The organism is Paenibacillus oryzisoli, from assembly GCF_050467285.1.
GTDB classification, from domain to species: Bacteria; Bacillota; Bacilli; order Paenibacillales; family NBRC-103111; genus Paenibacillus_E; species Paenibacillus_E oryzisoli_A.
Genome location: NZ_JBCMUN010000007.1, coordinates 346,029 through 403,699 on the forward strand (window position 1 = coordinate 346,029; position 57,671 = coordinate 403,699).

A 57,671-nucleotide genomic window follows, 5' to 3' on the forward strand; every position below is an offset into this window, starting at 1 on the left:
CAATAGGCCGGGCGCGTCGCTCCATCGGAAATAGCTCAGCAAGCTCTTCGCCCAGCTGTACATCGTCGATACCTACTTCACGTAACCCGCGTATCCATGATTCCCGACGATAGCCAGGCGCAAATGCCTGTAACGCTCTGAACTGCGGAAGCGCTCCTTCATCGAACCGCGCCCACAATGCTTCTAAGTGCGTAATTTCAATCATCTTGGCAAAAGGGTACAACTCGAACGATTCGTATAACGACAAAGCATGCTTTTTTACAGCCGTCTCCAAATCGGTACTATTTATTTCTGAATACCGCTCAATTGCTTTGGCGCAAGTTGCAGAGAAAGCCTCGCTAATGCCCAATTCGTCCCATAGCAGTGTATTATCTAAATCAAATAAAACCGCTTTAATGCCCACAATAAAACCCCCAACCTATTCTCTTGTTACAACCTCGGCGATCACCGGATAATGATCCGAAGGATATTTGCCTTCATACTGCTCTCGATCAATCGTCACGTTATGAATCTCCAAATCAGGGGATACAAAGATATAGTCTATCGGTTCTCTTTCTCCAAATTCACTGCCTAGAAAATGGTGGAAGGTCGCCCCAACATCCCTATTTTCTTTCTGTAGAACGGAATACGCATTCCGATATTCTTCCTGCTCTAAACCCGTAACAACCACATTATCTGGATAAACGTTAAAATCGCCTGTTAATACGGCTGGGAGTGCTGTTTGATCACGAAATGTTTTCATTCGCTCTCGAATTAATTCCATACCTTTCTGTTGGGCTTCTTCGCTAATATGATCCAAATGCGTATTAAACATTGCAAATTCATCCCCCTTCTGTGACTTGATCGTCACCCAAGTGCACATACGAGTGTGAGATGCATTCCAGCTTTTCACACCTAGCTGCTCTGGATTTTCCGATAAACTGAAATGGCCCATAGCTCCTATATGCCATTTACTCTTTTTGTACAGGATCGCCGTATATTCGCCTTTCATGCCGCCTTCACGGCCTTCCCCAATCCAAGCATATTCTGGCAGCTGCCGCTCCAGATCTTCAAGCATGTCATGTACACCCTCTTGAATGCCAATAATGTCAACATGGTGGTGCTTGATCATTTGAGCCACCGCCTTCGTACGATACGGCCAAGCATTGTCCCCATCTAATTCCGTATTTTTCCTTAAGTTAAAAGTCATTATTTTCGCAAACATGGTATTCCTCCGTTTTGGATACCCCGAAGAGACAATCATTCTCTCCGATAACTATTGTTATGTTGAACAAAAGCTGGCCATGAATGACCCGGCAGAGGATCCACGGACAGCTTTCCTTTATGCCTACACACTTTCTAAGGGAGATGAACGGCCGTTTGATCGATCCTTTCCCCGGTGTCCATACGGATCCACGTCTCAAACACACGGCTGCCTTCGGTGAGCTTAATGATTCGCGCTCCTCGATGCTCCCCATTATAAGGACGACTGTTAAACGTGTTATAGCCGGTCACTTTACCGTACACGAGCCGGATACCGTAAAGATCGCCCCAGAAATCGTTTTCGTGATCGTGGCCAACGAAGGTGCCGATGATATCTCCCCGTTCCAGCATAGCAGCGAACAGACCCGAATTGACGGAAGGACAGCAAATCTTTTCATTTTTCGTTCCATAGCAGGGAAAATGATTCCATACCGCCTCGTATTCCGGAAGCGGGATATGGAAAAAAGCCAGAGAGGGAACAATACGTCCGCAAGCTTTCTCAAGCTCCTTGGAACGTTCCCTATACCATTGAACCTGCTCCGGCCTAATCCAATCATAACCCTTATACGGCATAAGCCCGTCCACCATATCCCCCAGCGAGTCGATCATATAAAGTGCTGCGGCACATTCCGTGCCGTCCGATCCGGCAACTGTCAGCACATAATTGCCTAAGCCTGGCAAATATTCGGGGCCTCGCTCGGTTAAACAAAGCGGTAAGCTCTGCTGCACCCGCATCAGTTCCTCGCGGGTCACTTGCCACTCGGCATCGTGATTACCGTAAACAGCCCCCCACGGAATGCCGTGCTCCTCGATCACTTTCCCCACATCGGCAAAAGCTTCTAAGGCTCTGCCTTCGCACCGCCCGCTTTGGATGACGTCACCCGTCAGAACGACCAAGTCCGGTTTTTCCTCCAACAAGACAGCTTCCATCAATTCCCGTGTCTTCATATCCAATTCGCTACCAGTTTTCCAATGAAGATCTGTAAACTGTACGATTGTAAAGCTGCGGTCGCTGCGAAATTGCAGTTTCTTGTTCATGTTCCACCTCTATCAAACGTTCTAACTGCTCATTTCATACTGTGTGCGAATCGGTTACCCGGTTTCCCGTTGTTCATTCAGTTGGTATGTCTCACTCTTTGACCGACCCGAGCATCGTTCCCGAAATGAAATACTTCTGCAGCCACGGATAAACGATAACAATCGGGAAGATTGCGAAGATGATGGCAGCAGCCTTCGTGCTTTCTGGGAGCAGTGGAGCTTGCATTTCATTAAATCTTTCCGCCATATTCTGATCGATCGACGTAACATTGCTGACAATTTGATACAGCTTCAACTGCAGCGGATACATATCCGGTTTTGAAATGTAAAATAGCGAATCAGTAAACCCATTCCAACGACTGACCGCATAAAATAAACTTAGCGTCACGATCGCGGGAACCGTAAGTGGAAGAATGATCCGCACCAGCATATGGAATGCAGATGCGCCATCTATTTCAGCCGCCTCCTCCAGTCCCTGCGGAATCGACCGGATAAACGACATCAGAATGATCATGTAGAATGGGCTAATGAGCGAAGGCAGAATGAGCGCCCACATCGTATCGAGCATGTGTAATCCTTTAACCAGCAAGTATTCTGGGATGATACCACCGCCAAAATACATGGTCGGTATGATAATGTAGAGGAAAAATTTCCTTCCCTTCAAATTGCGCTTGGTCAGCGGATAGGCAGCCAAAATTGTCATCAGCATACACAGAGCCGTGAAAGTGATCGTCAATGTGATGGTAAATACTAGCGAGCGGAATAGACTGGCATCCTTAAATACCTCTTTATACGCAGCGGTGTTGAATTCCCGCGGAAATAGCGTTACATGCCCTGATAAGATTTCGGAGCTGGAACTAAACGACAGGGCGAGAATATGCAGCAATGGCGCTATACATATCACAGCTAGAAGAGTTAGAAGCGTGAGATTAATTGGCGCAAAGAATCGCGCGGTGTCTATTTTTGTTCTCATGGTCAGACCTCCTTCCGAAAAAAATAATACGTTTAAATGATGCCTTGGCCGGCACTTTTCTTGGAGATCGCATTGGCGCTAAGCAGGAAAACGAGCGCGATAACCGACTGGAACAAGCCGACAGCCGTCGCGGTGGAGAATTCCCCCGTTTGCAGGCCCACCTTGTACACAAATGTGCTAAGCACCTCGGAGAAATCACTAACCATCGCATTGCCCAGAATAAAAGGCCGTTCGAAGCCGATTCTTGGCATTTCTCCGATTGCGAGAATGAACAATATAATAATGGTAGGGCGAATACCAGGCAGCGTGATATGCCACATTCGCCTCATTCTTCCGGCACCATCGGTCTCGGCTGCTTCGTAAAGCTCCTTGTTGATGCCAGTCAATGCGGCCAAATAAATAATCGTTCCCCAACCTACGCTCTGCCATACCCCCGCAGCCAGATAGGTAATCAGCCACCAATATTTATTCGTCAAGAAGGGGATCGAGTCGTATCCGGCACTACTCAGCAATTGATTGATAATTCCGGTGTTGGTTGCAAATATTTGCAAGAATAACCCGCCGATGATAACCCATGAAACGAAGTGAGGAAAGTACATCACCGTCTGGAACACTTTCTTGGTCCACTTCTGCCGCACTTCGTTCAGCATAAGTGCAAGAATAATCGGTGCTGGAAACGAGACGAGGAGATCCAGCAAATTCAACAGGAAGGTGTTCCTGAAGGCGACCGTGAAAGTATGCATAGCAAAAACGTTGCGGAACGTTTCGAGTCCGTTCCACGGGCTGGTCCACATGCCTTGGAAAATGCTATAATCTTTGAACGCGATAATGATACCGTACATGGGCCCATACTTGAACAAACCAAAAAAGAGAATTGGGAAAAGCAGCATCACGTAGAATTGCCAGAATCTTCTGACATATGAGCCTACACTCATTCGTAATTCCTCCTGTAAGCTGCAGGGTCCGCATCCAACCTCTACGGACCCTGCTGCTTTCAATGTTGCAAACAAATGATTGGATTACTTCTTCATAGCCGCATAAGCTGCGACTCTTTCTTTCTGAACATCTGCCCCGCCGCTAGCCATATATTGCTTAAGCATATCGTCATAGGTTTTGTCGAAATCTGCCGGTTTAGCCAGCATCGACTTCACCAGCAGTTCCTCATATTTGCCCTTAAGTATTTGGGCATACTTCGTTTCGGCTGCGATCGGCTTCGGGAAATAATGCACCGTTTTGGCATCCGTCAAAGAATATTCAAATGCTTTCATCGCATGTTCGACGAGATTTGGAGCATAGCTTGCACCGAGAGATTTAACATTCGACTGCTGCTGCCCAAAATCGAGACCATTCGTCACAATCAATATATCTGAAGAGTTGACGATGGTCTCCTCAGGACTAAGCTCCTGTTTGATCTTAACTGGAACGCCGTCTTTCATTTCATAGGCCTTACCCTCTGAACCATTGAATGTGTAATAGAGCATAACAGGCATCTGAGCCAACCAGTTCAAATATTGTACAGCCTCCGCTGCAGCCTTGCTCGTCTTCGGCACCATGATATACATGCCCGTCGGAGGGTTAAGTTCTTTAACACGTCTTCCTTTATCGTTCGTGAACGGATTGGCCGGAACGACGAAGCCGCCAGGGACATTCTTCGCCAGCGTAACGGCTTGCCCACCTTCGGGATCTTCGTAACTTTGGGCGGCTTGTTCGCTATACAGGCCGATTTTCCCAGTCGATACGCCTTGTTTCCGCATTTTCTGGTCTTTATCAAGCCCGAAGTCAGGGCTGATCAGCCCTTCATGGTACCATTGGTTTAACGTCCGAATAACATCCTTGTGTCCATCCATCAAAATCGGAAATTCTTGTAAGCCGAGTCTTTGCATGCCGGTGTAATACTGCTCTTCTGTCGGGTCCTTGATGAGTGCCATAACCAGTGGAATGTATTCATCCGGATACAGCGCAAGTCCGAGAGGAATCGTTCCTTGCCCTCCGGGCTGATTATCGCGGAACGCTTTCAATGTTTCATAGGTTTCCTGTGTAGTTTGGGGGACGGGAAGCTTTAATTTGTCGAGCCAATCCTTGCGAATCATATAGGACGTGATTCCCGTAAATGCCCTTTTAGACGGAATGGCAAGCTGCTTATTTTCCCACTGGCCATAAGGCAGCGCTTCGCCCAGATAGGACTTAATATTCGGTCCATATTGCTCGATTAAGCTGGTGAGGTCCATGAGTCCGCCTTGCTCCATATATTTATGGGCGAGCGCTTCGTCATACGTGAAGATGATATCCGGGGCGTCGGAGCTGGCCATTAATACATTTAACTTTTCGACTTCCTGGCTTCTTGGAACCGGAACATATTCCAGTTTAATGTTGTTCGGATCCCCAAAATTCTTCTGCGCATATCTCGTCCCAGCCTGATCATTGACTGCCATTCCTGGGGGGAAAGATTTGCCCCGGTCGAACTGCTCAATCTTGAGAGTGACCGCTTTTTTCGGCGTAGCAGGTGTGCTAGACGCAGATGACGTAGAAGATGTTTCGGCCTGCGGGGTGCTTGTGCAGCCAACTGTGACGAGTGTCATGACAGTTCCAAGCGCGAGTGCTTGTAAGCTTTTTCTTTTTAGCTTCAACTTGATTCTCCCCTTCTTCTGAAAGTATTGTCCGACAACCGCATGGAAGTGGCGGTAAGTTCGTGACTTAATCTTGTTATAACCTCGCCAAGGGCAAGCGAGCAATCTACAAGATTCCGTCACCCAACCTTACTTCAGAAATGGATGACGGAAAACATACAACCGGATTCAGCCGCCAAACATTTTGGCAGATTCCCGTTGACGATGCTTGATTTCGGCTACTTTGTAGGCTCATCAACAACCGAGTAACCCATATATTTACGATAATCGCTTGGGGTAACCCCAGTTGCCCGTTTGAAAGCTCGGCCGAACGAAACCGGATTGAGATAGCCGACTTTTAAGGAGATATCGTTGATCGATTCCTCCGTATCGAGCAGCATCCGTTTCGCATGCTCCATCCGCAGATTAATCAAAAAATCGACAAACGTCATGCCAAATTGCTGCTTAAAAAGTTGACTGGAATATTTCCCGTTGATTTGGAATTTTTCGCCGATGTGATCCAATGACAAATCCGGAGAGCTATAATTATCTTCGATGTATATCCGGATATCGGAAAGCAGCTGGCGGTTCGCTTTCCCCTGCCGGTAATCGATGCAGAATGCGAGCAGACGTTTCAATTTGGACGATAGAGGCGGAAGCATAGCCTCGAGCGTCTCGAGCTCCATAATCCTGGCTATATCCACTTGCGCATGCTGCCAATGCTCCCTGATCTCTTCGGGCATGGTGTCTACCATACGTTGAAGTGAACGATGCAAAAAGACAAACACATGTCGTATCTCTTCTTCCGGGAGCAAATCGATTTCCAATTGGCGGAAAAACTCGTCCAGCCGTACTTCCCAATCTGTTTTCAACATGCGAAACTCGTCGACGATGGAGCTGATTTTGGCGTAATATTTTGACAAATCACCGCTTTGCTGTTCTTTTAGTTCATCATACTTGATCGAACGATTCATCCCTAGTGAGCATTTGTATTTGAGAGCAAGAGCTGCATGAGCGTAGGAGGCGGGGATTTCTCGCCACGAATCCGCTTTGCTTCCGATTCCAATCGTGACGGAAAACTTCAAGTAAAAGGCGACCCATGTGCGAAACTTTTCCCATACCTCCTGATCCGACTGGTGGGGAGAATGTTCCATGAGCAGCACCGAAAGCCGGTTAACTTCTATCCACTCCGACCAAATTACATAATGATAACGATCGAATAACTCCTGTAAGATGTTCGTAAGCCCAAATCGCAGCAAATCTTGATCTTGCGTGTTATATTTAGCCTGAAAATCCCGAAAAGCATCAATTTCCACAATTACGGAAAGAACAGGCGAGGTCTCGGCAGATTCTTCCGGCAAGCCAACATTGAATTTCGACAGATTTGCCCGCCATTCGGATGAGGCAAGAGACAGTTTGCCGGCTACCAGTTCCATGAAAAACTGCTTGCGGCGTACGTGATAATCCTTAGAGATTTGTTGTTCATAGGAAAGATTCTGATCGACGACATTTTCAAGCATGGTGCCGATATAAGCGAACTCGTCCTGTTCGTTCCCTTTCGATTCATACTTGCCAACCCAAGTCTGCATTTGTCCAAGGATTTGCTCGATGGGGCGATAGTTCTTTCTCGTGATATAAACGAGATAGATAAGACTTGATAGAATGGTAACAACGCCAAGCGCTATCCAGCCTCGGGAGATGACATGCATCCACTCGAAAAACAAGCCGCCGGCGATCCCGCTCTCGAATTGCATACTGGCGTAAGGCAAATTGATTCGCGTCAAAATGTCTTGCCGGCCAGTTAAGCTTTTGCCGGGTAACTGCATCAGCATTTGATCGCCGCTGTGTATGAACATAAACATAATGTCAGGGTTAATCATGGCGTTAGTGGCGGAAAGCAGCGAATCAATCGAAACATTAATGACGACAACACCCTGACTACCCAGCGGAATCGGTGCCTTTTTCACCATGGAAATTACCTTCTTATTTACACCACCGTTCGGATACTCCGGATAATCTCTCGCTTCGGACCAATGATCCTCCGGCGTCATCTGAATCGCTTGCGACATGAACTCGTGGTCCAAAAATAGCGGCAGCTGTTGATACTGATCCTGCGTAAGGACAGAATTGTCGCTCGCCCTGTAAAGAGTGATGGAGTAAATGACCGGCACATCTTTTATGATTTGTCGTATCTCGCTAGACACCTCAAAATTAACCAAGTGAGGATCTAATAAGGAAGAAGGCTCCAGGAAATCCTGAAAGGCGCGGTTTCCCTCAAGTTGAACCAGAACAGCTCGTTCGGCTTCTTTGAGAGAGCGCTCGATGGAGTCGGAGACATAAGTGGCAGCCACGCTGTTCGCCTTTTTTACTCCCTGGAAGGAAACCTCGCTTATGACGAAACAGGAGAGGAAGAGGATAATGGAAATCGTCGTATATAAGACACGTGCATAAGAAAAGAGTAATCTTTTATACCATCTTTTTTCCAAACAAAATCCCTCCCATAGTTGCGATACTTAAGGAAATGTTAACGGTTACATCTTTCACAGGCCTAAACCCTACTAATGTTAGTGTAACTGACTTACTTTAGGTAAACAAGCAACTCCCAACGGATTGTTAGATTTTGGAAAACGATGATCGCCCCCGACTTTGCCTTTTTGGCTAGGTGGAGGGCGATCTCTTTAATGTTCTATACGTTTGGTATTTAGTCCTTACGCCTTTAAGCCTTCTATTAATATCAGAAGAGCTAATGCTTGACCGTATGTCATCGGGCTAATCGGAATGTCCTTATAAAATTGCGCATCCATTCCGACCGGCGTCCCGTAGGATACTTCCCGGACAATGCCGTTTTTCTCAATCCGGCCGATCGTTGCCCGAAGGGCCTGCAGTCCGACTTCTTTATAGGATGGGTCCAAGTAGCCTTTTCGGACACCTTTTAATATCCCGTATCCGAACGCCGAAGTGCATGAGGTTTCCACGTAAGAAGTTGGATCGTTCAGAACGGTATGCCACATGCCGTCCGGCGTCTGCAGATGTGCAAGAGCCCCTGCTTGAGCGCACAGCGTATCCAGCAAGTACTGCTTAATCCCCACCTCCAGGTCGATCATATCGAGAAAATCAACGATTCCACACGTGTACCACCCATTGCCTCGGCCCCAATGGACGGCGCCGTAATTATGTGAGCCATTAAAATCCCACCCGTGAAAAAAGAGCTTCGTACGTTTATCATACAAGTATTTAATATGAATGAGGAACTGTTTTTTGGCTTCCTCGACATATTCAGGACGATGGAAATAAACACCGGCTTTGGTCAAAAACAAGACGGTCATGAACAGCGTGTCAATCAAAATTTGTCCATCGTTCGGATCGCCGGTGATCATATGCTGCAAAGCTCCGTCTCCCGTGCGGATCATATCGTCCATGATCCAACGGCTCCATTCGTCGCATACCTTTATGTAATTCTCATTTCCGGTCAACTCACATAATGAGATCAAGATGATCAACGGTGAGCAGGTGTTCACGTTTTTTTCGGGGAGTCCTTCGCTGATGCGTTTATCGTACCAATCCAGCAAAAAGCGCAGCGCCGCCTCATCCTTCGTTAGCTCATAATACTGGTAAAATCCATACAAGCCGACGCCCTGAGGCCATTCCCATAAATTCATATCGACAAGTCCAATCGGATATTGCTCTTGGAGCTCCTCGTTTTTCATGAATTTCATGGCATTTGATACGTTATGGACGGCGGACAGTATAATATCCCGATTCATGTACGCGATCCCCCCCTTATGATGTTATCCGCTCGATACGACCGGTTACGCCGCCGAATTGTTCGGTTTGTTCAATGCCATTGACGGAGAGATGCCCTTCCCACGGTACATGCAGGCAGCCGTATTTCCTGTCTGCAATCGACACCTCGATAGGCGAGATAACCTTTCGTTCCATGGCACATACGTCGTTCATGAACTGCTCGAAGGAGCCGCTCTCCTGACGATCCGATGTCCGCAGAAGCCATACGTTATCGTATCCCCTAGAGCGCAGCTCTCTGCCCCTGTCTGGCCCCGTTCGCATAAGCTCTGCTCCGTTCTGTGCGTATACGGCAATATATGCGCCGTTTTTCTCGGCAAAATGCCAGGCCCCTGCCTGCTCGGTTCTGTCGAACTCCGAAACCGGAAAGTAGGCGTGCGTAAAATCGACGCTGTGCTTCGGATCAATTTGATACATCAGGATGCATAACCCTTTATATTGAGACACTTTAGGCAAATACCCGTTTCCGGCCCAGTAGCTGGGGCGTCCCGATCCGAAGCGATACAGCTCACCGGGATGATTGACCCAAACCTGCGCTTCCGGTGTAAAAAATGCTTCAACGACATGCTCCTGATATCCCCGTAGACCGGGGCGGTAATTAGAGATGGAGGATATCGTAAAGCCGGATCTCTTATACATATACAGCTTGGCATATCCGTCTTTGCCTTGCTCATTTTTAAAGATGAGCTGTTCATTTTCAGCCACAGATAAGTAAGACTCATACGATCTAGGCGGCTCATAATCCGATAGGCATAAAATAACGTTGCTGATGGAGTGACCGTTCAGGTTGCCGACCCCGTAACCGATCCAGCAAAGGGACGTCGTTCCGACGGTATAATGCCCTTTGAGTTCTTTCTCGTACGACCGTCCATAGCTGGCGGCGACAAAGCCATGATGAGCGTTGATAGCCATATAGCTATAGAGCAAATCCATCGCTTGCTTTGCCAAATTGCGGAGCTGTTCGGATTCGGCCAAATCATAAATATGCAATAGACCGGTGACGTCAATCGGAATATAGGCACTCGAATTCCATTCCGCCAAGCCTTCTTCAAAGAAGCGTTCGAACCATTGAATTAACCGCTGTTCTCCCTTTTGTCGATGAATCAAGCCGCTCTCACCGCTGTTGGTGAATATTCCCTCCGGAAACAGCTGACCGCCGAGGTATTCGCAGGCATGAAACAATAAGGCGTGATTTTCACTGAAAAACCACATGACATCATCCCCGGGCTCGTCAATCCAGTATCGGAAATTCAGGATGCAGCTTTTGATCTCCTCCCAGAACTCAGGCTCGAACAGGTCTGTATGGCGGTATTCCTTCCATAGCTTGAACAAGCCGATCAAATAGAAATCACTGCAGTCTCTGCGTTCGTTGATTCCCTGGATACCCCTCAAGATCGTTTCTTTAGCTGCGCTAACATCGCGTCCGGTTACGATTTGCGCGATCGCCGCATGGATGTGCGCTCCCCCAAGACCGCCGTAATGGGACAAAGCCAGCCGTTTTCTCTCTTCGATCGTATCCGCCTGAATGTCCCTGTATGCCTTCGGATAAAGCAGCAGCGCAGTAGGCTTGGAAATGTTGACGGAACCAACCTTCGTATGGAAGCACATAGTTATAAAGCCCATTCCCAAACGTGATGCGTCTCCCAGATTGATGTCGGCAGCACCACGCTCCAGCATCACGTCGTGTACATGCCCATGAATCGTGACGGAGAAGTGAAGCCGGTCCTTCAAAGGATTCGTTATCATCCACTTCACATCGCCTGAGGTTACTATATCCTTTGGAAAATAGGCGTCCTCCAGTGCCTCCTCCACCGCTTTTACGTCCTCCGCTGAGGTGTTCGGATCGAGTGGAACCCGAATTTGTATGGCATCCGGTCCTTCGTATTCAATATTGAAATAATACTGTGTGTCCCTTTCAGCCAAGTCCTCGCAGCATACGGCCAATTCGTTCAAGCCTTCCTGAAAATCAACCGTCAGCTCCGTCTCCTGCTCGATGTTGCGGGTAAACGGAGTAAAATCCGTCACCAATTTGCCGTTCAGCCACAACGTCAAGCTTCCGCACGTTCTCACAATCAATTTGGCCTGATGTGCGGACGACGTGACGATCTTCGTGACGGCATACGTACACAAGTGTGTCGGAACGTACCAGAATCCCGACCACTCTACATTCGGATTTCCCCAGGGGAAGTATACTTCCCAAGGCTTCTCCTGACCTTGCAGTGCGAGTGCGGCGCCCGGCTGGGCTTGCTCGTGATCGATCTTGACCGGCACGCGGGCCCTGCGGTTCGTTACGAATTCCTTACGGCAAGGATTTTCATGAATAGAGAACCCTTTGGTCAACCATTCGTTGACGTCGACGTCGACGTCCATCGTCATCGGTTCGAACTTCATCTTCGTTTCGAAGATGCCGCTGGTGAGCCAGCGATTAATGACGGCTTTTTTCAACCGCATGGGCTCGTATTGCAATCGGCTTGTCATGTTGGAGTATCCTTTCAATCTAGTGAATTCTTAGCGCTTGGTAAAGCAGCCGACGACCTTCATCCTACCTCGAAGATCAAGGGATCGCTTCTCATGCCATAAGCGTTTTCAGCGAAGACCTTTACGGTACTTCCAGGCGGAGCGTTAACTGCTAGGGTGACGTAGTCATACGTCGGATCATTCCAGTAATTATTTACCTTATAAACCTGATCCAATTCATTCCCGTTCTTGTCATAGACGATCGCTCTGTAAAGGAAGATGATATTGCCATCGGTGCTCCTTGCTGCAGGAACAGTAAAATATCGCTTGCTTCCCATGTCTGGGAAAGCAGGTGCTGAAGAGGCCGCCTCCTGCTTTTCGGGGGTAAACTGCCTTTTGGCAGCGTTTGCGGGCTCTTTTATGACATATTCGCACAACAGGGCCTCACTGAACACATCATAACCGCGCAAACGCACTTCATGCTGAGCGCTGACCTCGACAATCCAGGCCTGACCTGTCTCTTTGTAATGCTCCGGATGAACGCCTTTCACACCGTCAACAGTAAACTCCATATACTTAATAGCACCTGTGCCTACCGCGGTAAAGCTTCCCTGCCAGATGGATCTGGGGTCGTTGATCGGGTAATGGGAGTGACCGGAAAAGTGGATGATCTGAGGATATGCCCCAAAGACGGATTTCAGGTTATCGATTCCCCACTCTTTATTGCCGCTTCCGTAGACCGTGTGGATCACATGTTCATGATGGGTAACGAAAATCGGCTTGTCCGGGTCATCGGCAACAGCCTCGTCCAACTGCTTCTTCACCCAACTGATCTGCTCGGGTTCATAGTGGTAATTGCTGTCGGAGGATGCGGAAATCCCGATAAAATGATAGCCATTGATCGTATAATGCCAGTCAGTGTCAAGCCCTGTGAGAGATGAAAAATAGGAAAGAGCCTCTCTGCCCATCGGTCCCCAGCAGTCATGATTTTTGGCAAGGATGGCAAGCAGCTGTGTCCCGTCCTCTAGCACCGAATCGATGGTGCTCTTGAATGCGATATACTGCGACTTTTCGCCTTTGTCGGTAATGTCGCCGCAGAGCATTACGGCATCCAGTGAAGGGTAGGCAGAATCGCTTCGGGCATGACTGTAACCGAGGGATACCGCCTTTTGGATGCGACTGCATCCGACATCTGCAAAGGCCTCAATGTGAGCGTCGCTCATAACAAGGAAACGCACCACAGGCACAAACTCGCTCTGATGATCTGGAGCGCTGCACGTGTTGCGTGGAGCAATCATCGTCATAACCGCGGTGAGATCCGAAACAGGAAGCGATGGAATTGAATTCATCTAGGATAACCTGCTTTCTGTTTAATATAGTTCGGTTCGCGTAAAGCGGTCTCCAGACCGTACGTTTCCATCGCCATGGCCGCAAACAACGTGCATGACCACCCATAATCCCGTATGCTTTGCAGTCGAATATCGAAATCGTAAGGCTCGATAACATGTCCCTTCCGCTTCAGCCTGCTCGGAGAAACCCGATCCATACTGTCATAAAACTCATATATCGCGCCGTCGTGATGATACCAGAATGAAATGGCAGCCAGCGTTTTGTCTATCAATTCTCTCGCTTCACGTTCATATCCGTATTCCTGAAGCCCCGCCGCGATCATATAGTTATAATTGATCCAAACGGGACCTCGCCACATATCGGTACCGAAGGTCGGATCGTCCACGGCAATGCTCGGCACGCCGAATTGCGTATGAAAGGACCTGCTGTCCTGCAGATGCCGTACCAGCCTGTCAGCCCGGTCCTGGTCGCACACGCCCGCAAAAAGCGGTAAAAAGGACGAAACCGCCTTAACCTTTCTAAATTGTCCATCCGCTACGATTTTGTCATAGTAAAATTCGTCCGCTTCGTCCCATAGCTGCTCGTTGATATTCGTTTTGATCAGTGCGTGCAGATCGTTCCAATACCCTTCATCCTCCCGCAATTCAAGAAGCGAGGCAATTCGGGCCATGTATCGAGCTTCATTGGCCATGAAGCAGGAGAAATCGATGGCATCCATTTGGTTCACATGGTCAAATCGCGGAGAATTGTCCATGCCGCACTCATCACAGCGGCAATTGACGCTGTCCGTTTGAACATACCATTCGTAGAGAAAATTGCGGTTAACGTCACGATGCTTCATATTCCACAACAGATAGGCTTTCAGCTTCGGATAGCTGGCCTCAAGCCTCCGCTTGTCAGGCGCAAATTCAAAGAGACGATAAAGTCCCCACGCGAGAACAGGCGGCTGCGTCACATCCGAGGAAACGTCCGGCGTCGACATATGCGGAATAAAGCCGTCGTCTCTTATCGTTGCCAACACGGCCTCAATGCTCTCGTATGCGAGATCCGCCGACAAATAACGGTTGCCGAGTGCATGAAAAACCGAGTCCCACAGCCATAGCTTCGCATGAGGAAGCCGGTCAGGTGTCGTCCATCTCCCAACAAATCTGCCCTCAGGCGTATAAACCTGAGTTTTCATGACGGAAAAGCATTTGTTGAGTGTTTTGGCGATGCCGCGATCCGCACGAATGCGTGGCAGGCTGTTATAGAAGCTGAGTTTATCTTCCACCGCCTTGTTGAAATCGGCCGACAAACCAAGCTTGGCCTTGTTGGCGGCATCCTGCGCGGAGATGCTGCTATAGGCAAAAGCAAAGCGGATTACACCGGATTCTGTTTGCTTGTAAAACGCTGTGAACTCTCCCTCCGACTCGTACACCACCCCATCATTCTCGACATTTCCTTCCTTATCCCATGAATACACGGCCGGAGCGGCGCAAGCAGCCGTTTTCCCGATGACCGTGTCTTGGGAATGGAACAAAACATACAGATCTGTACCAGCTTCCGCTGAACTATCGTACAATTGGGCATGAATTAGATCGGAAGCGACAACTTTGTAATGGATATCGTGTAACCCTTTCAATTTGAAATGCAAGGTGCGTTTCTCTTTCGTATGAAAAACAACGCCTAACCGCTCTGCACATAAGGTGCCGACCAGACTTCCTTTGTACGTATTCATTCCGTCCAGCCCTGAAAACGCAAATAAACTACCCTGTCCCCAAATATCGGGGTAAACGATTGGTTCCATTCGTACCTCCTCATTTTGAAACGATAATTCCGAACTATATTTTTGTTATAAACTCGCCGACAACAGCTGAGCAATCTGCAAGATTCAGGAACTCAACCTTACTCCAGAACGTGACTTTAGAAAGCATACAACCGAATTCAGTATCCATACATTTTGGCAGATTGGGTACCCATCGCACATAAAAGACCCCGCTAATGCGGGGTCTGCCTCGATTATTCTTGAAGATATTCGTAGTAACCAACATTTTAAAACCTTCGTAATGCTGATTTTATGAGTGTCCCAATTAAAATCCCAACAAAGCAGCCAATTATACCCAACCAGACTGCACCAAGATAATATGTCGAAAAAATGACACCGACTGTTCCAAAAAAAGCCCCAAATACGAATGGGATTGTACTATACGGTCTTGTGTCTCCTCCGGCATCTTTATACGCATCCCACATGCCAAACATATAAATACAAGGATAAAACATCAACCATTGATAATTGGTCTGGTTTATTGTCTTTTCAATTTCACCGTGAAAACTGGATATGATAATGACATTTAAATTGGAATTTACATTAATCAGAAATTCTAGCCCGATCAATAGCAGCCCCTTTAACAATTTGCCGTTCAACAATTGCCCAAATCCTGGAAGAGCTATACTCCAAAGAATGACTTCGAGTTGAATACTTTTTTTCATTTAACTCACGCTCTTCTTTTTTATTAGTTACGTTATTTTGCACGAAATTCTATTGTCTTATGTCATCGGCCCTAGAAATGAAAACTAAAATCAATGCATTGTTTTTTCAAGAAAGGGAAAAATAGACGGAAAATGTTTACGAACGGAGGCTTCTGTTGGTTATGAATAATCTAAAAGAACAAATACAGATTAATTCTGAGAGTTACGCAAACGAAAAATTAACGTCGGCCGAACAAGGTAAGCTGTGGGCAACCTATACGGGGAATACCATGTGTATATGCATCTTAAGTTATATGCTGAATCATGTTGAAGATCTAGAAATCAGGAAAGTCCTTGAAGATGCTCTACGCTTGTCCGAACAATTTGTACAGTCCATCAAAGAGATACTTGTCCATGAAAATTATCCCATACCTCAAGGATTTTCTGAAGAGGACGTAAATGCGGATGCACCGAGGCTGTTTAGTGATGAGTTTTACCTTCATTACTTGAAGTATGTCGGCAAAGCGGGAGCCAGTCTATATGCAATTGCTGTTCCCCTTGTAACGAGGTCGGATGTTCAGACATTTTTCACTCAATGTCTTGACTCAACGACAAAATTTTTGAATGAGGTAAACAAAACATTAATCATAAAGGGGTTTATGTCGAAACCCTCCCTAATTCCCTATCCCAAGAATGTGGAATTCATTAAGAAGCAAAGTTATCTCAATGGATTCTTTGGTGATGTAAGACCGCTTCAAGCTTTAGAGATTACACATCTGTTCGATAACATCGAGAATAACGCGACAAGCAAAGCGGTTTTAATTGGCTTTAGTCAAGTTGCCAAATCGAAAGAGGTAAGGGATTATTTTCTAAGGGGAACGGAAATAGCCACCAAACATTATGAGATCTTTAGTAACTTACTTGAAAAGGAAAATTTATCATCTCCCCCCATCCTTGACCCTTTGGTGTCGACTTCAACAATTGCGCCGTTTTCAGACAAATTGATGATGTTCCATAAGCTGGATATGTTTGCAATGAGAATAAGAGCATATGGGAATGCTTTATCCATGTGTGCCAGACATGATCTTGCCGAAAAGTTGGGACGTCTTACACTTGAAGTCGGAAATTTTGTTGAAGATGGAGCTAATATCATGATTGAACACGATTGGTTGGAACAACCGCCGCAAGCCGCGGACCGTGACGCCTTGGTGTTCAAAAATAAGGTGGAGTAAGGTCTACAGTTGTTCTATCCATTCCTTCAAGCGTACCATCATTGTTGTAAATCGTCAGACTCTATAAAATAAGTGTTAGACTGACCATAGAAATTGAAACAGCGACAGCCAAGGACGAGAAAATAATGTCCTAGACTGTCGCTGTTTGATTGATTGAACTAACGTTTCCCAGTTAGTTGAACAACCCAATTCACTTAGCGGATCTTATCCCACCCGTTTGTTTCCTGATAAACCAGAGATAAAACGACCTGTCCACGTAAAAGGTTATCAGAAGGGAGATCCAAGTCCAGTACCAATGCCAAGTAATGTAATGAATGAGGTGAGTGTGCTTCTCTAACAATACCTCAGCTGCGGTCATCCAACTTGGGAAAAACAGATACCACAGTATTACCTGAATGATTCCTTTTTTTTCTGGAAACTTCATATTAAATACGACACAAATAGCGGGATAGATGAAATATTCAAACGAAAAACTGTTCTTTGCTACATTAGCAAACTCGCGAACAGGGTATTCAAGCAGTTTGTAATGCACAACTACAAGCCCCAGAAGCCAGGTTTGCACTTGTTTAAACGAGAAGATTACGAACGCCTCTCGGATTTTAATGCGGGGGACCGTCAGAATTAAAAGCACACTCATTATAATCCATATACCGATCATTATGATTCTATCCACTGTCAAAATAACGTAACACCTCGGTCAAAGTATGATGCCATCATTATCTCCAATAGACCAAATATTATTATTGAACGCAGCTTGAGAACTAATCCTTGCCAACACAAGGTCGGATATTCGGAATATCATTATTGGCTGCCATGCTCTCAGAATCGCAGTTCCACCTGATCGCAAAAACGCAATCTAAGTGAGTATGCCTGCAAGATATCTAAAATCCACCCATATTGCTGTCCGAAGAATAAAGACCAACCGGTAATCGGCTGGTCTTTGCTGCGTTACGAAGCTGGTGTTGCATCAGACAGTTCGGTCACAATTCGAAGCGGATATGAAACTGGGGCGATTACCTGATATCCACCCGGGATTGTTACCTCTCCAGTTACATCTCCTCCGTTTAGTTTCGCCCACTGGATCGTTAACGTCCCGTCATGCGGTAGCGGAATGGCGATCCTTGCGGATCCGTTAGTCAGATACGGCGGGGACAATCGGATCAACCTCGAACCCGCTTCGGATAGGTCGACACCGAATATCAGTTGGTTCAACAAATAAGCTGGCGAAGCCCCCCACGCATGACACAGGCTGACCGGAATACTTTCCTGCAAATAAGTCGGCGTATGCCCCTGAAAGGTGCTCGGAATCGTACAAGCCGGCATGGAGGCGTCGAAGGTTTCCCACCAGGTCGTGGCTCCTCTGTTCAGCATCGCGCCCCAGTACTCTTGAATCACAGCGAGCGCCTGCTCTTGTCTGCCTGCATCCCTCAGCACTTCCAGCACGATATGCTGGAAGAACGGCCCCCTTACCGGAGGCAGCTTGCCCAGTAAATAATAATCGTCCAGGAAGCGATTCGTTTCGGTCTTATCCATTAGGCCGCACCAAACGGCCATAAAATTCGTCTGCAGGCTGAAATGGCCGGACTGTCCCTCGTCGGTCAAACAGTCTACATACAGCCCTAGGTCCGGAAGCCAGAGCTGGCGCCTTATTACGTCATTCAACCTTTTAGCGCGAGCCGATGTCCGGTCGACTGCGGCATCGGCCGGTGTCAGTGCCCGCTGCATCCTCTCGTAGACAACTAGCGCTTTATAGTAGAGGAAGGAAATCGCGGAAACCTTATCCCGGCGGTCGACATCGTCCGTCCAGTCGATAAAGCACCACCAACCGGGACGGTCGGCCCGCGCAAACAAGCCGGTTTCATCCGTCTGCCGTTCGAACCAGTCCATCAATCGATCGATAGCCGGCTTCAATTCCCTAAGCAGCTCCATATCCCCGCTGTATCGCCAATAATCATACACGCCAAGCAGCCAATATGCGCAAAAGTCAGGAAGCAGCACGGCGTTTCGTTCCGGTCCGGTTCCCGGGATCGATCCGTCCTTATTCTGAATGCGGGCGCCCTGCAGCAAACATTTGCGCATAAGCGTCGTATCCGCGTAGTTGGCGTATATGATTTTGCCCATCACCATGCCGTCGACCACCCATAGCGCCTTCTCACGCCACGGACAATCCTCCGTGTGATCGTGACAGTTCATCCTCGTCGTATAGAGGCTGACTTCGTGAATTGCATCGAATCGCGTATTTCCGCTGTCGAAGACAGTTTGACGGGCGAAGGGATAACCAACTTGCTCGAAGCACAAGCCTTTGACCGTGACGACCTCGGGCGCTGCCATCAGCATCACTTTGAGGAAACGGCACGCTCTGCGGCCGAACGGCTGCAGTTGCTGCTGTCCATGTTTAAGGATGAATGTGTCCACCTCTTGAAGCTCAAGCGATTCGCCGTATGCGATCCGAATAACGCCTCCCTTAGGCGCGTCGATTGTCAGGATTGGCCGCCCCACTACTTCCGTCCCGAAATCGTATACAACCGCCGGCAGTGAACCAGGTGTCGACGCATCCATAAGCAGCGCTTCTGCTCTATCGACGTTTTCGATCAGGAGCCATTCCGTACCGGAGACGGACCCGAAATTGGTTTCAGTTCTTACAACGGAAACCGCGTAGCGCAGCTCCTTCGCAAGGAAAGGGATCTCTCGGGGAATCAGATTTGGCCACGGGCTGTCAGTTTCGCCAACCCCGGCGATCTCAACGGCCTGCGTCCAACCCTCATCCGAATAGCCAGGCAGCTCCCAGCCGTCCTCTTCCGCTGCAAGGTAAATTTCCTTAAACCCGCCCCAACGGCTGATTCGCTCATTCGTCGTCCTCCAGCTGGGGGAAACGCGCGCTTTCCAAGTTCGGTTTGTCGCGGTCCGGATTTCCGTCCCGGTTTCGTTCTCGATCTGAAGCAGAAAGCCGGCTTCCCCTTGCATTTGGCCGGTTACAATATCGCTTTCTCCGAATTGGTAACAAACCGCCGCTACGACATTTTCCCCCGACCTGATATAATCCGAAATATCATAAGTATCGTAATACTGCCATTCTGGTGTGCATGGAGAAGGCCCTCTACCTACCCATTGCCCGTTGATCCTCAGGCTGTATTCCTGACGAGCCGATATACGTAGTCGAAGGAATTGCTCAGCTTCGTTTTCGGTCAACCAGAAAGCCTGGCGAAAATCCGCATATTGATTGTGCTTTCTCCCCGGCTCATCGGCCCATATCCATTTACTTATCCATTTCATTGTTGTACTTTTTTCCTTTCGTTTCACTCAAGTCACAAAACGGAATGAAATCCGTTCACCTTTAGGTACTTTCTTTTCTAAATCAGCTCGTATGCTGTCTTTTCGTTGGCACCGTTATGTCTCATTGTAGATTGGACAACAAATATTGGGCATCCCGGAGCAAGTAGCCGGCGGCTTGCGAAGAAATATGCTTGCCGCTTTGCGCCTTCACATGGCTAATAAAACCATCCAAATCACTCGTATTCAATTTGCTTTGTAAGCTGTTAGCGATACCTTCGTTGTCGACCCATCCCATATTCGTAAAGCGTGTGACCAAGGCCTTTATGGACGGTATGCTTGTCGTCGTCTGGAACACTACAGTTTGGCTGCCCGTATTCCCCGCCATGTCGCTTGCCGTTACGATAAACGTATGCGAACCGAGCGGCAGCGTATAGAGCGGAAGGGTTGCTCCTTGCTGTATGGTTTGTTGGACGCCATACGTGCTAAGCGTGACCGTCGTCTTGCTGCTGTCAACTCCGGACAAGTTATCGCTGAAAGCAACGCTTGGCGTGATATTCGCGGAATCGCTGTAAGCGTCGTCAACCAAACCGGATATTATCATCGTTGGACCGGTCTGATCCAGGTTGAAGCCGATGGTTTTCACCGCTTCCACATTGCGGGCGTTGTCCGTCGAGCGGTAGCTTACTGTATAATTGTCATCCTGATTCAACATGACTGGAGCCGCGTAGCTTTGCCATGTACTTCCGCCATCCAGACTGTATTCTGTCTTCGCCACCCCGGACGAATCGTCAGTTGCAGTGAGACTGACCGAAACGGGATGGACGTACCATCCGTCCGAACCGTCCGGCTGGTCCGGCGTCAAAGCGGCCGTCGTCGTTGGCGGAGTAAGATCGGGACGCAAAACCGACTGAATGGCATCGAGTCTGCTCGTATCCGGTTTACCGTCAGCACCAAGGGTAGGAATAATCCAACCTCCTTCATCGTTTTCATTCCAGGCATACATCAATACTGCATTTGGAAAGCTCGATGAACGATGAGTGTCATTCCAATCCAAGGCATTTTTTAGGTTTACCGCAATTTCCGAGGCAGTTGCGGTTTGAGCCCATTGGTTTGCTCCATACGAGGTCCATACCGGCGTGTCAATACGAGGCCTAGGATCCCAGCCGGTAGTGACCGTGGGGATTACCTGCGCTCCATAATCCGCAAGCAAATTCCAGTTTGTTTGGTCATTTTGGATAAGTGTTGAATATGGCGAACCATTAGCTCCGAAATTTGTATACTGGCTTAGCGCATCGCCTTGCATCTGACGCATAGTTTTAGCATTGGTCCCCATAATTACAATGTAGGGCTCTGCTATGCCCTGTTTCCGAGCCTCCGACCGCAATTCATCGACATATCGCTTGTTTGTATTCCAGACATACACGAGAGGCCTGTCGTTTAGAACTTTCTGGTAATTGGAGGTCTTGAACTGCGACACAAGCCACGGGTAGTTGTCAAAGCTGTAGCCGGATGCTCCAAGAATGGCCGTCCATTTCACATCGTTCTTGTAGGTACTGGATAAGTATAGATCCCTTGCAGTCGGAGATTCATACATGACGAATGCCCAGTAGTCAATGCCTGCTTTTTTGGCATAATGGATTTCCTGATCCATAATTTCCTGCGTGTATTGGGGGATATGAGCTTCATTCGTACCTGTGACAGAAGCATACCAAGGCAGACGGAAATGATATTTTTCAGGTGAAAGCGTCTTTTGAGTTTGGGATCCAATGTCCAGCGGGTTGTCTGTTCCTCCCCACATATCCCACCGAATGGCCCCTACAACCGTTTTGTCTTGTCTCTGATCAATCGTTTGGGGAATTGGATCAGGCACAACGTTGTTGTCGACAAATCGTCCGCCTGATCTGTAGACCTCGAGTTCCACAATCCGTGCTACATTCTCTCCGCCGTTTAGGCCATGCTGCTGAATATTACCTTCCGTCACATATACACGGAGTTTCGAAGCTGTGACAGGATTGAATGAATGTGAATTGTGTTCTGCACTATTCCCGGTTACCGTCGGAAAAGCTGCGACCCACTGACTACCGTCCCAATATTGAATCGTATACTCGCGCTGTTCGTAGCTTGAAGGCGTATAAAATTCTACCCTCTGGAAAGTAGTCATAGCTCCCAGATCAATTTCTACCCACTGTGGTCCGTTGGATACATCTGCCGCCCAGTGCTTCCAGCCCGATGTCACTTTGTTGCCGTCATTTATGTAGGACGCACTGTATCCCGTCTGTACACTAGAAGCAACTACGCTCTTGCCTAATGCTAAATTAGGGTCGAGATAGACGCCAATCTCCACCAATCGTGCTATGTTCTCCGCATCACCTTTGGTCACATTCACGCGGATTTTAGAAGAAATTAACGGTTCAAAGACATACGTGTTATGATCGGCAGCATTCCCCGTCACTCCTGGGAATATGTTAACCCATCCAGTTGATGTCCAGTATTGTATTTGATAGTCTTTCAGTTCTTTGCCTTTACTTGTATAAAACTCAATGCGATTGAATTTCACACTGTTTTGTAAATCAACAGTAACCCATTGTGCGTTTTGCGAAACGTCCGCTGCCCATTCATGCCCATTTAATGTAGTAATGTCACCATCTGTTACATAAGAGGTATTATATAAATTGTTTAATGTATTTGAAGCGGTTACACCCTTGTTTGCTGCAAGATTGACGCTTGAGTCTCCAAGATAAGGCGGCAACGGAGTTGCACGATCTGTATTTACCAAACTGAAATCATCAATGAATAGATCTGATAGACAATCTTTACCACCTGTCCCGGTTTGAACATACAGCTGTGCAGAACTCAACATTCCAACCCAAGAGAGATTCAGATTCCCTTCCAATTTAATATAGTTTTGATTGTTGATAGCAACCCGACTCGTGCTGGCATAATGATCCGAACCGTCGTTATATTTGATAACGACCATTGGGCTGCAAGAACCACTTACTAAGGGCGCTGCAAGCTTAGCATACGCACTTAGCTTGTAATTTCCAGGTCCATAGCTATTTAACACATCGTCGACATTTTGATATGCTGTACCCCAATCCTGACTCCTGTTCGAAATCTTTAGAGCGGATGCTCCAGAATTAGCATTCAAACTGTCAACTGATAATGTCGCATACTGTCCATTCCAATTTGACAACCCGCTTTCAAAGCCTGTATTAACTAATAGTTCAGGCGACTGATTAATTGGCGTTGAGCGATCCGTATTTACAAGGCTGAAATCATCAACATATAGATCTGACAGACATTCTTTTCCGCCTGTTCCTGTTTGAACATACATCTGTGCAGAATTCAATGTTCCGCTCCAAGAGAGATTCAAGCTCCCCTCGATTTTGACATAGTTCTGATCGTTTATGGCTACACGGCTCGTAGTGGCATAGTGATCCGTCCCATCATTATATTTAATTACAAGCATCGGACGACACGTACCACTCGCGAGCGGTGCTGCGAGTTTCACATAAGCAGTTAGTTTATAGTTACCAGCACCGTAACTCTTTAGCCCAGTCACCACATTTTGCAAGGCTGTACTATAATCATAGCTTCTGTTCGAGATCTTCAAAGCTGAAGCGCCAGAATTAAAATTTGAAGTAACAACGGTTAGTGTCGCATACTGCCCACTCCAACTTGTTGTGCCGTTCTCAAATCCCTGGTTTACAATCAATTCAGGTGATTGTGTTGCAGCAGTTGCTGTTAATCCATTAATCGTGTATAAAATATTAACCAATGCAAAAAGTATAACTGCTATTTTTTTAAACATTTTCATAACCTCCTAAAAACGAAATCGCTTACAAACATAATCATAAAACATTTTAAAGATACGGTAATTGTTGCAATTTACTAGAAATATGCTGAATTCGACTTTTTCTTAAAATCCCCAAACGCAGGAGATCACGCTTATTCATACAAAGGGTGAATAAGCGTGATTATGTTAGATTGGAGCCTGCATAGAAATGTTACCCTTTTACAGAACCCACCACTAAGCCCTTTAACATGTATCGCTGCGTGAAGACAAACAGGACAAGCAGCGGAACCATCGCTAGAACGCAAAGCGCAAAAACAGGTCCATAATTGACTGACTGCTGATTGAACATAAACTGAACGATCATCGGCATCAACGTCATTTTCTCTGAGGAGTTAAGAAAAATAAGCGGCGTCACAAAGTCATTCCAAATGCCGAATACATTCGTAAGAATAAATGTGCCTGTCGCCGGCAGCAACAATGGAAAGATAATCGTCCAGTACATTTTGAAGGATCCGCAACCATCCATACCTGCAGACTCTTCCAATTCGCGTGGAATTGATTTCGTAAATGCTGAGTATAAAAAAGTAGCCATAGGAATGTGTCCAGCCGTGTACAGAATAACGAGAATGGTACGCGTGTTACCAAGATGCAAGGAATTTACCAGCTTAAACAACGGTATTAATGATCCAACAGTTGGAATAATCATGCCTGTCATAAATAGAAGAAACACAATATGAAACAATTTGCCTTGACGACGAGCAAGTGTGTACCCAGCCATGGAAGCCAACAGGATCGTCAATCCAAGACCACCGACTGTCACAAATACCGAATTAGCCAAGCTGATGAAAAATTTAGCGTTCACAGCTTTACTGTAATAGTCGAGATACAAACGATCTGGCAACACGAATGGCTTGTAAAAAATACCAGGATGTTTGAAAGACATTTGTATTAAATAGAGAATTGGAAATAAAAACAAGAGTCCCACAAAAATAAGGATAGTCTCAGTTATAATAGAGGCTTGTTTGCGTTCCATCAGAGTTCTACCTCCCGTTTTCGCGTAATCGACAACTGAAGGAGAGCTACGATCATGATAGCAACCGCAAGCACAATACCACCTGCCGTGGCGTATCCAAAATTATTTTCCTTGAACGCAGCATTATAGACAGCAAGGAAAAGTGTATAGGAAGACGTGCCTGGACCACCGTTTGTCAAAATATACGGCAAGTCGAATAACTTCAGCGCTCCGACAACCGTTAGGAACATGACAATGGTCACCGTAGGCATCAACATTGGCAGCGTAATATTCGAGAATAAAGTAAAGCCTCTGGCACCTTCCAGCTCTGCAGCCTCGTACATATCTGCCGGAATCGATTGCAGACCAGCCAAATAAATAATGGCACAGAACCCAACCGACTGCCATTGCGTAAGCAGAATGATTGTCGGGAAGGAGGTCTTGATTGTTCCAAGCCAATCCGTGACCCAAGATTCGAGTCCGATACGAATGAATATTTCATTAAAGAAACCATCTTGCTGTAATAATTGTCCCCACACGACGGAAGAGACCACAAGACTAATAATGACAGGTAGATAAATCGCCGTTCGTATAAATGCACCCGTTCGAAACTTCTTGTTAATCAGTACCGCAACCAGCATCGCTAGCGGGTTCTGTACGATGACGCCAAAGACGGCCATCTTGAGTGAATTTAATAGACCATTCGTCATGTGTGGATCACTGAACAGATGTTTGTAGTTGTCCAAACCGATGAATTCCGGGCTGCCGCTTCCATTCCAAAGTGTAAACGAATAATAAATGCTCTCGAGGAACGGATAAAAGTAAAAGAATAGAAATACAGCAAGCGCCGGCAAGAGAAATAACACGCCTGTCCAGTATTGCCTGCGTTCGAAATTCATGGTAGCGGCTCCTTTCCATAGATGAAACGCGTCCAGCCAAAGACGGCCGGACGCGAATACATGCCGACAATCAATTCGTAGGAGGTACTATTACGGCCGCTTTATCTTTTTCCAAAGCGTCCTTTGCTGCCTTCAAATCAGCAGCGTTGAACGGTGCGCCAGATACGACCTTCGTGGTCAGATCCGACAAAGCACTCATCACGCTAGCAGGAACAAAGTCATCTAATCTGTAAGGGTAAGATTTCTTGTCCACATACTGTTTCATCGTATCCATCGCCGGATCGGCAAACTTAACTTGAATATCCTTGATGTAGGAGAGTGAACCTTCACCTGCAAGCCATGGTCCCATAACATCTTGTGTTGTAATCAGATTGAACAGCGCCTTAGATTCTTCAACAAGCTTCGTCTTGGAGTTGATTGCAAGACTTGCATTCGTGCCAAGTTGAATGGCCGTATTTCCTTTATCGTCCATAAGCGGGAAGTAGCCAATTTGGAACGACTTAAAGCCGCCCTTTTGAATATTATCCTTGTTCGTCCCTGGCATATAAGGCCCCTGAACGATCATTGCCGCGTCACCGGATGCGAATAATTGTCCTGATGCCGGCCAGTCAATGCTAAGCGCATTTTTGTTGAAATATCCAGATTCTTTGAATTTCTGAAAATTTTTGAACACCGCTTGGATTGTTGGGTCGTCCAATTGAATTCCACCATCATAGACCTTCTTACCGAATAGCGGGTCGGTAGCGAAACCGTATGACTCTAACCACATTGAAAAGAACAACGGTACTGTCCAACTGTCTTTAAACCCTAGAGCAATAGGTGTTTTCCCTGCTGCCTTCAACTTTTCACAGACATCAATGAATTCCTGGAGCGTTGTTGGAGCCTTCAATCCAAGTTCTTTGAACATGTCTGCGTTGTACCACACCCCACCATTCGGGGTACTCCCCAGCGGGGCGCCAAATAATTTCCCGTCATAGTAGACCGCCGGATTCTTTTTACCGACGTCCGTTAAGCGGCTGACCCAGGGCTCATTGGATACGTCCATGAAATTCCCGGCCTTGAACCAGTCTTTCTTCTGGTAGAACACGACATCCGGAGCCGAATCAGATGCAAATTGTGCTTTCAACTTGTCAAAGTAAGAGGAGCCAAGGGTAATGTCCCATTGAATTTTTGCTTTTGGATAAAGTTTTTTATAGCCTTCTTCAATCGATTTCTTAAACTCCTGTTGATAAGGACGATCGTCCATAAACCAATTTCCAACACGAATTGTAAACTCCTTGTCCTTTGATGCAGCGACAGCATCTCCATTCTTTGGCGATGCTTCCGGACTGCTTGTACCCTTAGAACCCTCATTTCCGCATGCTGCAAGTACAAGCATGACACTTAGTGTCAGAATCGTTGGTGCGACTAGTTTTTTCTTCATTCAAGTACACCCCTTTACTTTTGTTATTCGTTACATCTTAATGTTAGCTATTTTTCAATGAATGTTCGATGGCTGAGTTTTGGTTTTTCTTTATTGCAATTTACCTCCCTCCAAGCGCTTGTATTCACTTGGCGTGCAGCCTGTGAATTTTTTGAAGAGTATGCTGAAATGTGCTGAATCCTTGAAGCCCACGGCGTAGGCAATCTCGTAAGCCTTTAAGTCTTCTTTCAATAACTTGACTTTCGCTGCCTCTATGCGGCATTCCCACAGAATGTCCGTAAAATTTTTACCCGTTTCCTTTTTGATTAAACGGCTTAAATAGGAATAGTTTACATTCAATCGCTTCGCAACCATTTGCAGTGTGAGTTCGGACATATACTCACTGTCAATGAGATGTATAGTTTCTGCAACAATGCGCTTGGGAGATTGTGACAAAAGACGACGAATTTCTTCCGAGTTATCAAGCAGATAACGTTCTAGTGCTTTCATCATATCCGTCAATATCAAACTGGATAGCATCAATTCCCGAATTTCAACCGATGCCCGGGCATTGGGCTCGATACCGAACTCAAGCAGCACATCCTCTGAGCGTTCAATCAATCCGATACAGAAATGCTGAATGTCTTTCCGGCTAGCGCCGACAGACAACATGCGGCGATAGACGTCTGAAATCGCATCACGAATGCCGTTCGCTTCACCCGTTCGCAATAGTTCTGCTACCTTGTTGACGGACATGAGCGACTCCTTCTCTTTCTCACTGACAATCATCTCGATTGCATCGAAGGCAAGCATGGATTTCTTACCAAGCAGCATCCGATAGTCCATACAAACACCGGTTTGTCTGATCGCCTCGGGAAGATCGAAATAGGAGTTCATTGTCCGACTGATACCAACGGAGACACTCAAACTTTCCTGTGTCTCGCATGCATCTATCAGTCGTTTAGCGAATCCAATGATTTTAGAATTGTCCGTATCCAAAAACTCCTGGCAAGGCAACAGCGCATAAACCCCATTAGATGATTCTGACATCCAGGAAATAATTCCCTCATTTTTAGAGACGGATTCAAGTGCCTTTCGAACTTGCTTGAGTGCAAATGGATTTCGCGAATGTTGCAACCCGTATACGTGATCCAACTCCGTATAAAGTAAAACAAATTCTCCATCTTTTATACCGCGGCTATGCATCCATTCGATTTTTTCCTCCACTGTAATCATTTCTGACCCGATAACTGTAAAGAATGCGTCTCTTTCTACCCAAGCATCGTGTTCCTTATCTCGCTGCTTCTCCACCGCGCGTATGATGTCCTCCGGCTTAAACGGTTTGGTAATAAAATCGGAAGCACCAAGACGAACGGCTTGTCTTGCATACTCAAATTCGTGATGCGCAGTTAAGAAAATAATGGGCAGATGAGGACGCGTTGAGCGAATCGCCTCAGCCAGTTCAATACCGTCCATTCCTGGCATTCGAATATCTGTCAGAACGACATCCGGGTTGGTTCTCTCAATCATGCTGAGTGCCTCTTCTCCATTAGCAGCTGTTCCTACAACTGTACACCTTGCCTGCCCCCATTGAGGCAATCCCGCCAAATATTCACGAATTTCAGTTTCGTCGTCTACAATAAGTACGCGCATATTATTCCTCTCCTGTATCTTCCCATAGTTGGATGGGCATCTGTAATTTAACAGTGACGATTCCCTCTGCGTCTCGGCTAAGCGTGGCTCCGTATTGATTGCCAAAATAATGATGAATCCTCATGTTGACATTATCCAGACCTGATCCCAATCCTTTCTTTGTCAGTTGATCAGTACTACGACCGTAGCTCGAATCAACAGGAGGCGCCGGGTTTCGGATTGTGATCACAAGTAGGAAATCTTCTTCTTTTGCTTCTATCTCAATACGGCCGCCATCATGCAGGCGATCAATGCCGTGGATTACGGCATTCTCAACAAGTGGCTGCAGGATTAACTTAGGCATGGCTACTTGCCGTAACATTTCCGGGAGAGCAAGAGTAAAATGCATCCGCTCACCGAAGCGGTATTTATGAATCTGCAGATACATTTCTGTAAACGCAAATTCCGTCTCCAAAGATACGAACTTCCCTCCGGGCATGATGGAGAATCTGAAAATACTCGACAATTTATGGACGACATCGGGGACATACCAAGCTTTATTCGGGTTCTGTGACATAATACTGATGTATTCTAACGTGTTGTACAAAAAATGAGGATTAATGTACATGCGGATCGATTTTAATTCAGCTTCTCTTGCAACAAGTTCGCTTTTGTAGTTTTTTTCGATCAAGTCCTTTGTCTTCAGCACCAGTCGGTTGTAGCCATAGCAGAGCATGGCGATCTCATCCCTGGTTCCAATATCCTGAATAATTTGATATTCCTCTTTCTCCGCATGGCGCATCAACTTGGTAAGCCGTTGAATGGGATCGGTCACGCGCCTAAGTATGAAATAGGTTACAAATAGAACGGCAAGCCAGGCAAAAAGGGTAATCGCTACGGATAATACTGCCTGTTTTTCTACGATTTTGTCGGTGCCAGGCGTTGACAGCCAGATATAATGGTAATCGGCATATTGTGATTTTTGCTGTATTTGCAACTGTGATTCTGACTTCTGAACATCCAGTACATTTCCGATATCATTTGGATCGGAAGCAGAGAGAATGATGTTGTTTGAACTAATGATGTAAAACGTGTCAGGTGCAAAATTGGTATATGTGTTTTGGAGACCTGAGGGGCTTAGTGTGACAACGAGTTGACCGAGTAATTTATTGGGTTCGCCCCCCTTAGCAGATCCGTATATCTTCATATCGCACGCCATCCGCTTGTCATCAGTAAAAAAAGCCCATTCCGGTACTCTCTCGAACTCAAAGGGGAGCAGTCGAAAAGCAGAAGCATATCGCAGCGAACGGCTGCCATCAATGCTGATTACCTGATCATCTGGCGTAACTACATATATGTTGTCCACGAAAGGGCCGACTGTTCGTCTCAGCTCAACTAGCTCCACTTGAAGCGTATCCTTTACACTCCCTAGTAAGTTAGTGCGGTAATCAACATTGATCGCGCTAGTGTCAGTTAACGGATACAAGTTGAGATAGGATTGAACTGGTTCTCGATCACCTATTTCCAACAACCGCTTCTTGATTGCGAGAAGCGGTTCGTCCATTTTTGTTGCAGCTGCGGCGAATGTCTGCTGCGCATCTTCTGTTGCTTTCTTCCCGATCAATTGACTAGAACGAATATAGAAGGTTGTACTAACGATTATCAGTGGCACAAGCGTGAGCAGCGAGTAAATGATAAGCATTTTATAGAAAAGCTTCGAACGGATTGCATTGATGAAATTGGCAAAAAAATGATCCATACCGCAGTCCCCCATAGAAAAATCTGAACCTCTAATGGAAATAATAAAACCAGATGGCAACTAAACCTTGAAGGTTTCAGTTACCATCTGGGCTTCTCATCCATCTAATAAGAAATTAATTGGTCACCCGAATATAATCTACATTTAATGTAGCGCTTGAACTTTCCGCCGGATCTAACGGATCCATTCTCAAACGTTTAATAGTACCTGCCCAAGAAGCGCTAGCGGACATATCAACGATGTATTCCGTATAGTCACTATTAGGAATAATATTAAAACTGACCGATTTTGTTTGATTCCATGTCGTATCCGAATTGGTTATGAAGAATATACTGGCCAAGTTTTTAGACGAATTGTTTCTCATACCAATACGTATATTGTGGTATTTTGCAGGATCCGTTATTCCCAAGCTGTCTGCTGACAAGATCTGCGGATCAGTACCTCCAGTCGTCAAGGTCATTTCCCCTCCAGTCACAGTTCCACTTACTTGGTAAAACATCGTCCATCCTTCAAAATTTCCGTTTGTGTTGAAATTCCAGTCCTTCACACTTGTATATGAACCGGTATTAAAAATATTAAATTCGTACATTATTGGTGTACCTGAACCGCTGGTGTAGTAGATTCTCGCTTTCGTACCCGTAACTGGTGCAAACGTATGTGTGCTGGGATTTGATACACTGCCGATCGTAGTTCCCGTATAAGCTATATTCCAAGAACCACCAGACCAATATTCTATTCGAAAACCAGATGTTCTGCCTCCATATTCCGTTAACATCACTTCATCAAAAGTTGTATTCGATCCAAAATCCACCTCCAACCACTGTCCATTATAATTGGATCCTAGAGCCGCTTGCCAATTCGTATTGGTCATTTCATCAAAGGCTTTGCTGGCTGCTTGGTTGGCCTCTTGTTGCGATGAAGCAGCATAAGTTTTATTTAACGCCAAATTGGCTGGAAATAAGACATCATGGATGGCATCCAAACGATCAGTACCGTCAAACAATGTTGGACTCATCCATCCCCCTTCGTCAAATTCATTCCAGGCATACATTAAGATTGCATTTGCGTTGTTAACTGTAGAATTGCCATGTGTCCAATCTAGCGCTTTTTTCAGATTATATGCAATTTCTGAAGGTTGCGCGGTTTGAATCCAATCATTAGCTCCATAACTGTGCCAGGATACAGGATTATCAATCCTTGGGCGCGGATCCCAACCAGTCGTGACCCAAGGGACCACATTTTTTCCTGTACTTTTTGCAGTATTCCAACCATTCTGATCCGCAGCCATCAAGTGTGTATAGGGCTTGCCGCCACCGCCAAACGATGTGTAGGCACTGATTGCATCAGCTCCAAGCGAGTCAACCGTGCTCGCGGATGCCCCCATTAAAACGATATACGGTGTACTAAGTCCAGCAGTCGTAGATTTCGTTCGTAATGTTTGAATGTTATCCGCAGTATAGCCGCCAGTACCCCCAGATATATAAACTAGTGGTCTCCCATTCAGTACTTTCTGATAATTGCTGTCCTGGAAGCGACTCACAAGCCAATCGAAATTGGAAGGAAGAAGCAAGCTAGTACCCAAAATCAGGGAGTAATTGATATCATTCTTGTGGGTGCTAGAGAAATAAAGATTACGTGCGATATCCATACCACTTCCATCAGCATAGTAACAAAAGGCCCAGTAATCAATTCCTGCATTTTTTGCATAGGCAATATCTTGATCCATGACCGCTTGCGTCAATTCGCGAGCCTGTACGGTATTGGTACCCGTTTCGACACCATAAAATGGTAAACGGAAATGGTATTGGTTCGGCCCTAAAGCAGTTTCTACTTGCTGTCCGACATAGGGGGCCCCCACCCCATTCGTATTCGTATCCCCAACCCATCCGTCCCATCGAATCGCACCGATTAAAGTGCCTCTCTTTCCCGCAGCTTCAACTTCTGGAGGAAAGTGGAGGATTCCTGGCAACAAGAAAGCTAAGCACAGAGACAATATAACAATCTTGCAAACTGATCGCACGTACGTTCGCATCATGGTATTACCTCCTAATTAAATTAGATAAACCAATCATCAAATGCGTTCATTCAAGCTGGTGCATTTTCAATGCAAATGGAACAAATCGTTTAAGCGGGAAGGATTATACGGGAGCTATGGGGGAGGGGATATAATCAATTGAGGTTTTGTGTCTTTAGAAAAATGATAACGCCTTCATGAATGAAGCGGAATAGTTCCATTTTACCTTTTCTTTGCTTCAATTGACCAATTGAAGCAAGCTTAAGGGATGACTCCCCGTCAGTACCAAATGAAATCGGAATGAAGCCATATCGGCATACAGGAGGTCATCCTTTACTGTACTAGCAATTAATGAATGGTACGTGAATGAATTAAAACCAAGGTAACACCACTGAGCTGTTATTTAATCGCAGTAGCGCTTCGTAAAAAAAGTAATCGCCATAGATCAACGGCTGATCAGTTCCGTATCCATATTCGCCTGTCGCTTCCTCTTGGCTCCCCTTGAAGTATGACGGTCCAACGCAGCCGTGCAAGAGGAAAGCATTTGGCTCCAACGAGGCGGGAGCGAGGTGCGCGTCTATTAAACGTCTTACGGTTGCCCTTGCAAGTTGCAGCAGATCGCTTCGCTCCGGCAGCAAGCTGGCGAGTTCCAATAATCCGCAGGCAGCGATCGCCATCGCCGATGTATCAATCGGTAGCCGCTCCGTTCGTGGTGCGGCGAAATCCCAAGGCGCGTCGCCATTCGGCAACAAGGAACGCTGCCAATATTCCGCACAGCGCAGTGCTGTAGCAAGCATCTGCTCATCTGACGAATGGCGGTAATTCAAGGCGAGTCCGTACAATGCCCATGCCTGTCCACGGCTCCAGCAGGAATCGTCCGCATAGCCTTGTGCGGTTTTTCCTCCCTTCGGCTCTCCCGTGGCAGGGTCAAATTGAAAGGTGTGATAAGTGGAGCCATCCTCCCTGACGATATTTCGCATAAGTGTATTAGCGTGACAGGAGGCGATCTGGGCGTACCGCACCTCTCCCGTATGACGGGAAGCCCAATACAGAAGTGGGAGATTCATCAGACTGTCAATAATCGCTTTCCCTTTCTTTAGCTCACGGAATTCCGGCGTGTCATGCTCCCAATCGTTCCAAGCCCGGATAAACGCTCCACGTTCCTGAAACCTGGCTGCAAGCGCATCCGCTGCCTGCAGGCTGATTTTCTCCGATACCGCCGACCCCGTCAGTCGGAAATGAAACACAGCCGTCAAATGAAAAATAAAGCCAACATCATGATCAAGTCCGATATAGCCATTTATCGCATTGACCTCTGGATCGTTCGCTACCCTCTCTTCAAAAAACGGAATGTACTTTTCGAACTCCTGAATGTAAACATCATCCTTCTTGCACACATTTGCGAGAAGAAGCATACCAGGCCAAAATCCGTCGGTCCAGTGCCCGCCCGTCTGGCATTCGTAACGCCCCTCCCTGTTCGCGACCGCATTAGGGATGCAGCCTGTGTATTTGCTGCAATTGTTCTTGATTCGTTCACTTAGCAAGTTTATTAAGTTTTGTTCATTCCACATTCAATTTCCCCCTCTTTCATGGCAAATACAATGTATGGCTGGATCCATCAGAACGTTGTGCCGGTCCGGCACACATCATGATGATCTGCCATTGCCACCTTACCGGCTCATCCGTAAATCGACTTATCGGCCGTGAGGTTAACGCCCGACCACGCCTTCTTGGACGTCCAATCAGCCTCGCCCGTCCAGAACAGATCGTCCGCCGGCAGGCCGAGCGGCAAAAACACCGTACTGCACAGGTATAGGCTGCCAGTTGAAATATAAACTTCACCAAGGTCCGGCTGATAGCCGCAAAGACCGATCGTGAGCCAACCGTTCGCGTCAAACGTTCCCGGCTGCTCAATCGTTCGGCGAATGACAGCACTAAGCGCCCCACGCACCTGCGCCGGCTCGACGCCGGACGGCAACTCGCGCCGCAGCGCCATCTGCGCCAGATGCTGGAACGCGCCGAACCGATACACGATGGAGCGGCCGATCGGCGGATAGGTTCCATCTGGCGAAATGAGCCTCTCCTGCACCTCGGCGTATCGGATAGCCCGCTTGCGTAGCGGCTCGGCGAGGCCTGCCCAATCTGTTTCCTCCCCGCTTACAGCCTCCACGATATCCAACATCATCGGCTGAATGACGAAGCTGTTATAGTAATCCCAGTGGAAATTAGGGCCATCGCCGTAAACGCCATCACCCATGTACCACTGCTCATGCTGCCTGAGTGCATAATCGATCCGCATGCGATCCCAATCCGCTTCGCCCAACTGGCGAAGCGCTGTTTCAATCATGGCGGAGAACAACAGCCAGTTGTTCGTAAAGGGCTTTCGAGTACGCGTCGCTTTTAGCGAGGCGATGAGCTGACTTCGGACACGAGGTTCAAGCTTCTCTCCGAGCTCTGTCGGTGCCCTCAGCACAGCATGCGCCAAAAAGGCCGCATCAACAATCGGCTGATACCCCTCCGAAAAATTACAAACATCCGGCGAAGCAGGGTCCGTACCCGCATCGATGGCGGCTCGAGCCATATCGGCGAAGCGCTCGCGAAGACGTCCTTCTTCCCCATCTCGGGGGCCGGATTCCAGCCAGGAAGCGAGGCCTGCCAAGGTTCGGCCAAGCGCCTCTAAATACATATAAGGCGACCGATCCGGCTCCCCATGCTGAGAAAGAAGCATTTCGTCCGTTTTCACCGCGACCGGCATAGTCGCTTTCAGTTTTCGCTCCGATAGCGCCTTTAGGACGGGACCAGCGATGCGTTCCATTGTTTGGAGCCAGTACGCCCTGTCATTGCGTGATAGTGTCATTTGCCTTTAACCCCTTTCGTTCGATTCGCTTACCCCAGATACAAATCGTACTCACTTAAACACTCTTTTCAAAGCCTCCAAATACCCATAGCCGTACAGGCTGTCCGGCTGCAAATAACTGGTCTCCGTCCATTCGTTCCAACTGTTCACCGTAATAAGAGGCGGCTGAGCCGGGTGTGCGTCGGCATATGCCTTAGCCTTTTCAAAAGCTGCTTGCAATTTCTCAGGTGTATTGTTCTTCACAATCCCTGGTCTAAATTCCTTAAATCTTGGATTGTTGTCCCAACCGATGGACACATGGGGAAAGTACGGGATTGAGTAGGTCTCTTCGATTCGCTCCCATTCTTTTACCACATCAGCCATAATTTCTTCGTAGTCCCTGTCGATATCGGTAAAGTGAACATACTGGTAATGGGACATACTGTCAAAGCCCAGAAGTTGAATGACTTCGTTGGAGGTAACCGTGATTCCGTCATCCACGCCGCTTAAGTTATAATTCATCTCACCCCACATCGTCATCTGCAAGTGAAGTCCAGGCAATCCGGATCTCACAGCTTCAGCTCTGAACCATTCGAAAGCATCTTTTGTAGCAGCCGCGCCTCCTAAGCCTTTCATCAGATTGTCAAGGTCATAGATCATGAATACCGGCTTCCCGTCTATGGTGTAGTACGACGGATGATGAAAGTACTTTTGAATCAGTCTTTTCGCCAGTTTTTCAAATTCATTACGGTCAACTGACGCATCCCAGATCAAGGCATCCCCTATATGAGAAAGACGAATATCCCACGTGTAGTTCACATTATGGTTAGCCCACATCAGATAAAACTTGACCCTGTCATTATTCCTCGCTTTCAGATAGCCGTCATTCAGGGAGTTCTCAAGGAAAGGATGTTTATCATACCAGTACCAGTCATAAATAAATACGTTTACGCCATGATCTGCCGCAGCATTAATCTGCATTTCCATAACATACGGGTCTGCTTCGTTGACGTAACCCCATAAAGGCTTTCTGGGCCAATTGTGGCCTTCAAACTTTGCAACCGAATTTTTGACGGATTGCCATTCTCCGATTCCCTCTGGCCAAAACATCCTAGATCTTTTGTCATCACCTGTATAAGCAGGCCAAATATAAGCGGCGATATCATATTGTTTCGTCATTCCACAATCGCTCCTTTTTACAAGCTTATCTTCTATATTCCTAGTTAGCGCTAAGCAAAGTATAGCAACCTTAGCTAAGCGTTTACATTGCACCGTTTAAGATTAGTTCTCCTAATAAAATGAATCTTGGAGTACAATAGGATCCAGAGGTGAGCTGCATAATGTCTTACTTTACTTTTTTTGGAACTTCGCGCTTTGAAGTCAAATGGGCGGGCGCCAGTGATACTGGGCCGGAGTTTTATCGCCCGCATTCCAATCCCTATTATGAACTTATCATGGTAACAGACGGCCCGATTCATATAGACAGCGGCGGAGAACGTCTAACCTTACACGCAGGAGAATGTTTGCTGCTAAAGCCTTGGGAGGAACATGTCGGTTGGAATAAATCATCTTTGAGTGGACGAATTTTTTGGGTACAATTCCATGCCGAGCCCTCTTTACGACATTATTCTTCATGGAATGAATTAGTTTCCGAACTAAAAACACGCCATATGTATCCCGAGCAATTGCGAACCACAGACGGGAGCGATGGCGAGGTCTTGATCGTTCCGCGGCGATTTGCGCCTGTTCAACGATTCGATTTGCTTCAAGCCTTCGAACAACTGATACGGGTTCATGAGCAGCCAAAAGGGTATTTCACCTTCCACTTGTCCATCCTGTTCTCACAACTCATGCTGAAAATTGCCGAGAATGCCCTGGATCAGCTTAACCCCCAATCCGTTATTCCGGCATCGTTTATTACTTATCGCAAACTACTTTCCTTACTTCACGAGAACTACACAACAGAGTGTCATGCAGGCTTTATTGAAGTACAGCTTGATCGCAAATATGAATATATATGTCAAATATTCAGCAAATACGCGGGCTTAACCATCCGGAATTACATCCAGCAGTTGCGAATTCAACGCGCAAAGCAGCTGCTGCTGGAGACCACGTCGGATATCCGTCATATTGCGGAACAGGTCGGATACGACGATCCGTTGTATTTCAGCAAAATATTCAAAAAACTCGAAGGTATTTCTCCTAGTGAGTATCGGATGCGGTAATTTCTCCCCATTGCTGTTGTCGTATGAATTCTTTGTGTTGTTTGTGGTTGTTGTGTTGTGTGTTTGTCGGGTGACAAATAAGTTTTGAAGTACTTTTTACAATCATTTTTAACAGTTCCATTCAACTAACGTTCTCCCGTCGTAATGAACCTAGCCCAAGCGTTTCTCTATTGCGTATGGTTTTACCACTTGCACCTAGTGATGCGGCTCTCCGTGCTGTCTGTAACGGCAAGTTTGAAGACCATCTTTTTAGCGCCTTTGGAAGCCGAATATCCTTTATTATTTGCTTCAAGGCAAACCTCTGCGGTTCAATGAGCTAAGAAGATTGCTGCCCGCTATCACGCAAAGGATGCTTACACTCCATCTGCGTGAATTGGAGGAAGAAGAGCTCGTTAAACGAGTCATTTATCCGCAGATCCCGCCGAAAGTGGAATACTCCATCACGGAATACGGCATGAGCCTGTCCCCGATTCTGGAAGCCTTACATAAATGGGGATCGGCCCATGTCGAGCGAAAACGGCTCGGCAAGGCGAATAATGAGCAAACAGAAACGGACTAGCGTTTAAAATTACGCTAGTCCGTTTCACTCTACATCGAGTCAAAATATAACGAAAGTGAACATGAGGCATGTCTAGCACAGCACGTGCCAGAACATAAAGAAAATCCCCTATCTGCCTAACTGAAATCAAGCACGCAGCTAAATAAATCAATCATTTCCACTGCTGAATCATTAATGTAATCTGCCTGTTACTTTAATGAAAACAGGGAACAGCTGCCGCGGCAATCTGCTCCCTGTTTCTTGTGCTATAGTGTCACGTTAGAATTCCTGTATGATGTAGAGGCAGGTGTCTCTGCCGCTGTCATGCAGCAGTACTCGTCGCCGGTTTTGCTTTAGATGTACAGGCGGTAAATATCATCAAACTTGTTAAACAGCATGGGCACAACGATAGTCTTCTTCAAGCTCGTTACACGTGAGTGCATGCCATAAACGGTTGGAAGATAACAAATGTTGCACTGACTTGAGTCAAATATTATTGACGAGCCGCAGGAGCCGGAGCCGCTCGCTGCGTTTGAATCAAGTTGTCTACATTGGACTGCGACTTATTAATTTGCTCTTGCGTCAACGGCTTGCCAACGCCGAAGCTCTTGACGATTTTCTTCAGCGTATCCGCATCGAAATCATCCATCGCATACATCTCCACCGTAAATCCCTTGTCCTCCCAGATAACAATTCCATTTGCAAAATACAGCTGGGTCCCGTCGATCATTTCCGTTTTCACTTCGGCTGTCGTTTCAATTCCGTTCTTGCCGCCTTGCGAAATCAAGAAATTCACGGATTTTTCGCCTTGTGCGTATTGCACCTCTACCATCGTCTTACCGTGAATGACGGTGTTGACATACTTGAAGTCAGCCATCCAGGATGGAGCCGGGAAATTCATTCCCACGGCGGTACGGGCTTCGTCCACGGTCATCGTCGGCCGCGGCGGCAGCTCCACTCTATCGGTTTCGGAACCTTGCTTCTGGGCGGAGGCACTTTTGGCAGACGCCGGAAGCTCCTTATCGACTTGAACGATGTCCATATTGCCTACATGAAACTTCGCCAAGATCGATTGCATCATACCTTGGGCGTAGGAGGTAGTTGATAGCACTCCGCCAATCAGCACTACACCAAGTACAGCCACAGTAGCCGTTTTCCATGTTCTATTCATCGTTGTCATCCCGTCCCTCATCGTATTTTTCGGTGAAATGGTTTGCGTCTCGATCTTATGTACCAGACGCCTATGAATCCGCTCTTTCGCCAATGGATTATCAAGCTTTGTATTTTCAAGCAAATCGATCACATCCTCGAATGGTTTGAGGTCTTCTTCTTTATTCACCCATCAACCCCCCTGTCCCCAAAAATTTATGCAGCTTCTTCAAGCTCCTGTAAACAATTACACCGATCTGGGATTCACTTACTCCCATGAGTGCCGCAATCTCCGAGTTTTTGAGACCGGCGGCAAACTTCATGGCGATGATGTTGCGTTCCTTGTCGCGCAACTTGGCAAACGCTTGAAACAGCGCCTGATGGTCGTCAATCTGGATGGCTAGCTCCTCGGGAGAAGGCTTCGGCCAGATCAACTCGGTAATCGAGTCCAAGGAGAAATGAAATCTCTTTTTCCGGGCGCGAAAGTAATCGGTGACGGCATTCCGTACTATGGCGAACAACCACACCTCGAATACGGCTTTTTCCTCCGAGAAGCTGCCATAATTGACAATAACCCGTTCAAACACTTGGCTGCAAACATCCTCCGCCTCATACTGATTCTGAATCCGGTAGTAAATATACTTGTACACGCGGTTAAAGTACTGTTCATAGATCCGGGAAAATTGTTCAGTTGACAGAACCTCTCCGGCAGCACGGAGCTTGTCCGTTCGCTCCCTGACTATGTTCTTGTTTACTCGGACGCTCTCCATTCGCTTTCCTCCTTCCTATGCTTCTATTTCATCCAAGCAAGCCGGTTACGTATGTTAATACGCCGCTTAATGAAATCCATTAACAAGTAGCGGTCGTTTTTTTCTTCAAGTCACTATTATAGAGCATGAAAAAAAATGCGGGCACCAGCAATCGCTGGAAACCCGCATCCACTATAACGGCGTTAATTTTTTTTCACAGATTCAAGATTTGATCCATATTCCGCCGGCTAAGTCGGTCCCCTAGGGAACTCACCAGTTGTTGAAGTCTGCCCATGTAGGTGGTGTTGCCTTCGACTGGTCCGGTTCCCGCCATCGTTCAGCATCTTTTTGTCGTTACAGTCAGCTTGGGGAGGTCTATCATTATAAGGGTATTGTACTATCCCATATTGTAAGTATCCTGCCCGATAGCTCAACGACTGAAGATGCAGCTGCGCGGCGGCAAGCTGCTTCTGGATGGCTCTGAACTAACGTGTCCCGTTAGCTGAACTTGCTTTTTGTCCCCTTTTTGCCAACATTCATTTCATTTATGATTGCTATGAACTGATTGACTTCCTCCGATGGATGTAATGGATATAGCAATCCATATGGAACTGCAAAATCCAAATCACTTGGGATTGTCACCAAGGATGGATGAATATCTGCCCACACCTCCAATGTCAGCATAACCGTATTGCTTTCCTCGCAGCGATTAAACACATCAATGTCATAAAGCCGTGGAACCTCTTTAATTCGTATTTGAGGATGATTCTTTACCAGGAAATTACGTATGTCATGAATGACTGAGCTTTTCCCGCCATTCACCACAGCCAATCTTTCCCCATATAAATCTGTTACAGAAAGTGTTTTCTTAGAAGCCAGCCTATGGTGCCGAGATACGGCAAAGCGAAAACGGTAACTCCCCAATTCGAGCAAACGGTAGTAATCCTTCCAGCGATCTGCTAGAAGTGGCCCTACCATAATATCGAACGATTGGCCAATCGTACGGTAAGTAGTTGGGAGTGTATGTGCATCATCTTCGAAATGAATGATGCTTATTCCGAATTGCGGGAACAAGTCGCTGAATCCATTCCATAGATCAATTAAACCCTTACATGGGTTAAGCATAGAAGTGCCGACCCGTACAATATGCCGATTTGCTTGTGCGGCTTGACGCATACGGATCAGAGCTTCTTGGTAATATTGCAGCATAAACTCAGCATCCTTGATAAAGGCTGCTCCTGCCTCCGTGAGTCTGACACCGTGGTTGGTGCGGTTAAAAAGAGGGATCCCGGCTTGCTTTTCCAACAAATTCATTTGCTTCATCACCGCGGTTGAAGAAATAAAAAGCTTTTCGGCTGCCTTAGAGAAGCTTCCGGACTCCGCCACTTGAACAAACGTCTTCAATTGTTCATTCATTCAGAAAGGCCCTCCTATTTGCATAAACTAATAGTTAACGCCATGTTAACCTATTTGAAATTCCGTTTCAAGTAAGTTAGTCGTAACATTAGAGAAGAAACTGGAACCCTATTGGAGGAGAATACGATGAAAAACAAAGTCTGGTTCATTACGGGAGCCTCTCGCGGATTTGGGCGCATTTGGGCGGAGGCCGCACTCTCTCGCGGGGATAAGGTTGCCGCAACCGCTCGCACACCGGAAAGCATCGCCAATCTTAAGGAACGTTTTGGTGACGCCGTTATGCCCCTAGTACTCGATGTAACGGATCCCCGTCAGGTCGAGCATGCCGTTCGGCAGGCTCATGCGCATTTCGGCAGGCTGGACGTGGTTCTTAACAATGCCGGTTACACGCTGGTTGGTACAGCTGAGGAGGCTGACGAATCCGACGTCCGCGCGCTGTTTGACGCCAATTACTTTGGTACGCTTCGGGTCATCCAAGCTGCCCTGCCTCTGCTTCGACAACAAGGATGCGGGCACATTCTCGGCGTCTCAAGCGCTATGGGCATTGTGGCGGCACCGCTCATCGGCTTCTATTGCGCTTCCAAATGGGCAGTTGAAGCCCTTCACGATAGCCTTGCACAAGAGGTTAAAGACTTCGGCATAAAAGTGACGTTGCTTGAGCCCGGCGCCTTTGCAACCGATTTTGGAAGTCCCTTGTCCATGAAGACATCACAGGGATTGGAAGTCTACGCCGAACTTCGAAATCAGGTGTTCGGTCGCTTATCGACCGCAGAACGAGGCGATCCGCAGGCGACAGCCGAAGCGATTCTTCAAATCGTTGACGCCCAGGACCCGCCTCTGCGGTTTGCGGTCGGCGCTGGGGTTTTGCCTTTGGTACGCGAAGCCTATGCCGATCGTTTAGCCGCTTGGGAGGCATGGGAGGCTGTTTCGAACGAAGCGCAAGGAACGCCGATAAGCCACCGTTAGATTTGGAACCTGCCCGTTCGTATAGCTTAATCCCCCACCCGCATCATCAAATTTTTAAACGTATGCTCATAATCAGCAAAAAAAAACGTTCACTCTGAATTATTGAGTGAACGCTTTTTTTATCTCAAAACTTTGTAACTTCAAAACTTATTTGTCAACCAACACTCAATGTCGGGTGACAAATAAGTTTTGAAGTGGTGTTTACGGGCAAAAAACCTGAATTACAAATATGTTTTGAAGTACCGATTTTTACGCTCTTATAGTAAGATTTTTTCTTTTTCTTCTATACTTTGGCGGTTCCATGATTGGGTATTAACAATTGCTTTCATTCTTGCTACTTTCCAGTCATTAATTTGCTTTTGAGCGTTCCGATTATTATCATCTAATCTAACTAAATATTGCTCATCCAATCTCCCTTTAAAATTAAACCTCTATCATAGTTCAGAGTAACGGATATAGTTGATACTTCATATCGTTCCAATAACAATCAAAGCTAATTCCAGTAAAGTAGAATGAGCTCGAATCACTGAGTTAATTTCCATACTCTTTCTTCCAAACTTAATTATTAAGCCTATCCTAGTTGCGGAAACACTGCCCAACTCTCAAAACGGTTGACGTATCCCTCGTTGTACGGCTTAGCGGGAACAAGAACTTCAACCAAATCTATCACACGTTCGATCTCGTATGGAGCATCATCGACCAGCAAGGAAGGTTTGAACCTTTCAACAACTTCTCGTTTGTTAGAAGTACATATGATAGTTGCCAAAGGAAATCCATTCAGCATGAGCCAATGCCTGGTGAGTGATTTGAACCACGGAGGTCTTGCTGTAACATACATGATTTTCGAACCTGCCTTATTCAATCGTTGTAGCGTTTCTGCAGCGTCTTCAAATGCTTCTGCACCCAATAACACATCCGGATTCATTTCAAAGAAATCAGCGCTTAATGGGAATGGATAGATGGTTTCTGTAAACCCTGCTACCCTCTTCATAAGTTCGCCTTTTGTATCGGCCAATGTATTGTCAATATCAAACACTAATAGGGACATTGATCTTCTCCTCCTTACGATAAGCAAATGATGCTGGTAGAGGCCGGGTGGCTATCCCTTGCCTACAACCTGCTGAAGAAAGCAACAGTGGTTTTCAAAAGCAAAGGAGCTAAGCACAAACAAGCCGCTTAGCTCCTTTTTCATTCGTCTCTTTTTTAGTACTCCAAATAGATTTACTTAAAGACTATTCGGCTGGTTTATCAGAGCCTTTAGTAGTAATATCCTGGACATCAACTGAATCGGATTTCAAGTGTGTTGTACGCATCCATATTGCTTATTTCCTTTGCTTCATCGCATTCACGATGTGCAAATCTTTCTGATCAATCACGCCGTCTTTGTTGACATCCGCCGCTTTCACTTGCGTCCACTCGCTGTCGGATGACGTCACTCCAAAGTGTGTGGCCACCATACTGTCATCCCGACCGTTGATGGCTCCGTCTCCATTGACATCGCCCGTCGAAGCGGTCACCCGGTAGGTCACAAAGTGGTCCATCGATTGCTGGAGGGCAATCGTCGATATCTGCAACTCCGACCTGGTCGTATACTCCGATGCATAAACGGCCTGTGCGGCCTGGATAGCCAGAAGGAGGATCGGCTTCCTAGCCTCAAGCGTTCCTGGGATATACTCCCCGATCGCCTTTCCTTCCGATGCCTGATCGTACAATTGCTGCACTTTTTCGATCAAGCCCGAAAGCGGCGATTTATCCACGTTCTCAATATAGACGGGAAAATCAGTAAGCAACCCAATTGAATCAGTATCTATCAAATCCTCATCATAACCCGGAAGCCAGCTTACGTTCTCGTAATAACCTTTGCCGGAATCATTGAATCGGAATTCGAGCGCAAGCGCATTTCCTTGTACATTCGAAATTTTAATATTTTTAAATACTTGCCCAAACGTATTATAGTCAAAGAACATACCGTTAGGGCCCAAGTCGAGATTGGAAGGATGAGAGTAAATATCGTCGATCACAATCTGATCGTAATAATTCGTGTTGTACGCATCCGCATACTGCTTACTAGTTCCCGCCTGATGAATGGCTCCCGTATCGCCACTATCTTGACCAACTTTGTAAACTTTCACATATTTAACAATATTATTCCGTGTATACCCATTGCTGCTCTTATTAGATGAACTGGTATCTTGCCCCACAGGCCCACGGAAACTTATAGCGAACCTCGGACCATTGAATATTTCGCTGTGAGAAATTTCATTGGAGCCAGCATTATATATATTTATGCCGGAGCTGTCTGTTGCCAGTTGTCCTACGTCGTGAATTTTGTTGTTTGTCATGATGTTGTATTTGAGCACGTCGCCAGTCCCCGTCTCAGCCCGGAGCAAAATACCACTGATGCCCATCTGCTCAATCCAACAGCCCACTACCCTGTTATATTGATTGTAATTATGCATATAGACACCGAACAAGCCGGCGTTCTTCAGATGGGAATTCCTAATCGTAATGTTTTCCGTATTGCTCATGTTAATCATGCCTTTACGTGTTTCCGAGTTTTGATACCAGGCATTTATTTGTTTGACGAAATCGGTTCCCTCGAAAGACAATCCTTCAAACGCGATGTTTTGAACCTTGTTGCTCGTGCTGCTCCCTTCCAGAGAAATGATTGTCTGCACTTTGGGCGCTACGATGTTCTGTTCTGTCGGATCACCGTTGATTGGCCAGTAGTATAATACACCTGCATCGCGATCCAAATAAAATTCTCCGGGTTGATCTAATAGTTGGTAAATACCTTCTACATAATATCGGGCCTCGGGTCCGATGACAGTTCCATCCCCATTGCTAATACTGATAGCTCTGGAATTGGCATCAATAGCGGTAATTGGACTAGTCCACATCCCCCAATTTCGATAGCCCCATGGCCAAACAACCAAATCTGCATCGCTTATATCCCAAGTCGAGGTATCCAGATCACCGCTTTTATACGTAATGCCGCTGACAGTACCAGATTCGGAAGTCAAGTAGGGAGCGTTCGAGTTTGGAAAAGCAACATCTTTGACATAATTAGGAGTGCGGGCTTTCCTCGCTCTTTCTCCGTTCTCATACAAAGTATCAAAACTCCATCCCTGACCGACCTCAGCCTTCCAGATTGATCCTAGATCAGGGATCCAATTCGTAATTGGCTGTCCGCCTACTAGCCGTGCACTGCCCAATTCGTCTTCATTTTTATAAAGAATATAATAACCATTTGTTCCAGAATCCATTTCATTAAAGACAACTGAATCATCTACATAATAATCACCTTTCTTTACATGAACAACGATGTCGCCTGTCATATCACTGTTAATTGTTCTGATATAATCTCTAGCCCCTTGTATGGTGGCAAATGGCTGCTCTTCCGTCCCCAAATTGGCATCGTCGCCATCTGTAGCTACGTAGAGATCCGTCTGTACAACGGTTGTCGTTCGTTCGTAGTATGCCTCTCGTGTTGGAATTGTTGGAGGGGTGGTAACAATCGGTATCTCTGGTGTTGAATCACTGCCCGTAGCCGCACCATAAATTCTGACATTGTCTACATTAGCAATGACGGGACTCGGACTAGCACCTCCAACAAACCAAACACGACCAATATTAGAAGCCGCTGCTCGACGGAAAGGAAGGGAGCTACTTATCAATTGATCGTTCACGTAGAGATCTGCTGTTTTGAGGGAAACATCAGCTTCAATCCGAAAATCATTCCATTGAGTGCCGTCAAAACCACTTGGCGTTAGAACTGTCGTTGTCGTTGTGCCTCCTGTGGTAACAAACCAACGAATCTCATTTTTCAGAATACCCATCGAAGTAACGAGACCGGAAGTGGAGCTCGAATCGTCTAAGAGGTAAAACTGAAAAGAGCCGGTGTTGTTCGTTGAAGGTTCGATTCGGATGGAAGCTTCGGCGATCATTTTATGCAATTGCGTACTGAATTTCTTGTAAATACCTACCGTACTGGGGTCGTTATCAACGATTCGCATCATCTTACCGGTACCGTCTTTTCCATATACACCCACAGTCACGGATGAACCTGCCGGCAGAACGGAAGGCGTCAACGCATCCCATACAACCCCACTTCCAGTTGTAAGTGAATCGAAGTTTTCGGAAAATAAGGTAGGCATCTCTCCTTGAATGCTGACATTATCAACATAGGCAATGACGGGACTCGGACTAGCTCCCCCGACAAACCAGATCCGGCCAATATTGGAGGCTGCGGCTCTGCGAAAACGGAGATCGTCGCCAATCAACTGGCCGTTCAGATAAAGATCAGCTGTTTTTAGTGATACATCGGCATCGATTCGAAAATCGTTCCATTGTGTACCATCAAACCCGCTTGGCGTTAGTACTGTCGTTGTCGTTGTGCCTCCTGCAGTAACGAACCAGCGAATTTCATTCTTTAAAATGCCCAGTGAGGTAACTAAACCGGAAGTTGACAAGGAGTCGTCAAGAAGATAGAACTGGAACGAACCTGCGTTATCCGTTGCCGCGTCAATACGAATCGAAGCTTCCGCGATCATTTTTTGTACCTGGGTACCGAATTTCTTGAACGTGCCAATCGTACCGGGGTCATTATCAACGATTTGCATCATCTTGCCGACACCGCCTTTACCGTACACTTCTGCAGTCACAGAGGAACCTGCGGGTAATACGGAAGGGGTAGTTGCATCCCACGCAATGTCGCCGCCCGTTTCGAGCGAATCAAAGTTTTCCTGCCAAATCGTCTGATAGTGTGCATTCCCAGTAGTACTCGCATTGGATACTGGCGATACGCCAATTAGAAATATGTTGAGTAACATTACAGTACAAATCACAGCACACAATTTTTTGGCCAACCGATGCATGAAGATCTCTCCTTTAAGCTTCGATTCCCGGTATATTCAGGTTATACCATTTAGACAAGCTTCCATGCGTCTTCTAGACGCTGAAAATTGTCTTCAATCGTATAAGCTGACGTTTGCCCTGGGTAAGGTACCATTTCGAGTATAAGAGCACCACGTTCCTTTTTACTCAAATATCCAACAGATAATAATTCTTGCAAAATACCTGCCAGCTCCGGCGTATCGATTTCTCCGCCTTGATAGCCGATTGGCGGATGATAATCGCCGTACCATACATGCTGCTTATCTTTCAATATGCAATTGCCTAAATGAACTCTCTTCAAATAAGGGCTTAATTGATGAATAGCGTGCGTAAAAGATTCACCCATTAAAGGAACATGGGCCATATCAAGTTCAATAAACAAGTTATCAATACCGGAGTGGCGAAGCGATTGGACAAATTCAGCACATTCTTCGCTCGGGCCTAACAGAAACTTCTTGTCAATCTCACGATCAAATGGCTCTAGTAAACCGATCATTGAGCGGTTGTTCAATTGTTTACAGAACCAGCTTGTAAATTCTGAAAACCGCCTTTTCGCCGACTCTCTCTCTTCTGGAAAATCCGGACCCGAAGCAAAAATGAATCCTGTTGCGCCAATGGCAGCCGCCATTTCGATCTGATCGCGGACGATCATACGAGAAATTTCCTGGTCATGCGGAGAAGATGAGGCTAGAGCAATCTTTCGAAGCGGATATAGATGAAGCGCATAAATTATTTCTTTTCGAATCTGTGTAAGATGAGAGATTAATTGCTCCCTGCGCTCTTCGCCGAATGGAATACAACAGTCAAATGTTTCTATATCTTCCCTCTGACTTAGTTCTATTAAAGTTCTGACATGTGCATCCTGATCGGTCATACATTCTGGATAAATCATGTGATGCACGAGTCCGATTTTCGAGTAATCAGATAATTTACCTTTCATCCTGAACCTCCATTTCTCTCTGGATCGTAAGTTTCTTATCCCAATATGCGGACCACACTTCCAGCACACTAGATCCGCTTAGGCGGATGATTCCGCTTTTCCTCATATCATCAGGATACCTTTGTTCATAGAGCTCGCGGTAAGCACCAGGCCGCAAATCGATATCCATTTGAATACTTGAGCCAAAATGAAAGGCGGAAGGGGCAACGTCCAAACTTGCTGCCTGTCTTCCAGCTTGCCGGATTCGTTCAGAGGTAACTGTAAGCGGATAGCATTTAGCCCCCCACTCGCAGTAAGCTTCCTTCACGACCACGCCCGCACATTGCGGCACTAGCTCCTTAGCCTCCGAAACGCCGGCAGAATCGCCTGTAAGCAGCAGTAGTGGGACTCCCTGCTCACCGGCAATTGCCGTCTCGACGCCAATCTCTCCGACGGATTGACCATTAATCTGAATATCTGCAATATCTGGCTCATACGTATGGTGCAAAAGCCCGTTCGATGTCCCTGCTTTGGCATGAAAGCCGAGCATAATCATACCCGTGAATGATTGGTTTATCCCCCCAGCCCAATCACGTCGATAAGGCGGTTTTCCACAGATCACGGTCACATTGTCGGGTAAATCGTCAATCAAAATATTCCTTCCAAAGAAATGTTCGTCATAAATGACGATTTCATCAGCTCCCCCTTCATTTAAACCTTGCAACAAGGCTGAGAGATCTGCCATCATCATACGCTGTCCATAGCCATAGTTAGATGCGCCCGGGGTTACTTCTTCATATGAGGTTACGCCACTGACACCTTCCATATCCGAACGAATCATATACACTTTCCGCGAATTCAATTTTTAATCACATCCTGCTTTAAAGTATGTTGAATGGATCCCAACTCTGGGCTGAACAATTCAATAACATCACCGCTTACGCAAAGCGTTGGATGTGCAGGTGTGCCCGTCAAGATGAGATCACCTTCTCTGAGCGGCATGATTGCGGAAATGTACGAAATAAGCCAAGTCACGGAGAATAGCATCTCACTTGTATGCCCATCCTGCACAGGTTGACCATTGACAGACATTCGAATGGTTACATCTTGGACATTATCCACCTTGACAAAAGAACCTATCGGAGTCGTGTTCATAAACATTTTATGCTGACCTAACTCTATCTTATCTACAGCTGTAATATCATTGACGATTGCGCAACCGCAAATATGCGACAACGCCTCATCCTCTCTGATTTGATAACCCGGTCTACCAACTAATACACCCATTTCAACCTCACAGTAGATTTGTTGGATCTGACTGCTTAATTCAATGTGTTCCGATGTCGTCACACTGTCCACATTTTTTAAGAAAAGCATCGGTTCATCAACTTGCAGATCAAGACCTTTTTCTATCCGAAGTGAACGATAGTGTGGACCTACTCCGATTATCCTTTTAACTTCTGGCTGAAATGTCAAACCTATCATGGCTATAACTCCTTGTAATACAATGTGAAAAATAGGATTTTTAACGATAAAGGGCAACTTCAACTCCGACAAATGTAGCTTTCTTATACGGATCGTTGTTGGTTAAATGGACTACGTTGTCACCTGATTTTACTAGTTCAGTGGGAAGTTCAAAATATCGAACTCTCTCCTGAGGCGGCAAACATTCCAAAGAGAATGGAGCGAACAATTCACCCGTTTCAACTTTTTCCTGCAGCTTCACGCCATTAAAGTTAGCGATAAGTGGCAGACGGGCCGTGTCCGTATCTGTTTCCACTCGCAGCATGCCACTGCTGAACCGCCCCTCCGGCACAATGTACATGTCAAAGGTTTTTTCCTGATCGGCAGGAAACGTACCATAACCAGTTCCTATAAAGTAGTGCTGCGGTTGCCGCTCCAAATGACTCAGCTCGCAAATGGTGTTTAAGATGTCAAACGAAGGTTCTTTGCCGGGAAATTCTTTGCGCCTGGGCTCGTGAAAACCATGATCGCGTGTATAGGCAAAATTGAAGAAGCTGATTCCATCCACGCCTCTGCGCCAATATTGAAGTGCCGCCGTTTCATATATTTCCCTCGTCGTCTTACGGTTGATATTGTTCGCGTAGCCGAGTGAGCTACGCGAGCTGCCGATATTCGTAATAAAATGAAGCTCACCGTAAATACGCGCGTTGCTGATACGTCGCTTGTAGTCTTCAATTCCAATCTCAAGGCTTGTTCGGAAGTAGGAAGAAACATTCACCATATCGATCAACCCTTCTTGATCCCAGCTTTCCACATCCAATCCGATCTTGACCGCTTCTTCGGGACGGTGCGGCACGCGAACGCTCAGGCTGAGCTTCTTCCCTCTGCTTTCCCCGATATCATCTAGCATGAGGCGGATACGTGCGACAAATTCGTTCATGATCGGTATGCCATCTGCAATCTGATTATCGGGGAAATAGCGCGGAGACCGCATGAAATCAAGCTCCATCCCATCAATATCATAGTTTTCCGCCAATTCCTTCAGTAAACTAAAATAATAGTCACGTACTTCGGGAACAAGATAGTTAAATGCCGCTCCTGACGGTTCCAGCCAATATTCAGGATGATTACGCCAGAAGCTTCCATGCGTTTGAGCTTGTGTGTTCTTCACGTAGTGATGATCATTCATCCGGTAAGCGATAAAGAAATCAATGCCGATTTCTCTTGCGGTCTTCAAAGAGAGAGCAATGGGATCTTTGTGCTGCAGCATATAGCGGCGTGCCCGAAAGTACGCTTTATCATTGTAGTTCCAGTTGGCTTCCGGAAGCGGCTCACGCTCCAGAGGTGCCTCATCTTGCCATCTTCGATCGATTTCTGAGTACCAGAGATTAGTTCTCCACGCTTGAGGACAGCACATTAACGCATCGACCTGCGTACCTTGTAACTCTTTGACGTATCCAATAACTTGTTCATCTGTCACATTGTCATCGTATCTTTGGTAAGGTGTTTGAGTTGTAAATAAAATCAGCAGCTCGTGGTTATACAAACACTTATAGGGCACCTTCTGTCCCTGTCGTTTTACTTCGATTGACATACGCTATCCTCCAATTGTAAGTTGAACTACCTTAATGAGTGTAAATTGCGATTTCCGCACTGACGAATGTAAGCCTTTTATAGGGGTCTGGATATGTTGCATTGAAAAGGTGTATTTGATGATTGCCAGTTTCCAGAAGCTGTAGCGGCAGGTCAAAATAGCGAACTTTCTCCGGCGTTGGCAAACCTTCTGTCGAGAAAGGCGTGTATAGTTCGCCTGATCCCACTATGGGTTGCAGAGGAACACCATCAAATTCTACATGAACGGGAACACGAGATGTCTCACGGAATGTCTCTACTCGGATGACCGCGCGCTGTATTTTGGCGAAAATACCCTCTGTTTCAAGACGAACATTGAATGTCACTTGGTCATTGGCTGGGAACGTGCCATAGCCAGTGCCAATAAAATAATGCTGTGCTTGCTGACTCAAGTGTTCTTGATCGCAAATGGTTCGAAGTATATGGAAAGGAGGTTCTTTGCCAGGAAACTCTTTGCGTCTCGCTTCGTTGAACGAATGATCTCGCGTATAGTTAAAATTGAAAAAACTCAGACCATCCACACCTCTACGCCAATAATTCAATGCGGTCGTCTCATAAATTTCCTGAGTCGTTTTCCGGCTGATGTTGTTCACATACCCTAGAACGCTGCGAGACTCGCCTGTGTTGACAACGAAATGAAGTTCGCCGTAAATACGTGCATGCACGACACGGGCTTTGAACTCTTCGATACCAATTTCAAGCGTTGTTTTGAAAGACGAGGACAGATTAATCATATCGATCAACTGCGCGCGATCCCAGGCCTCGACGTCCAAACCAGCTTTTAGACACGCTGCGAGTCGCTCGGGGACGCGTACACACAATTGCAAATATTTATCCCTTCGCTCGCCAATCTCATCTAGCAAAAGACGAATCTGGCTAACAAATGCGTTCATGATAGCGATCCCTTCGCTAACCTGGCTTTCCAGAAAAAAACGAGGGTGCCGCTGGAAGTCAAGCTCTAGTCCATCAATATCGTAATTCTCGGCGAGCTCGCGAAGTAACCCATAATAATAGTCTCGAACCTCCGGAACCAAATAATTAAAAGGGCTTCCACTTCCTTGCGGCTCGAGCCAATACTGGGGATGGTCGCGCCAGAAACTTCCATGTGTAGGCAGATGCTTTTCGTATAAATAATGATTGTCATTCATTCGGAAAGAGATAAAGAAATCAATGCCGATTTCTCTTGCAGCCTGGAGTGTCATACCGACGGGATCCTTCTTTTGCAACATGTAACGGCGCGCTCGGTAGTACGCTTTCTGATTGTATTTCCAATCATCTTCAGGAAGCGGCTCCTGCTCGAACGGGGCCTCTTCCCGCCATCTTCTGTCAACTTGCGAATCCCATAAAATCGTTCTCCAAGCAAGAGGGCAGCACATCAGGACATCCACTTGAGTACCTGCCAATTCTTTGACGTACCCTGTAACCTGGTCGTCCTTTACATTATCTCGATAAGTCTGGTAAGGCGTCTGCGTCGTGAACAAGCTAAGCAATTCGTGATTAAACAAACATTTGTAGTTTTTTTTCAAACCCATACACCGATCTCCTTCCTTCGTTACCTCCGCGATCTTGAGTCTCTCCCCGCGCTAATATTGTCGAGGAGAGTGCATGACGCGGTTCTTATTGCTTTCGCTGATAGTAGAAGTTTGGCTTGGATTTGTCTTTTTGCAGGAGATTGATTTCTTCAATGACTTTATCTCCGCCTGAGCTTCTCCACTTGGCCACCATTTCATCAAAAAGCGTCCCGATGTCCTTTTTATCCAATAACATCTTCGTATATCCTTCTTCTAGAATTTGTCCCAAGACAACAGACTTCTCTTGAAGCGTTGGAATCTTAGTGTTTGCACGGAGATAGTTATATTGAATATTCTTCTCGTAAGTATCCAGCTTACCCAGCAAATAATTCGCCGCATCCTTGGAAATAAACTTTGTGTACTTCTCAGTATCTGAATACAGCCATTCCGGCTGCAACAGCTCCATACCGACAGTCGTGTTATATTGAGGATCTTTCTTGTCTTCAGCAAACGGAATCTTCACGCCATTTTGAACGCTGTATGTTTTTCCCTCTACACCATATTGGATGTAATCGAAACCGCGTGTAATTTGATATTCTAAATAACCAAGGGCTGCCTCCGGATTTTTTGACGAGCTCGATATTTCATCCGTTCTTGTAATTGGGATCGCTGGCGAAGACAATTTCCATACATTCCCATTATTCGTGATAGGGTCTATAATTTCTGCTTTCATATTCGGAAGAACAACAACTTGTCTATAATTTCCCAAGGTTGTAACAAGAGCTCCGACCTTTCCAGATTTGAACTTGTCGAGTCCTGATGTCTTACCGACGATCAGATCAGGATCAAGCAGCCCTTCCTGGCGAAGGTTGCGCAGAAAGCTCATTGCTTGTTTGGCTTGCGGCTGAATCAAACCATATTGAAGTTTATTTGCATCTTCTGGAGTAGGCGACCAGTCGGGATTTAAACCAAACAAGGAGAAGAACGAATATATGCCCGAGATTTGCGTGCTGGTTAACGTTAATGGGATTGTATCCTTCTGCCCATTTCCATCAGGGTCACCGTCCCGGAATGCAGTCAAAACGGTAACGAGTTCATCCAACGTTTTCGGCTCTTTCAGTCCTAGCTTGTCGAGCCAGTCTTTCCGGATTACAATGCCATCACCCCCGCGGTCTCTCAATACAGGGACGCCGTAAATCTTTCCGTCTTTTGGGCTTCTCATCATATCCCATGTTTGCTTACTGAAAGCGTCCTGCAGTTTTGGAAATTTGGGAAGCAGATCATCCAAGGCCATAAAAACGCCTTGATCGATTAATGCATTATGCTCATAATCGTTTGGAGAATTAGTGACAACGATGTCCGGAAGATCTCCACCCGTAATTTTGACGCTAAGCTTGGTTTTGTATTCGGCGGATGGCACTGTTTCATAGGTGAGATCGACATTCGCATCCTTCTCGATCATTTTCTCCAATTCCGAGTCAGGGTGATAAGTCTGACCGGGAGCTAAAAACTTGAGTATGGATACTTTCGCTGGCGGTGCAGTGGTTTTCCCTTGTGCTCCTGATGGTGTACTCTCTACTTTAGTCGTGCTCGATTCATTACCTGGACTAGAACATGCGGCGAGTGTCGTTGCCAACAATACTGCTGTGACGATAGGTACTGATTTTCTTTTCACTAACAGAACCTCCCTTTAATTCTTACTTGCGAAAGTACCGGCCGGTAATTAAAGAGTAACGCCTTTAGACTGCTATAAATACAGGGATAACTTAAGGTTTAATCATGTTTTTTATAGGGAACTGCTTTCTGTATCTATTAGAGGGTGCAAGAGTATTACTTTGCAGCCTCCTGACTCTCGATTCTCAAGCGTAATACCAAAACTACCTCCGAACCTGAGCTTCAGCCTCCGATCCGTATTAAGTAAACCGACTCCCGAAGAATTCGGATTGTACGCGGTCTCTTGAAACTTGGCTGCATTTTTGGGAATCTCCCCGCTTATCCCAGGTCCATTATCCTCTACAATACACATAATCCGGTCCTCTGATCCTCTGACCGTGATCATAATTTTACCTTCCCCGTTCTCCAAGACATTCATAGCGTGCTTAATCGCATTCTCAACAAGGGGTTGCACGGTCAATTTCATAAACGGTCTATATAAAATATCCCTATCGATTTGATAATAGACAGAGAAGGCATCGTAGTTGCGCTGGAGGACAAGTGACACATAGTTTTTTACATACTCCATTTCCCTCTCTAAGGTTGTAAGCTCCTCATCGGTATGAATACTAAAACGTAACAAATTAGACAACGAATCAACCATGCTTACGATTTCTGGAGCATAAACTTTTTCTGCCTTCCACTTAATTGTATCCATTGTGTTGTATAAGAAATGAGGGTTTACTTGATGAACTAGAGCCCGGATTTCAAGCTTACGCTTTTCTTCCTCGTAGAGCTTCATTTTGTCAATTAGCTCGTACATACCTTTAATCATCGAGTTATATCCCCTTACGAGCTGGCCAATTTCATCTTTTCTTAGCGAATAATCGTCACAGTATACAAGTTGCCCTTTGTAGACTGTTCTCATTGACCTCACTAGCGTCCGAATTGGAATCGTGACCGAACGTACGAGTAACAGAAGTAAGATACTCATAACACCGATACTTGACGCAACGAGCAGCCAGGTGAAGCGTTTAATCTTCACAATCGGACCGGTTACTTCCTTAATGGGAATAAGTGCAGCCATACGCCAGTTGTTACTATCTAGAGGTTTAGACACCACATAGAAATCAATCCCATTCCGATGTATAATTTTGAGCGGACTCCCCTCCGATAACTGGTCTTCCGAATCGGGATCAATCCGAATCAGTTCACCTTCTCCGGAGTTTCTGGAGCGAGAAGCGATAACACGTCCACTGCCTTCCAACATATAATAGCTAATAGCATTAATTTGTTCTGGGATAACAAATTGATTATCAAGCAAATAGCGCGGTACATGCAGAGTCAATACGCCAATAGGTTGAAGTACGGGATAGTCACGAATTGCGCGAACGTAAAGTAATTCTGAGGGAAGTCCGTCAACTGTAGAACGCACGTACCATGCACCTTTGCCTTCTAAAGACAGTGCAGTTTGAAACCAGTCTTCGTCGCCAGTCACGTTTCCTGAGTAGTTAGCATACGATTTTGGATTTAAGGGATACACATTCAGTTCATATCCTCCACGCATCTCCTCAAGTAGAGGGTTTATCTGCCTAATAAAATCATATTCTTCCAAAGAGGATTGAGGTGGCATGTTCTTTAAAAGCGTTTTCATTTTGCTAGATTCCAGTACTTTTTCTGATTGGAGCTCTGTCTGTGAAAGCAGAGATTTCATTCTGATTGCATTATGATTAAGATCATCGAATAGAAACATCTTTGTAATCGTCTGAATTTGTTGATTAGATTGATTGAATGACAAATAACCGAGCAGCACGGTAGGGATGGCTACGATGGATAGCAACAGAATACTGACCTTTACATATAAATTCGGATGAAATTTCAACATGCTGCCTCCCTTTTTTACCTGCCGTAGCGAAATTCTTTTGGTGATAGGCCAGTTCTTTTTTTAAAGACCTTCCCGAAATGTTGAAGATCCTGATAGCCAATCTCAGCAGCTATTTCATAAATTTTTAAATTGGATTCTAGCAAAAGCAACTTGGCTTTGCTGATCTTGAGATCAATGATATAGTCGGAGAATGCTTGCCCTGTTTCTTTTTTGAAAATGTGACTCAACCAAGCAGGATGAATACGAAGTTTATCTGCTACGAATTGCAGTGATAGCTCGCTTTCCGGTTCCTTCGCCATGATCGTCTTTGCCTGCTCAATTACTGCATTTCCGTTGCCAGCTGTTTGAGCCGTTATTTGTTCTGACAATTTAATAAAATAGTCCACCAGCACTTTCTTTATGGAATGCGTGGTTTGGTCCCGCTCCAACTCTTCCCAGATGACAAGGGGGATCTGCTCAATGCTTGCTCCCGTTCTTCCTTTGACGGCTGACTGAATTTCCATTATCCAATCGAGTGAACTTTGAGCCAATTGCTTGCGATGAAGCATTGGGGTATGGCGAACCATATCATCGACTTTATCATTAACAGAAGCGAATATTCCTTCTTTATTGCCATTCATTAAGGACTCTAAGCACACGTTATTGGGTTCCAAAAACAGCTCGTCTTTGTTACCAATGGAAATCTCGCCGTAATGCAAAACAGGCCTCCGGTCGGCAGAAGCCCACCGCAGTGCCTGAGTAGCCTGCTCGTATCCTTCATATAAGGATTGAAATGCACTTATAACTCCGCTTACGCCAAATGTAAGTTGCAGCTTTTGATATCGTGCCGTATTTTCCCGAATCACTTCGATTAACTCATCCATATCCGGATAAGCAGAAATAATAATCCAACGATTGT

The 57,671-nt window shown here is 46.2% G+C and carries 40 protein-coding genes and 1 pseudogene (2 of these 41 cut by a window edge); 4 read left to right on the forward strand and 37 right to left on the reverse strand.

The features are described 5' to 3' along the window. From ABE504_RS13920 to ABE504_RS13975, 12 genes are all read right to left on the reverse strand, one after another. On the reverse strand, positions 1 to 403 hold the 5' end (the start) of the coding sequence (locus tag ABE504_RS13920; RefSeq protein WP_430089305.1) for an HAD family hydrolase. Its footprint begins 404 nt before the window's first position; 403 of the gene's 807 nt are visible here — the first part of the coding sequence; its start codon is at positions 401 to 403; the stop codon falls past the left edge of the window. Positions 404 to 418: 15 nt separating this feature from the next. Then, positions 419 to 1,204: an endonuclease/exonuclease/phosphatase family protein gene (locus tag ABE504_RS13925; RefSeq protein WP_430089308.1), complete on the reverse strand. Its 786-nt coding sequence runs from the start codon at positions 1,202 to 1,204 to the stop codon at positions 419 to 421. Positions 1,205 to 1,338: 134 nt separating this feature from the next. After that, entirely contained in the window at positions 1,339 to 2,280 is a 942-nt protein-coding gene (locus ABE504_RS13930; RefSeq protein ID WP_430089311.1) for a metallophosphoesterase family protein, read from the reverse strand. Positions 2,281 to 2,371: 91 nt separating this feature from the next. Then, on the reverse strand, positions 2,372 to 3,253 hold the full coding sequence (locus tag ABE504_RS13935) for a carbohydrate ABC transporter permease (RefSeq protein ID WP_430089313.1): 882 nt from the start codon (positions 3,251 to 3,253) through the stop codon (positions 2,372 to 2,374). Between the two features lie 32 nt (positions 3,254 to 3,285). Continuing rightward, positions 3,286 to 4,188: an ABC transporter permease gene (locus ABE504_RS13940; RefSeq protein WP_430089316.1), complete on the reverse strand. Its 903-nt coding sequence runs from the start codon at positions 4,186 to 4,188 to the stop codon at positions 3,286 to 3,288. An 84-nt stretch (positions 4,189 to 4,272) separates the two neighbouring features. Further along, the gene (locus tag ABE504_RS13945) at positions 4,273 to 5,880 is read right to left on the reverse strand and encodes an extracellular solute-binding protein (protein ID WP_430089319.1); all 1,608 of its coding nucleotides are present in this window, start codon (positions 5,878 to 5,880) and stop codon (positions 4,273 to 4,275) included. A 218-nt stretch (positions 5,881 to 6,098) separates the two neighbouring features. Beyond that, positions 6,099 to 8,345, reverse strand: a complete 2,247-nt coding sequence (locus ABE504_RS13950; RefSeq protein WP_430089322.1) for a helix-turn-helix domain-containing protein — start codon at positions 8,343 to 8,345, stop codon at positions 6,099 to 6,101. 222 nt (positions 8,346 to 8,567) lie between these two features. Beyond that, positions 8,568 to 9,623: a glycoside hydrolase family 88/105 protein gene (locus ABE504_RS13955; RefSeq protein ID WP_430089325.1), complete on the reverse strand. Its 1,056-nt coding sequence runs from the start codon at positions 9,621 to 9,623 to the stop codon at positions 8,568 to 8,570. A 16-nt stretch (positions 9,624 to 9,639) separates the two neighbouring features. Next, positions 9,640 to 12,138 carry a hypothetical protein gene (locus ABE504_RS13960; protein WP_430089328.1) on the reverse strand — a complete coding sequence of 833 codons (2,499 nt, stop codon included), beginning with the start codon at positions 12,136 to 12,138 and terminating at the stop codon, positions 9,640 to 9,642. 59 nt (positions 12,139 to 12,197) lie between these two features. After that, the gene (locus ABE504_RS13965; RefSeq protein WP_430089330.1) at positions 12,198 to 13,466 is read right to left on the reverse strand and encodes a metallophosphoesterase family protein; all 1,269 of its coding nucleotides are present in this window, start codon (positions 13,464 to 13,466) and stop codon (positions 12,198 to 12,200) included. Continuing rightward, entirely contained in the window at positions 13,463 to 15,253 is a 1,791-nt protein-coding gene (locus ABE504_RS13970) for an amylo-alpha-1,6-glucosidase (protein ID WP_430089333.1), read from the reverse strand. Before ABE504_RS13970 ends, ABE504_RS13965 begins: the two co-directional genes overlap by 4 nt. 245 nt (positions 15,254 to 15,498) lie before the next feature. Continuing rightward, the gene (locus ABE504_RS13975; protein ID WP_430089336.1) at positions 15,499 to 15,936 is read right to left on the reverse strand and encodes a hypothetical protein; all 438 of its coding nucleotides are present in this window, start codon (positions 15,934 to 15,936) and stop codon (positions 15,499 to 15,501) included. 161 nt (positions 15,937 to 16,097) lie between these two features. Here ABE504_RS13975 and ABE504_RS13980 point away from each other — a divergent pair, with 161 nt between their 5' ends. Then, positions 16,098 to 17,147 (forward strand): DUF3231 family protein, encoded by a 1,050-nt coding sequence (locus tag ABE504_RS13980; protein ID WP_430089338.1) that lies wholly within the window; start codon positions 16,098 to 16,100, stop codon positions 17,145 to 17,147. 190 nt (positions 17,148 to 17,337) lie between these two features. Here the strand turns inward: ABE504_RS13980 and ABE504_RS13985 are convergent, their stop codons facing one another. The 12 genes from ABE504_RS13985 to ABE504_RS14040 all read right to left on the reverse strand — a co-directional run bounded on the left by ABE504_RS13985 (position 17,338) and on the right by ABE504_RS14040 (position 36,949). Next, the gene (locus ABE504_RS13985) at positions 17,338 to 17,805 is read right to left on the reverse strand and encodes a CBO0543 family protein (RefSeq protein WP_430089341.1); all 468 of its coding nucleotides are present in this window, start codon (positions 17,803 to 17,805) and stop codon (positions 17,338 to 17,340) included. Positions 17,806 to 18,095: 290 nt separating this feature from the next. Further along, the gene (locus tag ABE504_RS13990) at positions 18,096 to 20,420 is read right to left on the reverse strand and encodes a family 78 glycoside hydrolase catalytic domain (RefSeq protein WP_430089343.1); all 2,325 of its coding nucleotides are present in this window, start codon (positions 20,418 to 20,420) and stop codon (positions 18,096 to 18,098) included. Between the two features lie 121 nt (positions 20,421 to 20,541). Further along, on the reverse strand, positions 20,542 to 24,231 hold the full coding sequence (locus ABE504_RS13995; protein WP_430089346.1) for an OmpL47-type beta-barrel domain-containing protein: 3,690 nt from the start codon (positions 24,229 to 24,231) through the stop codon (positions 20,542 to 20,544). Positions 24,232 to 24,427: 196 nt separating this feature from the next. Beyond that, positions 24,428 to 25,249, reverse strand: a complete 822-nt coding sequence (locus ABE504_RS14000; protein ID WP_430089349.1) for a carbohydrate ABC transporter permease — start codon at positions 25,247 to 25,249, stop codon at positions 24,428 to 24,430. Beyond that, the gene (locus ABE504_RS14005; RefSeq protein ID WP_430089352.1) at positions 25,249 to 26,127 is read right to left on the reverse strand and encodes a carbohydrate ABC transporter permease; all 879 of its coding nucleotides are present in this window, start codon (positions 26,125 to 26,127) and stop codon (positions 25,249 to 25,251) included. The genes ABE504_RS14000 and ABE504_RS14005 overlap by 1 nt, the downstream gene beginning before the upstream one ends. 70 nt (positions 26,128 to 26,197) lie before the next feature. Beyond that, entirely contained in the window at positions 26,198 to 27,550 is a 1,353-nt protein-coding gene (locus ABE504_RS14010; RefSeq protein WP_430089355.1) for an ABC transporter substrate-binding protein, read from the reverse strand. A 90-nt stretch (positions 27,551 to 27,640) separates the two neighbouring features. Continuing rightward, positions 27,641 to 29,182, reverse strand: a complete 1,542-nt coding sequence (locus tag ABE504_RS14015) for a response regulator transcription factor (RefSeq protein ID WP_430089358.1) — start codon at positions 29,180 to 29,182, stop codon at positions 27,641 to 27,643. A 1-nt stretch (position 29,183) separates the two neighbouring features. Further along, positions 29,184 to 30,920, reverse strand: coding sequence for a histidine kinase (locus ABE504_RS14020; RefSeq protein ID WP_430089362.1), 1,737 nt, complete (start codon positions 30,918 to 30,920; stop codon positions 29,184 to 29,186). A gap of 115 nt (positions 30,921 to 31,035) precedes the next feature. Next, positions 31,036 to 32,955: a discoidin domain-containing protein gene (locus tag ABE504_RS14025; RefSeq protein ID WP_430089365.1), complete on the reverse strand. Its 1,920-nt coding sequence runs from the start codon at positions 32,953 to 32,955 to the stop codon at positions 31,036 to 31,038. A 350-nt stretch (positions 32,956 to 33,305) separates the two neighbouring features. After that, the gene (locus tag ABE504_RS14030; RefSeq protein WP_430089368.1) at positions 33,306 to 34,505 is read right to left on the reverse strand and encodes a glycoside hydrolase family 88 protein; all 1,200 of its coding nucleotides are present in this window, start codon (positions 34,503 to 34,505) and stop codon (positions 33,306 to 33,308) included. A gap of 107 nt (positions 34,506 to 34,612) precedes the next feature. Next, positions 34,613 to 35,791, reverse strand: a complete 1,179-nt coding sequence (locus ABE504_RS14035; RefSeq protein WP_430089371.1) for a DUF2264 domain-containing protein — start codon at positions 35,789 to 35,791, stop codon at positions 34,613 to 34,615. A 51-nt stretch (positions 35,792 to 35,842) separates the two neighbouring features. Then, the gene (locus ABE504_RS14040) at positions 35,843 to 36,949 is read right to left on the reverse strand and encodes a glycosyltransferase WbsX family protein (protein WP_430089373.1); all 1,107 of its coding nucleotides are present in this window, start codon (positions 36,947 to 36,949) and stop codon (positions 35,843 to 35,845) included. 161 nt (positions 36,950 to 37,110) lie between these two features. Between ABE504_RS14040 and ABE504_RS14045 the strand changes: the two genes are divergently transcribed. Continuing rightward, positions 37,111 to 37,995, forward strand: coding sequence for an AraC family transcriptional regulator (locus ABE504_RS14045; protein WP_430089375.1), 885 nt, complete (start codon positions 37,111 to 37,113; stop codon positions 37,993 to 37,995). 259 nt (positions 37,996 to 38,254) lie between these two features. Next, a pseudogene (locus ABE504_RS14050) lies at positions 38,255 to 38,554 on the forward strand (winged helix-turn-helix transcriptional regulator); the annotation flags it as partial. 472 nt (positions 38,555 to 39,026) lie between these two features. Here ABE504_RS14050 and ABE504_RS14055 read toward each other — a convergent pair. The 3 genes from ABE504_RS14055 to ABE504_RS14065 all read right to left on the reverse strand — a co-directional run bounded on the left by ABE504_RS14055 (position 39,027) and on the right by ABE504_RS14065 (position 41,847). After that, positions 39,027 to 39,872 carry a hypothetical protein gene (locus ABE504_RS14055; RefSeq protein WP_430089378.1) on the reverse strand — a complete coding sequence of 282 codons (846 nt, stop codon included), beginning with the start codon at positions 39,870 to 39,872 and terminating at the stop codon, positions 39,027 to 39,029. Next, entirely contained in the window at positions 39,865 to 40,452 is a 588-nt protein-coding gene (locus tag ABE504_RS14060) for a sigma-70 family RNA polymerase sigma factor (protein WP_430089380.1), read from the reverse strand. Before ABE504_RS14060 ends, ABE504_RS14055 begins: the two co-directional genes overlap by 8 nt. A 477-nt stretch (positions 40,453 to 40,929) precedes the next feature. Continuing rightward, a complete protein-coding gene (locus tag ABE504_RS14065; protein WP_430089383.1) occupies positions 40,930 to 41,847 on the reverse strand; it encodes a LysR family transcriptional regulator in 918 nt (305 codons plus the stop codon). Between the two features lie 126 nt (positions 41,848 to 41,973). On the opposite strand from ABE504_RS14065, the gene ABE504_RS14070 reads away from it, so the two are divergent. Then, a complete protein-coding gene (locus ABE504_RS14070) occupies positions 41,974 to 42,813 on the forward strand; it encodes an SDR family NAD(P)-dependent oxidoreductase (RefSeq protein WP_430089385.1) in 840 nt (279 codons plus the stop codon). Between the two features lie 571 nt (positions 42,814 to 43,384). On the opposite strand, the gene ABE504_RS14075 is transcribed toward ABE504_RS14070, so the two are convergent. From ABE504_RS14075 to ABE504_RS14120, 10 genes are all read right to left on the reverse strand, one after another. Further along, the gene (locus ABE504_RS14075; RefSeq protein WP_430089388.1) at positions 43,385 to 43,861 is read right to left on the reverse strand and encodes an LNS2 domain-containing protein; all 477 of its coding nucleotides are present in this window, start codon (positions 43,859 to 43,861) and stop codon (positions 43,385 to 43,387) included. A 274-nt stretch (positions 43,862 to 44,135) separates the two neighbouring features. Then, positions 44,136 to 47,690: a dockerin type I domain-containing protein gene (locus ABE504_RS14080; RefSeq protein WP_430089391.1), complete on the reverse strand. Its 3,555-nt coding sequence runs from the start codon at positions 47,688 to 47,690 to the stop codon at positions 44,136 to 44,138. Positions 47,691 to 47,740: 50 nt separating this feature from the next. Beyond that, on the reverse strand, positions 47,741 to 48,649 hold the full coding sequence (locus ABE504_RS14085) for a sugar phosphate isomerase/epimerase family protein (protein WP_430089394.1): 909 nt from the start codon (positions 48,647 to 48,649) through the stop codon (positions 47,741 to 47,743). Next, positions 48,639 to 49,469 (reverse strand): M55 family metallopeptidase, encoded by an 831-nt coding sequence (locus ABE504_RS14090; protein WP_430089397.1) that lies wholly within the window; start codon positions 49,467 to 49,469, stop codon positions 48,639 to 48,641. The genes ABE504_RS14085 and ABE504_RS14090 overlap by 11 nt, the downstream gene beginning before the upstream one ends. 17 nt (positions 49,470 to 49,486) lie before the next feature. After that, complete coding sequence (locus tag ABE504_RS14095; protein WP_430089400.1) at positions 49,487 to 50,113, reverse strand: fumarylacetoacetate hydrolase family protein; 627 nt, start codon at positions 50,111 to 50,113, stop codon at positions 49,487 to 49,489. A 40-nt stretch (positions 50,114 to 50,153) separates the two neighbouring features. Next, entirely contained in the window at positions 50,154 to 51,686 is a 1,533-nt protein-coding gene (locus tag ABE504_RS14100; protein ID WP_430089402.1) for a hypothetical protein, read from the reverse strand. 31 nt (positions 51,687 to 51,717) lie between these two features. Further along, positions 51,718 to 53,256 (reverse strand): hypothetical protein, encoded by a 1,539-nt coding sequence (locus ABE504_RS14105; RefSeq protein ID WP_430089405.1) that lies wholly within the window; start codon positions 53,254 to 53,256, stop codon positions 51,718 to 51,720. 85 nt (positions 53,257 to 53,341) lie between these two features. Beyond that, positions 53,342 to 54,910: an extracellular solute-binding protein gene (locus tag ABE504_RS14110; RefSeq protein ID WP_430089408.1), complete on the reverse strand. Its 1,569-nt coding sequence runs from the start codon at positions 54,908 to 54,910 to the stop codon at positions 53,342 to 53,344. A gap of 111 nt (positions 54,911 to 55,021) precedes the next feature. Then, positions 55,022 to 56,770 carry a sensor histidine kinase gene (locus tag ABE504_RS14115; RefSeq protein WP_430089411.1) on the reverse strand — a complete coding sequence of 583 codons (1,749 nt, stop codon included), beginning with the start codon at positions 56,768 to 56,770 and terminating at the stop codon, positions 55,022 to 55,024. A gap of 17 nt (positions 56,771 to 56,787) precedes the next feature. After that, positions 56,788 to 57,671: the 3' portion of a response regulator transcription factor gene (locus tag ABE504_RS14120; protein WP_430089413.1), read on the reverse strand. Its footprint extends 697 nt past the window's final position; only the last 884 of its 1,581 coding nucleotides appear in the window; its start codon lies off the right edge, out of view; its stop codon occupies positions 56,788 to 56,790.

What these genes read in the sequence shown, in the direction of transcription:
- ABE504_RS14020 (WP_430089362.1), bottom strand. Translation starts at nt 30,920, where the DNA reads ATGGATCATTTTTTTGCCAATTTCATCAATGCAATCCGTTCGAAGCTT.
- ABE504_RS14060 (WP_430089380.1), bottom strand. Translation starts at nt 40,452, where the DNA reads ATGGAGAGCGTCCGAGTAAACAAGAACATAGTCAGGGAGCGAACGGAC.
- ABE504_RS13985 (WP_430089341.1), bottom strand. Translation starts at nt 17,805, where the DNA reads ATGATCGGTATATGGATTATAATGAGTGTGCTTTTAATTCTGACGGTC.
- ABE504_RS13990 (WP_430089343.1), bottom strand. Translation starts at nt 20,420, where the DNA reads ATGAAATGGATAAGTAAATGGATATGGGCCGATGAGCCGGGGAGAAAG.
- ABE504_RS14080 (WP_430089391.1), bottom strand. Translation starts at nt 47,690, where the DNA reads ATGCATCGGTTGGCCAAAAAATTGTGTGCTGTGATTTGTACTGTAATG.
- ABE504_RS13960 (WP_430089328.1), bottom strand. Translation starts at nt 12,138, where the DNA reads ATGACAAGCCGATTGCAATACGAGCCCATGCGGTTGAAAAAAGCCGTC.
- ABE504_RS14095 (WP_430089400.1), bottom strand. Translation starts at nt 50,113, where the DNA reads ATGATAGGTTTGACATTTCAGCCAGAAGTTAAAAGGATAATCGGAGTA.
- ABE504_RS14005 (WP_430089352.1), bottom strand. Translation starts at nt 26,127, where the DNA reads ATGAATTTCGAACGCAGGCAATACTGGACAGGCGTGTTATTTCTCTTG.
- ABE504_RS13940 (WP_430089316.1), bottom strand. Translation starts at nt 4,188, where the DNA reads ATGAGTGTAGGCTCATATGTCAGAAGATTCTGGCAATTCTACGTGATG.
- ABE504_RS13935 (WP_430089313.1), bottom strand. Translation starts at nt 3,253, where the DNA reads ATGAGAACAAAAATAGACACCGCGCGATTCTTTGCGCCAATTAATCTC.
- ABE504_RS13980 (WP_430089338.1), top strand. Translation starts at nt 16,098, where the DNA reads ATGAATAATCTAAAAGAACAAATACAGATTAATTCTGAGAGTTACGCA.
- ABE504_RS13955 (WP_430089325.1), bottom strand. Translation starts at nt 9,623, where the DNA reads ATGAATCGGGATATTATACTGTCCGCCGTCCATAACGTATCAAATGCC.
- ABE504_RS14090 (WP_430089397.1), bottom strand. Translation starts at nt 49,469, where the DNA reads ATGATTCGTTCGGATATGGAAGGTGTCAGTGGCGTAACCTCATATGAA.
- ABE504_RS13930 (WP_430089311.1), bottom strand. Translation starts at nt 2,280, where the DNA reads ATGAACAAGAAACTGCAATTTCGCAGCGACCGCAGCTTTACAATCGTA.
- ABE504_RS13995 (WP_430089346.1), bottom strand. Translation starts at nt 24,231, where the DNA reads ATGTTTAAAAAAATAGCAGTTATACTTTTTGCATTGGTTAATATTTTA.
- ABE504_RS14045 (WP_430089375.1), top strand. Translation starts at nt 37,111, where the DNA reads ATGTCTTACTTTACTTTTTTTGGAACTTCGCGCTTTGAAGTCAAATGG.
- ABE504_RS14015 (WP_430089358.1), bottom strand. Translation starts at nt 29,182, where the DNA reads ATGCGCGTACTTATTGTAGACGACGAAACTGAAATTCGTGAATATTTG.
- ABE504_RS14065 (WP_430089383.1), bottom strand. Translation starts at nt 41,847, where the DNA reads ATGAATGAACAATTGAAGACGTTTGTTCAAGTGGCGGAGTCCGGAAGC.
- ABE504_RS13975 (WP_430089336.1), bottom strand. Translation starts at nt 15,936, where the DNA reads ATGAAAAAAAGTATTCAACTCGAAGTCATTCTTTGGAGTATAGCTCTT.
- ABE504_RS14025 (WP_430089365.1), bottom strand. Translation starts at nt 32,955, where the DNA reads ATGATGCGAACGTACGTGCGATCAGTTTGCAAGATTGTTATATTGTCT.
- ABE504_RS13925 (WP_430089308.1), bottom strand. Translation starts at nt 1,204, where the DNA reads ATGTTTGCGAAAATAATGACTTTTAACTTAAGGAAAAATACGGAATTA.
- ABE504_RS14105 (WP_430089405.1), bottom strand. Translation starts at nt 53,256, where the DNA reads ATGGGTTTGAAAAAAAACTACAAATGTTTGTTTAATCACGAATTGCTT.
- ABE504_RS13965 (WP_430089330.1), bottom strand. Translation starts at nt 13,466, where the DNA reads ATGAATTCAATTCCATCGCTTCCTGTTTCGGATCTCACCGCGGTTATG.
- ABE504_RS14085 (WP_430089394.1), bottom strand. Translation starts at nt 48,649, where the DNA reads ATGAAAGGTAAATTATCTGATTACTCGAAAATCGGACTCGTGCATCAC.
- ABE504_RS14040 (WP_430089373.1), bottom strand. Translation starts at nt 36,949, where the DNA reads ATGACGAAACAATATGATATCGCCGCTTATATTTGGCCTGCTTATACA.
- ABE504_RS13970 (WP_430089333.1), bottom strand. Translation starts at nt 15,253, where the DNA reads ATGGAACCAATCGTTTACCCCGATATTTGGGGACAGGGTAGTTTATTT.
- ABE504_RS14010 (WP_430089355.1), bottom strand. Translation starts at nt 27,550, where the DNA reads ATGAAGAAAAAACTAGTCGCACCAACGATTCTGACACTAAGTGTCATG.
- ABE504_RS14030 (WP_430089368.1), bottom strand. Translation starts at nt 34,505, where the DNA reads ATGTGGAATGAACAAAACTTAATAAACTTGCTAAGTGAACGAATCAAG.
- ABE504_RS14000 (WP_430089349.1), bottom strand. Translation starts at nt 25,249, where the DNA reads ATGGAACGCAAACAAGCCTCTATTATAACTGAGACTATCCTTATTTTT.
- ABE504_RS14100 (WP_430089402.1), bottom strand. Translation starts at nt 51,686, where the DNA reads ATGTCAATCGAAGTAAAACGACAGGGACAGAAGGTGCCCTATAAGTGT.
- ABE504_RS14075 (WP_430089388.1), bottom strand. Translation starts at nt 43,861, where the DNA reads ATGTCCCTATTAGTGTTTGATATTGACAATACATTGGCCGATACAAAA.
- ABE504_RS14035 (WP_430089371.1), bottom strand. Translation starts at nt 35,791, where the DNA reads ATGACACTATCACGCAATGACAGGGCGTACTGGCTCCAAACAATGGAA.
- ABE504_RS14070 (WP_430089385.1), top strand. Translation starts at nt 41,974, where the DNA reads ATGAAAAACAAAGTCTGGTTCATTACGGGAGCCTCTCGCGGATTTGGG.